Annotated in this window: 56 protein-coding genes and 2 tRNA genes (1 of these 58 only partly in view); 27 read left to right on the top strand and 31 right to left on the bottom strand. The window is 70.5% G+C overall.

Annotation, left to right across the window (positions count from 1 at the left end; translation table 11 throughout):
* A protein-coding gene (galK, locus tag DEJ28_RS16250) for a galactokinase (protein WP_111115345.1) crosses the window boundary here: on the bottom strand, nt 1-701 show its 5' portion. The gene continues 436 nt to the left of window position 1, outside the view; only the first 701 of its 1,137 coding nucleotides appear in the window; it begins with the start codon at nt 699-701; the stop codon falls past the left edge of the window.
* Nucleotides 698-1,795, bottom strand: a complete 1,098-nt coding sequence (gene galT, locus DEJ28_RS16245; protein ID WP_111115344.1) for a galactose-1-phosphate uridylyltransferase — start codon at nt 1,793-1,795, stop codon at nt 698-700. The genes galK and galT overlap by 4 nt, the downstream gene beginning before the upstream one ends.
* A gap of 64 nt (nt 1,796-1,859) precedes the next feature.
* On the opposite strand from galT, the gene DEJ28_RS16240 reads away from it, so the two are divergent.
* Together DEJ28_RS16240 and DEJ28_RS16235 are read left to right on the top strand one after the other, a co-directional pair.
* On the top strand, nt 1,860-2,720 hold the full coding sequence (locus DEJ28_RS16240) for a DeoR/GlpR family DNA-binding transcription regulator (protein WP_111115343.1): 861 nt from the start codon (nt 1,860-1,862) through the stop codon (nt 2,718-2,720).
* The gene (locus tag DEJ28_RS16235) at nt 2,717-3,652 is read left to right on the top strand and encodes an aldose 1-epimerase family protein (RefSeq protein WP_111115342.1); all 936 of its coding nucleotides are present in this window, start codon (nt 2,717-2,719) and stop codon (nt 3,650-3,652) included. The genes DEJ28_RS16240 and DEJ28_RS16235 overlap by 4 nt, the downstream gene beginning before the upstream one ends.
* Before the next feature lie 275 nt (nt 3,653-3,927).
* Here the strand turns inward: DEJ28_RS16235 and DEJ28_RS16230 are convergent, their stop codons facing one another.
* The 4 genes from DEJ28_RS16230 to DEJ28_RS16215 all read right to left on the bottom strand — a co-directional run bounded on the left by DEJ28_RS16230 (nt 3,928) and on the right by DEJ28_RS16215 (nt 5,763).
* Entirely contained in the window at nt 3,928-4,248 is a 321-nt protein-coding gene (locus DEJ28_RS16230) for a hypothetical protein (RefSeq protein WP_111115341.1), read from the bottom strand.
* 165 nt (nt 4,249-4,413) lie between these two features.
* The gene (locus tag DEJ28_RS16225) at nt 4,414-5,229 is read right to left on the bottom strand and encodes an SGNH/GDSL hydrolase family protein (protein ID WP_146248835.1); all 816 of its coding nucleotides are present in this window, start codon (nt 5,227-5,229) and stop codon (nt 4,414-4,416) included.
* 245 nt (nt 5,230-5,474) lie between these two features.
* Nucleotides 5,475-5,547: transfer RNA gene (locus tag DEJ28_RS16220), tRNA-Lys, on the bottom strand.
* A gap of 54 nt (nt 5,548-5,601) precedes the next feature.
* Nucleotides 5,602-5,763, bottom strand: coding sequence for a DUF2207 domain-containing protein (locus tag DEJ28_RS16215; protein WP_146248834.1), 162 nt, complete (start codon nt 5,761-5,763; stop codon nt 5,602-5,604).
* Nucleotides 5,764-5,891: 128 nt separating this feature from the next.
* Here DEJ28_RS16215 and DEJ28_RS16210 point away from each other — a divergent pair, with 128 nt between their 5' ends.
* The 3 genes from DEJ28_RS16210 (at nt 5,892) to DEJ28_RS16200 (ending at nt 8,698) form a co-directional block, all read left to right on the top strand.
* The gene (locus DEJ28_RS16210; RefSeq protein ID WP_111115339.1) at nt 5,892-6,521 is read left to right on the top strand and encodes a DNA-directed RNA polymerase subunit beta; all 630 of its coding nucleotides are present in this window, start codon (nt 5,892-5,894) and stop codon (nt 6,519-6,521) included.
* Between the two features lie 642 nt (nt 6,522-7,163).
* A complete protein-coding gene (sigK, locus tag DEJ28_RS16205; protein ID WP_181433685.1) occupies nt 7,164-7,763 on the top strand; it encodes an ECF RNA polymerase sigma factor SigK in 600 nt (199 codons plus the stop codon).
* Nucleotides 7,760-8,698, top strand: coding sequence for an anti-sigma factor (locus DEJ28_RS16200; protein ID WP_111115338.1), 939 nt, complete (start codon nt 7,760-7,762; stop codon nt 8,696-8,698). The genes sigK and DEJ28_RS16200 overlap by 4 nt, the downstream gene beginning before the upstream one ends.
* A gap of 345 nt (nt 8,699-9,043) precedes the next feature.
* Here DEJ28_RS16200 and pstB read toward each other — a convergent pair whose 3' ends face one another.
* The 8 genes from pstB to DEJ28_RS16160 form a co-directional block, all read right to left on the bottom strand.
* Nucleotides 9,044-9,823, bottom strand: a complete 780-nt coding sequence (gene pstB, locus DEJ28_RS16195; protein WP_071292179.1) for a phosphate ABC transporter ATP-binding protein PstB — start codon at nt 9,821-9,823, stop codon at nt 9,044-9,046.
* Between the two features lie 98 nt (nt 9,824-9,921).
* A complete protein-coding gene (pstA, locus tag DEJ28_RS16190; RefSeq protein ID WP_111115337.1) occupies nt 9,922-11,007 on the bottom strand; it encodes a phosphate ABC transporter permease PstA in 1,086 nt (361 codons plus the stop codon).
* Between the two features lie 14 nt (nt 11,008-11,021).
* Entirely contained in the window at nt 11,022-11,969 is a 948-nt protein-coding gene (pstC, locus tag DEJ28_RS16185) for a phosphate ABC transporter permease subunit PstC (protein WP_111115336.1), read from the bottom strand.
* 131 nt (nt 11,970-12,100) lie between these two features.
* On the bottom strand, nt 12,101-13,213 hold the full coding sequence (locus tag DEJ28_RS16180) for a phosphate ABC transporter substrate-binding protein PstS (RefSeq protein ID WP_111115335.1): 1,113 nt from the start codon (nt 13,211-13,213) through the stop codon (nt 12,101-12,103).
* Between the two features lie 299 nt (nt 13,214-13,512).
* A complete protein-coding gene (locus DEJ28_RS16175) occupies nt 13,513-14,460 on the bottom strand; it encodes an NUDIX hydrolase (RefSeq protein WP_111115334.1) in 948 nt (315 codons plus the stop codon).
* Nucleotides 14,457-16,622, bottom strand: a complete 2,166-nt coding sequence (locus DEJ28_RS16170; protein WP_111115333.1) for an RNA degradosome polyphosphate kinase — start codon at nt 16,620-16,622, stop codon at nt 14,457-14,459. The genes DEJ28_RS16175 and DEJ28_RS16170 overlap by 4 nt, the downstream gene beginning before the upstream one ends.
* Before the next feature lie 90 nt (nt 16,623-16,712).
* Nucleotides 16,713-17,468 (bottom strand): mycothiol synthase, encoded by a 756-nt coding sequence (gene mshD, locus DEJ28_RS16165; protein ID WP_181433684.1) that lies wholly within the window; start codon nt 17,466-17,468, stop codon nt 16,713-16,715.
* 71 nt (nt 17,469-17,539) lie between these two features.
* Nucleotides 17,540-18,223: a response regulator transcription factor gene (locus tag DEJ28_RS16160; protein ID WP_111115331.1), complete on the bottom strand. Its 684-nt coding sequence runs from the start codon at nt 18,221-18,223 to the stop codon at nt 17,540-17,542.
* A 182-nt stretch (nt 18,224-18,405) separates the two neighbouring features.
* Here DEJ28_RS16160 and DEJ28_RS16155 point away from each other — a divergent pair, with 182 nt between their 5' ends.
* From DEJ28_RS16155 to ygfZ, 3 genes are all read left to right on the top strand, one after another.
* Nucleotides 18,406-18,687 (top strand): hypothetical protein, encoded by a 282-nt coding sequence (locus DEJ28_RS16155; RefSeq protein ID WP_146248833.1) that lies wholly within the window; start codon nt 18,406-18,408, stop codon nt 18,685-18,687.
* A gap of 137 nt (nt 18,688-18,824) precedes the next feature.
* A complete protein-coding gene (locus DEJ28_RS16150) occupies nt 18,825-19,427 on the top strand; it encodes a heme-binding beta-barrel domain-containing protein (RefSeq protein ID WP_111115329.1) in 603 nt (200 codons plus the stop codon).
* On the top strand, nt 19,427-20,551 hold the full coding sequence (gene ygfZ, locus DEJ28_RS16145; protein ID WP_111115328.1) for a CAF17-like 4Fe-4S cluster assembly/insertion protein YgfZ: 1,125 nt from the start codon (nt 19,427-19,429) through the stop codon (nt 20,549-20,551). Before DEJ28_RS16150 ends, ygfZ begins: the two co-directional genes overlap by 1 nt.
* A 128-nt stretch (nt 20,552-20,679) precedes the next feature.
* On the opposite strand, the gene DEJ28_RS16140 is transcribed toward ygfZ, so the two are convergent.
* Nucleotides 20,680-21,453 (bottom strand): class I SAM-dependent methyltransferase, encoded by a 774-nt coding sequence (locus DEJ28_RS16140; protein ID WP_111115327.1) that lies wholly within the window; start codon nt 21,451-21,453, stop codon nt 20,680-20,682.
* Nucleotides 21,454-21,510: 57 nt separating this feature from the next.
* On the opposite strand from DEJ28_RS16140, the gene DEJ28_RS16135 reads away from it, so the two are divergent.
* A complete protein-coding gene (locus DEJ28_RS16135) occupies nt 21,511-22,257 on the top strand; it encodes a phosphoglyceromutase (protein WP_111115326.1) in 747 nt (248 codons plus the stop codon).
* Between the two features lie 98 nt (nt 22,258-22,355).
* Here the strand turns inward: DEJ28_RS16135 and DEJ28_RS16130 are convergent, their stop codons facing one another.
* Nucleotides 22,356-22,904 carry a P-loop nucleotide/nucleoside kinase family protein gene (locus DEJ28_RS16130; RefSeq protein ID WP_111115325.1) on the bottom strand — a complete coding sequence of 183 codons (549 nt, stop codon included), beginning with the start codon at nt 22,902-22,904 and terminating at the stop codon, nt 22,356-22,358.
* Between the two features lie 133 nt (nt 22,905-23,037).
* Complete coding sequence (gene phoU, locus DEJ28_RS16125) at nt 23,038-23,706, bottom strand: phosphate signaling complex protein PhoU (protein ID WP_111115324.1); 669 nt, start codon at nt 23,704-23,706, stop codon at nt 23,038-23,040.
* 156 nt (nt 23,707-23,862) lie between these two features.
* Here phoU and DEJ28_RS16120 point away from each other — a divergent pair, with 156 nt between their 5' ends.
* Both DEJ28_RS16120 and DEJ28_RS16115 read left to right on the top strand, forming a co-directional pair.
* Entirely contained in the window at nt 23,863-25,029 is a 1,167-nt protein-coding gene (locus DEJ28_RS16120; protein WP_111115323.1) for a sensor histidine kinase, read from the top strand.
* Entirely contained in the window at nt 25,026-25,706 is a 681-nt protein-coding gene (locus tag DEJ28_RS16115) for a response regulator (protein WP_111115322.1), read from the top strand. Before DEJ28_RS16120 ends, DEJ28_RS16115 begins: the two co-directional genes overlap by 4 nt.
* A gap of 162 nt (nt 25,707-25,868) precedes the next feature.
* Here the strand turns inward: DEJ28_RS16115 and DEJ28_RS16110 are convergent, their stop codons facing one another.
* Nucleotides 25,869-26,528, bottom strand: a complete 660-nt coding sequence (locus tag DEJ28_RS16110; RefSeq protein ID WP_146248832.1) for a hypothetical protein — start codon at nt 26,526-26,528, stop codon at nt 25,869-25,871.
* 144 nt (nt 26,529-26,672) lie between these two features.
* On the opposite strand from DEJ28_RS16110, the gene DEJ28_RS16105 reads away from it, so the two are divergent.
* Genes DEJ28_RS16105 through rlmB form a run of 4 tightly spaced genes read left to right on the top strand, consistent with a single transcriptional unit; the run spans nt 26,673 to nt 30,949 of the window.
* Nucleotides 26,673-27,155 (top strand): CarD family transcriptional regulator, encoded by a 483-nt coding sequence (locus tag DEJ28_RS16105; RefSeq protein ID WP_017888066.1) that lies wholly within the window; start codon nt 26,673-26,675, stop codon nt 27,153-27,155.
* 51 nt (nt 27,156-27,206) lie between these two features.
* Nucleotides 27,207-28,460, top strand: a complete 1,254-nt coding sequence (gene ispD / locus DEJ28_RS16100; protein ID WP_258368024.1) for a 2-C-methyl-D-erythritol 4-phosphate cytidylyltransferase — start codon at nt 27,207-27,209, stop codon at nt 28,458-28,460.
* A gap of 40 nt (nt 28,461-28,500) precedes the next feature.
* Entirely contained in the window at nt 28,501-29,910 is a 1,410-nt protein-coding gene (cysS, locus tag DEJ28_RS16095) for a cysteine--tRNA ligase (RefSeq protein WP_111115320.1), read from the top strand.
* Between the two features lie 28 nt (nt 29,911-29,938).
* The gene (gene rlmB / locus DEJ28_RS16090; RefSeq protein WP_111115319.1) at nt 29,939-30,949 is read left to right on the top strand and encodes a 23S rRNA (guanosine(2251)-2'-O)-methyltransferase RlmB; all 1,011 of its coding nucleotides are present in this window, start codon (nt 29,939-29,941) and stop codon (nt 30,947-30,949) included.
* A gap of 156 nt (nt 30,950-31,105) precedes the next feature.
* Here rlmB and DEJ28_RS16085 read toward each other — a convergent pair whose 3' ends face one another.
* Together DEJ28_RS16085 and DEJ28_RS16080 are read right to left on the bottom strand one after the other, a co-directional pair.
* Nucleotides 31,106-32,413 (bottom strand): DUF4032 domain-containing protein, encoded by a 1,308-nt coding sequence (locus DEJ28_RS16085; RefSeq protein ID WP_111115318.1) that lies wholly within the window; start codon nt 32,411-32,413, stop codon nt 31,106-31,108.
* 88 nt (nt 32,414-32,501) lie between these two features.
* A complete protein-coding gene (locus DEJ28_RS16080) occupies nt 32,502-33,602 on the bottom strand; it encodes an ABC transporter ATP-binding protein (protein WP_111115317.1) in 1,101 nt (366 codons plus the stop codon).
* Between the two features lie 263 nt (nt 33,603-33,865).
* Between DEJ28_RS16080 and DEJ28_RS16075 the strand changes: the two genes are divergently transcribed.
* Nucleotides 33,866-34,813 carry a DsbA family protein gene (locus tag DEJ28_RS16075; protein ID WP_181433683.1) on the top strand — a complete coding sequence of 316 codons (948 nt, stop codon included), beginning with the start codon at nt 33,866-33,868 and terminating at the stop codon, nt 34,811-34,813.
* A 257-nt stretch (nt 34,814-35,070) separates the two neighbouring features.
* On the opposite strand, the gene ypfJ is transcribed toward DEJ28_RS16075, so the two are convergent.
* Nucleotides 35,071-35,964 carry a KPN_02809 family neutral zinc metallopeptidase gene (gene ypfJ / locus DEJ28_RS16070; RefSeq protein ID WP_111115316.1) on the bottom strand — a complete coding sequence of 298 codons (894 nt, stop codon included), beginning with the start codon at nt 35,962-35,964 and terminating at the stop codon, nt 35,071-35,073.
* 60 nt (nt 35,965-36,024) lie between these two features.
* Between ypfJ and DEJ28_RS16065 the strand changes: the two genes are divergently transcribed.
* The gene (locus tag DEJ28_RS16065; RefSeq protein ID WP_111115315.1) at nt 36,025-36,966 is read left to right on the top strand and encodes a 2-deoxy-5-keto-D-gluconate 6-phosphate aldolase domain-containing protein; all 942 of its coding nucleotides are present in this window, start codon (nt 36,025-36,027) and stop codon (nt 36,964-36,966) included.
* 24 nt (nt 36,967-36,990) lie between these two features.
* On the opposite strand, the gene DEJ28_RS16060 is transcribed toward DEJ28_RS16065, so the two are convergent.
* Nucleotides 36,991-37,758, bottom strand: a complete 768-nt coding sequence (locus DEJ28_RS16060) for an NAD(P)H-hydrate epimerase (protein WP_111115314.1) — start codon at nt 37,756-37,758, stop codon at nt 36,991-36,993.
* A gap of 34 nt (nt 37,759-37,792) precedes the next feature.
* On the opposite strand from DEJ28_RS16060, the gene DEJ28_RS16055 reads away from it, so the two are divergent.
* Both DEJ28_RS16055 and DEJ28_RS16050 read left to right on the top strand, forming a co-directional pair.
* Nucleotides 37,793-38,665 (top strand): alpha/beta fold hydrolase, encoded by an 873-nt coding sequence (locus tag DEJ28_RS16055; RefSeq protein WP_258368023.1) that lies wholly within the window; start codon nt 37,793-37,795, stop codon nt 38,663-38,665.
* A gap of 53 nt (nt 38,666-38,718) precedes the next feature.
* On the top strand, nt 38,719-39,750 hold the full coding sequence (locus DEJ28_RS16050; protein ID WP_111115313.1) for an aldo/keto reductase: 1,032 nt from the start codon (nt 38,719-38,721) through the stop codon (nt 39,748-39,750).
* Between the two features lie 189 nt (nt 39,751-39,939).
* Here the strand turns inward: DEJ28_RS16050 and DEJ28_RS16045 are convergent.
* Nucleotides 39,940-40,012: transfer RNA gene (locus DEJ28_RS16045), tRNA-Thr, on the bottom strand.
* Nucleotides 40,013-40,048: 36 nt separating this feature from the next.
* Nucleotides 40,049-40,483 carry a peptide-methionine (R)-S-oxide reductase MsrB gene (msrB, locus tag DEJ28_RS16040; protein WP_111115312.1) on the bottom strand — a complete coding sequence of 145 codons (435 nt, stop codon included), beginning with the start codon at nt 40,481-40,483 and terminating at the stop codon, nt 40,049-40,051.
* A 67-nt stretch (nt 40,484-40,550) separates the two neighbouring features.
* On the opposite strand from msrB, the gene DEJ28_RS16035 reads away from it, so the two are divergent.
* The 6 genes from DEJ28_RS16035 (at nt 40,551) to groL (ending at nt 45,349) form a co-directional block, all read left to right on the top strand.
* On the top strand, nt 40,551-41,039 hold the full coding sequence (locus tag DEJ28_RS16035) for a GNAT family N-acetyltransferase (protein WP_111115311.1): 489 nt from the start codon (nt 40,551-40,553) through the stop codon (nt 41,037-41,039).
* A complete protein-coding gene (locus tag DEJ28_RS16030; protein WP_111115310.1) occupies nt 41,039-42,034 on the top strand; it encodes a DUF2332 family protein in 996 nt (331 codons plus the stop codon). Before DEJ28_RS16035 ends, DEJ28_RS16030 begins: the two co-directional genes overlap by 1 nt.
* 96 nt (nt 42,035-42,130) lie before the next feature.
* A complete protein-coding gene (locus tag DEJ28_RS16025) occupies nt 42,131-42,460 on the top strand; it encodes a DUF3263 domain-containing protein (protein WP_258368022.1) in 330 nt (109 codons plus the stop codon).
* Complete coding sequence (locus tag DEJ28_RS16020) at nt 42,457-43,041, top strand: LytR C-terminal domain-containing protein (RefSeq protein WP_111115308.1); 585 nt, start codon at nt 42,457-42,459, stop codon at nt 43,039-43,041. Before DEJ28_RS16025 ends, DEJ28_RS16020 begins: the two co-directional genes overlap by 4 nt.
* A gap of 181 nt (nt 43,042-43,222) precedes the next feature.
* A complete protein-coding gene (locus DEJ28_RS16015; RefSeq protein WP_066656547.1) occupies nt 43,223-43,426 on the top strand; it encodes a cold-shock protein in 204 nt (67 codons plus the stop codon).
* Nucleotides 43,427-43,726: 300 nt separating this feature from the next.
* Complete coding sequence (gene groL, locus DEJ28_RS16010) at nt 43,727-45,349, top strand: chaperonin GroEL (protein WP_111115307.1); 1,623 nt, start codon at nt 43,727-43,729, stop codon at nt 45,347-45,349.
* A gap of 247 nt (nt 45,350-45,596) precedes the next feature.
* Here the strand turns inward: groL and DEJ28_RS16005 are convergent, their stop codons facing one another.
* From DEJ28_RS16005 to DEJ28_RS15980, 6 genes are all read right to left on the bottom strand, one after another.
* Complete coding sequence (locus DEJ28_RS16005) at nt 45,597-46,523, bottom strand: endonuclease domain-containing protein (protein WP_111115306.1); 927 nt, start codon at nt 46,521-46,523, stop codon at nt 45,597-45,599.
* A 236-nt stretch (nt 46,524-46,759) separates the two neighbouring features.
* Entirely contained in the window at nt 46,760-48,472 is a 1,713-nt protein-coding gene (locus DEJ28_RS16000; protein ID WP_111115305.1) for a sensor histidine kinase, read from the bottom strand.
* 81 nt (nt 48,473-48,553) lie between these two features.
* Nucleotides 48,554-49,249 (bottom strand): response regulator transcription factor, encoded by a 696-nt coding sequence (locus DEJ28_RS15995; protein WP_017888045.1) that lies wholly within the window; start codon nt 49,247-49,249, stop codon nt 48,554-48,556.
* Between the two features lie 51 nt (nt 49,250-49,300).
* Nucleotides 49,301-50,998, bottom strand: a complete 1,698-nt coding sequence (locus DEJ28_RS15990) for a DNA repair helicase XPB (protein ID WP_111115304.1) — start codon at nt 50,996-50,998, stop codon at nt 49,301-49,303.
* A gap of 58 nt (nt 50,999-51,056) precedes the next feature.
* Nucleotides 51,057-52,817, bottom strand: a complete 1,761-nt coding sequence (locus tag DEJ28_RS15985) for a helicase-associated domain-containing protein (protein ID WP_111115303.1) — start codon at nt 52,815-52,817, stop codon at nt 51,057-51,059.
* 28 nt (nt 52,818-52,845) lie between these two features.
* Nucleotides 52,846-53,091 carry a hypothetical protein gene (locus tag DEJ28_RS15980; RefSeq protein WP_111115302.1) on the bottom strand — a complete coding sequence of 82 codons (246 nt, stop codon included), beginning with the start codon at nt 53,089-53,091 and terminating at the stop codon, nt 52,846-52,848.
* Between the two features lie 110 nt (nt 53,092-53,201).
* Between DEJ28_RS15980 and DEJ28_RS15975 the strand changes: the two genes are divergently transcribed.
* Both DEJ28_RS15975 and DEJ28_RS15970 read left to right on the top strand, forming a co-directional pair.
* The gene (locus DEJ28_RS15975) at nt 53,202-53,579 is read left to right on the top strand and encodes a cold-shock protein (protein WP_111115301.1); all 378 of its coding nucleotides are present in this window, start codon (nt 53,202-53,204) and stop codon (nt 53,577-53,579) included.
* The gene (locus DEJ28_RS15970) at nt 53,579-54,346 is read left to right on the top strand and encodes a DUF3027 domain-containing protein (protein WP_111115300.1); all 768 of its coding nucleotides are present in this window, start codon (nt 53,579-53,581) and stop codon (nt 54,344-54,346) included. The genes DEJ28_RS15975 and DEJ28_RS15970 overlap by 1 nt, the downstream gene beginning before the upstream one ends.
* A gap of 55 nt (nt 54,347-54,401) precedes the next feature.
* Here the strand turns inward: DEJ28_RS15970 and serC are convergent, their stop codons facing one another.
* Complete coding sequence (serC, locus tag DEJ28_RS15965) at nt 54,402-55,517, bottom strand: phosphoserine transaminase (protein ID WP_111115299.1); 1,116 nt, start codon at nt 55,515-55,517, stop codon at nt 54,402-54,404.
* Between the last annotated feature and the right edge of the window lie 138 nt (nt 55,518-55,655).

Raw genomic sequence — 55,655 nt, 5'->3', positions numbered from 1 at the left:
ACCTGCGCGCCCTGCTCGCACGAGGCTCGTCGTGCGGCGTACCCACCGGTGGCGTGGGCGTGCTCGACGCGGGTGTCGATCACGAGGACCTCGAGCCCGTTCGCCTCGAGCGCGAGGTCGACGACGGCGGTGTCGAGCGTCCGGCAGTCGAGGAACACGACCGCGTCCTGCTCGCCGAGGAGCGACGCGGACTGGTCCATGATGCCCGTTGGAGCACCGACGGCATGGTTCTCGGAGTACTGGCCGACCCGTGCCAGGGTCTTGCGGTCGAGTCCGAGTTCCCAGAGGTCGTTGAACGCGAGCGCGACACCGCACTCGATCGCCGCGCTGGACGACAGACCGGCACCGACCGGCACGTCGGACTCGATGAAGACGTCGAAGCCGGTCTTGCCGGCCAGGTCGGAGCCCTGCTCGCCGAGCGCCCAGGCGATGCCGAACACGTACGCCGACCAACCGTGCACGGTGTCGGGCGAGAGCTCGTCGAGCGTCAGCGACACCGGGCCGCCGGTCTCGTCGAACGCGGAGGCGACACGGATCACGCGGTCCTGCCGCGGGGCGATGGACGCGGTGGTCCGGCGGTCGATCGCGAAGGGCAGGACGTACCCGTCGTTGTAGTCGGTATGCTCACCGATCAGGTTGACCCGACCAGGAGCGGAGTACCGCACCGTGGGCTCGTACCCGTAGACCTGCTGGAACGTCATGCGCGTTCGATCCCTCCTCGGATGAACTCGGCCGCCTTCTCGGGCACGAGGTCCCCGATCCAGGCGCCCATGGCGGCTTCGCTGCCGGCCAGGAACTTCAACTTGTCCGCCGCGCGACGCGGCGACGTGATCTGCAACATCAACCGCACGGTGTCGCGAGCGGTGTGGACCGGCGCCTGGTGCCACGCGGCGATGTACGGGGTGGGGTCGCCGTAGAGTGCGTCGAGCCCGCGGGTGAGCCGGAGGTGCATGTGCGCCAGCTCGTCCTTCTCGGCGTCGTTCAGGCCCGCGAAGTCCGGCACGTGGCGGTGCGGCAGCATGTGGATCTCGATCGGCCAGCGTGCGGCGAACGGCACGAACGCGGTGAAGTGCTCGCCGGCGAGGACGACCCGTTCGGACGCGCGCTCGTTCGCGAGGTGCTGCTCGAACAGGTCGGGGCCGAACCGCTCGATCGACGCGAGCAGCCGCTGGGTGCGCGGCGTGATGTACGGGTACGAGTAGATCTGTCCGTGCGGGTGGTGCAGCGTGACACCGATCGCCTCGCCCCGGTTCTCGAACGGGAACACCTGCTGGATCCCGGGCATCGCCGACAGCGCGGCCGTCCGGTCCGCCCAGGCCTCGACCACGGTGCGGGCACGCGACTCGGAGATGGACGCGAACGATCCCGAGGTCTCGGGGGAGAAGCAGACGACCTCGCATCGGCCGACCGAGCGGAGCTGCCGGTTGAGACCGACGTCGCTGAGGGAGTCGAGGGAGGTGGGAGCGTCGTCCGCCTCGAGCAGGGGACCGAATGACGGCGACCGATTCTCGAACACGGCGACGTCGTATCGGCTCGGGATCTCGGACGGGTTCGCGGCCGTCTGCGGTGCGAGCGGGTCCTGGTCGGCCGGTGGCAGGAACACGCGGTTCTGCCGCGAGGCAGCGATCGACACCCACTCGCCGGTGAGGACGTCCTGACGCATCCGCGCCGTCTCCGGGCGGGGGTCGAGGACACGCTCGTCGATGCTGCGCTCGGCGGGCAGGGTCGAGTCGGCGTCGTCGAAGTAAATGAGGTCGCGGCCGTCCGCGAGCGTCGTCACGCGCTTGGTGATCACCCAACCACTCTACCGCTCATCCGAAGCGTTGCGAAAGGCATCGGAAGCAAGCGAAACTGAGCACATGACCGATGACGACCTCTCCTTCCTCGCCGGCGCACTCCCCGCGCCGCTGCGCCAGGACCGCATCGTGTCGATCGTCGAGGGTGCGCCCGGCCTGGTCCGGACGGCCGCCCTGGCAGCGGCGCTCGGTACCAGCGAGGTGACCGTCCGGCAGGACCTCGCCTCCCTCGAACTGGAGGCGCGGATCAGGCGGGTGCACGGCGGTGCCGTCCGCCTCGGGGCCGGTTCCGGCGAGCGTCCGTTCGAGGAGACCGCCGTGGAGCACCAGGTGGCGAAGGCGGCGATCGGCCGCGCTGCCGCGGGCCTCGTGCGGTCCGGCGAGTGCGTCGTGCTCGACGTCGGGACCACCCCGGCCGCCGTCGCCGAGGCGCTGGTGGCCCGCACCGACCTCGTCGACGTCACCGTCGTCACGAACTCGCTCACCACGGCGCTCACGCTCGAGCGAGCCGTCCCGCGGTTCACCGTCGTCGTCACCGGCGGCACGCTCCGACCCCTGCAGCACTCTCTCGTGGCACCCTTCAACAACACGCTGCTGCCGTTGATCGCCGCCGACGTGGTGTTCCTCGGCGGGACCGGGCTCGACGTGGCGCACGGCCTGACGAACGTGAACCTGCCCGAGACCGAGGCGAAGCGGATGCTCGCGGCGACTGCTCGGCGTACGGTCGTGGTCGCGGACGGGTCGAAGTTCGGCCGGGCCCACATCGGCGTCGTCCGCGCGCTCGAGGACATCGACGTCGTCGTCACCGCCGAGACCACGGCGGACGCGGTCGCCCCGATCCGGGCGGCCGGCGTCGAGGTCGTGGTGGCAGACGGCAGTGCCGGCACGACGTCGGCAGGAACCGGAAGGAACGAGACCCCATGACCGCAGCAGCACCCACCGGTGGCCAGTACCACCTCCGCCACGCCGGACCCGACGGGGTCGTCGAGGCAGTCGTCACCGAGGTGGCCGCGGGCATCCGGGAGCTCCGGGTCGCCGGGTTCGACCTCACCGAGCCGTTCGCCGTCTCGGAGCAGCCGCCCGGGGCGAACGGCATCGTGCTCGCGCCGTGGCCGAACCGGGTCGCCGGTGGAGTGTGGCAGCTCGAGGGCGGGCGGCAGCAGCTCGACATCTCGGAGCCGAAGTACGGCAACGCCTCGCACGGGTTGCTCCGGTTCGCGCCGTACCGCGTCGTGTCCCAGACCGAGTCGGGCGTCGTGCAGGAGGCCACGATCCACCCGCAGCACGGCTGGCCGTTCACGCTCGAGACCCGCGTCCACCACGAGCTCGTCGACGACGGCATCCGCGTCACCCACCAGGTCGTGAACCGCTCCGGCGTGCGGGCCCCGTTCGCGGTCGGCGCGCACCCGTACCTCCGCGCCGGCGACACCCCGGCCGACGACCTCGTCGTCACGCTCGACGCCGCGACCGCCTTCACGGTCGACGAGCAGAAGGTGCCGAACGGGTCGGTGTCCGTCGAGGGCACGGACTTCGACCTGCGGCAGGGCCGGCGCGCGGGTGACTCGGACCTCGACACCGCGTACACCGACGTCACGCCCGATGCCGACGGGGTCCGGCGGACGACGCTCCACGGACCGGAGGGCGACGGCGTCCAGCTCTGGCAGGACCGGTCGTTCCCGTACGTGCAGGTGTTCACCTCCCGCGAGTTCCCGCGCGGTGACGGCAAGGGGCTCGCCGTGGCGGTCGAACCGATGACGGCGCCCGCGAACGCGCTCAACTCCGGCGAGGGCCTCCGCTGGCTCGAGCCCGACGAGTCGTGGACCGGCACCTGGGGCATCCGCCGCGTCTGGTCCTGACGCTTCCTCGCCGCGCCCTCGCCGCATGCGCTCCCGCACGCGCCCCGCGCAGGGTCGAGATCGCACTTCGTGCCGCTTCGTCGTCCGGTCGACGGCGCGGAAGTGCGATCTCGGCGCCCGCACACGGCCTGCCGGGCGACGTCGAGACGGGCGCGCGGCACGACAGACGCGGCACGACAGACACCGCACGGCAGGCAACGCACGGCCGACGCCGCAGGCATGACGAAGGACCCGCCGGTGTCTCCGGCGGGGCCTTCGTCGTCGTTTCGTGGCGGTCAGCCGCGGCGCATGCGGAGCGCCTCGACCGCGAGGGACTCGGTGGCGTAGCGCCCGACCTCCTGCGCCCAGGCAGGGTCGTCGCCGCGCAGGGCGATGAAGTCCTTGCGCTGCCGGCACACGTACCCGAGCACCGACGTGGCGGTCGCGACCTCGACGAAGTCCTTGCGGATGTGGCGGGTCGTGACCTTCGCGTTGCGACGGAGCGTGTCGAGCAGGAGCTCGTTGCTCATCGTCGTGTTGGTCGCGGCGGCGAGCTCGACGATGCGGCGCGCGTCCCCGTTGGTGCTGGTGTGCGTGGCTTCGATGGGCTCGATCACGGTGTACCCCGTTCGTTCTGCGGTGGTGCTGTGCTGCAGGATCCGGCGATCGGATCCGGGAACGACACTATCGGCGGCATCCCAACAGTCCGCTGAACGCCGACTGAACTGTGAGCGGGAAACGCCATGAACCCGCTGAGGAGGACTTGTACCCCGATCAGGCGATCAGGCGCACTGTTCGCCGTCGCGCGGCGCGGCGAGCTCCTCGAGGGCGTCGTCGATCTTCGCCGCGAGGTACCGGTACCCGTCGTCGTTGAGGTGCTGCCCGTCGCCGGCCGCGTAGCTCGCGCTGTTCATCCTCGTGAACCACTGCTCGTCGAGCGGGTCGATGAACGGGACACCCGCGGCGTGTGCGCCGGCGGCCACCGCAGCCGAGATGCCCGCGGTGGTCTCGGCGCGCGGCTGCGGGGCCGACGGGCCGATCGCCACGACGACCGCGTCCGGCCACTGTCGCTTCGCCGTGCGCAGCGTTCGTTCCACGCGGGTCCGGAGCGTCTCCGCGCTGACGAGCCAGTCGTTCTGACTGCCCTGCACGATCACGAGCTCCGGGGTGAGGGACGCGCTGCGCTCGATCCGCGAGATGTAGTTCCAGCGGGTGGAGTTCGTCGCCCCCGTGTTCACGTACCCGCTACCGGGAACGCCGTCGATCGTGGCGTCCCAGTTCCGCTCGGCCACGAGGTCCTGCGCCCATCCGTGCGTGCCGTCGTACGAACCGCGACCGGTCGTGTACGAGTCGCCGACGATGAGCACGTCCGAGCCGCGTGCCATGGCGGAAGCCGCGCGGTTCGTGGAGACGTTCGCCGCCCCGGGGACGGACTGGCACGCGTCGGAGACCGCGGGCAGCATCACGAGGAACCCGGCGACGCCGAGGCTCATCGCGCCGAGGGCGACCGCCGGCATCAGGCGTCGCCTCCGGCGTCGTCGTCTGAGCGGCAGCGAACGGGGACCGTCCGGCCATCCGCCGTCGGTTCGTCGGGCCACGGCCGGGATTCTACGCGGCGCAGTCCGGGCGGCAGGTGACCGCGACCCGAGTGTCCCTGAACGCAGTGGGCCCCGTGGGGCTCGAACCCACGACCCTCGGATGAAAAGCCGGGGTTCAGGAGGGTGTGGACCCCGTGGGGCTCGAACCCACGACCCTCGGATGAAAAGCCGGGGTTCAGGAGGGTGTGGGCCCCGTGGGCTCGAACCCACGACCCTCGGATGAAAAGCCGGGGTTCAGGAGGGTGTGGGCCCCGTGGGGCTCGAACCCACGACCCTCGGATTAAAAGTCCGGTGCTCTACCAACTGAGCTAGAGGCCCTCACCCGCAAGGCTAGCGGGTGAGGGCCTCCAGTTCGGAACCGTTGTCCTGGGGTCAGCTGCGCCGACCCGTGAGGGTCCGCAGGAGCCATGCGATCACCGCGATGATGAGCAGCACGATCCCGACCCAGAGCAGGAACTTCAGGCTCGCGGCGAAACCGCCGACGAACAGCAGGATGACCGCGACGACGGCCAGGATGATGAGCAGCGCGTTCATGGAGTGTCCTCTTCTTCACGTCCAGGGAGGGGTGCCTCCCTGATGGTGGACGCTACCCGGATCCGACGGGTTGCGTTCTCGGCGAACGGGGGACAGGGAGTGTCACCGGCCGCGCCTACCCTGGAGCGGTGCCTCGCGATCACCACCGTCCCGTCCACTTCACCGACCAGGAGTTCGCCGCGATCCAGGGCGGCGACGACCCCGCGTTGGTGAACCGCGTCGCGCACGACACCGCGAACGCGCTGCTGCACCGCGTGCGGCAGGACCCCGACCCGGCGGTCGTCGAGCGCCTCGTCACCTACACGGACGTGCACGGCATCGACGCGATCGCGGAGCTCTGGGCGCGGGTCGGGGCGCACACCCTGCCGGGCGCCCTGTGGCGGATCTACCTGGTGCGCACGATCATCCGACAGAACCCGACGGAGATCGCCTACTTCTTCGAGCGTGGTGCGGAACGGATCGGCACGATCGACCAGGCCGTCGCCGGCGCCGAGGAACCGACGGGGCCGGCGGAGATCCTCACGCTGGCGGACCGGATCCTGCACGGGCTGTACACGGGCGACCTCGCGGTGGCGCTCGATCGCGGTGCGGCGTTCTGTCGGCTCACCGCGGCGGGGGCGACGTCGGTCGCGGACGACTCCGACCTGACGGCGTCCGAGCGGGCGAGCGAACTGACGACGCGGGCACTCCGTCTGACGGAGCTGGCGGCCGAGCTGACCGAGGCGGCGGCGCTCTGGCGTCGCGACAGCCTGGACTGAGCGAGCGGCGGGGCGGACGGGCGCCGCGCCTCCAGGCAGGCCGCTGACGCGGCGCAACGGACGGAACCCGCATCGACCAGCGGGCACAGAAAGACCGGGCCGCAGAAGCGCCTCTCGGCGCGAGGCCGCTCGGAGCGGCGAATTTTGGAGCCCGGGGCTTGCTGCGGCCCGGCGAGATCGATTCTACGAGACGCAGGCTGTGCGCACGACCGTGTTCACTGACGGTGGACACGGCAGCCCCTCGGGCGCGCCACGGACAAGCTCCCCGTGGACAAGCGCCCACGGACAAGCACGCCACGGACAAGCGCCCACAGGCAAGCGCCCCGCGGACAAGCGCCGCGCGGACAAGCGCCCCGCGGACAAGCGCCCACGGGCCGGCGGCCCCGGACAAGCGCCCCACGGCCCCGATGACACTTCGGTGAGAACTGCTCCAATCCGACGGCCCGAGGGTGCCGAATCATCACCGTGGCAGGCGTCCTCGCCGGTCACGCAACGAGGGCCCCGTGCGACCCGGTCCGCTCCCTGGCGGTCAATTCCCTGCGGGTCACACGGGCCCTCGTCCTCTTCGCCGCACGCCACCCGAATGCGTGCGTCGGAGCGGAACTCACAGTCGGAACGCAACCGGGAGGAGGGAAACCTGCAATGCTTGCCCTCGTGGAACGCGACACCGAGAGCTGGAGCTCAGCCGAGCCGGCTCAGGCGTCCGCTGACGACCTCCTGACCCGTGTGGCCGCCGGTGACCAAGCTGCCTTCTCCGACCTCTACGACGTGTTGTCGGGCCGTGTGCTCGGCCTCGTGACGCGGCTCCTCCGGGACCGTGCGCAGTCGGAGGAGGTCACGCAGGAGATCTTCCTCGAGGTCTGGCAGCAAGCCACCCGCTACGACCGTGGGCGCGGCACGGCGGCGAGCTGGATCCTCACCATGGCGCACCGCCGAGCGGTCGACCGGGTGCGGGCCTCGCAGGCCTCCCACGACCGTGACACGAAGATCGGCATCCGCGACTTCGAGGCCGGTTTCGACCAGGTCTCCGAGTCGGTCGAGATCCGGATCGAGCACGAACGGGTCAGCCGGGCGCTCGCGAAGCTCACCGAGTTCCAGCGGCAGGCCGTGCAGCTCGCGTACTACGGCGGCTACTCGCACAGCGAGATGGCCGAACACCTCGGTGTCCCGATCGGCACCGTCAAGACCCGTCTCCGTGACGGGATGATCAGACTCCGAGACGAGATGGGGGTGACATCATGACCGAGCACCACGACGACCCTGCGCTGCTGACCGGTTCGCACGCCCTCGACGCGCTGTCGGACGACGAGCGTGCGCAGCTCGAGGCCACGCTGTCCTCCTCGCCGGAGCTGCAGGCCGAGACGGACTCGCTGCGCGAGACCGCGCTGCAGCTCGCCTACGCCGTCACGCCGGTCGAGCCCCCCGCGTCGCTCAAGGCCTCGCTGATGGCGCAGATCGCGTCGACGCCGCAGGCTGCACCGCTGGCGTCCGCTGCCGCTGCGCCGGACGCTGCTGCTCCGGTTGGTTCGTCGCCTGCTGATCTGGTTGGTTCGTCACCCGCTGCTCCGGTTCCCGGGGCGGTCACCGACGACGGCCTGGAGGCGCGACCCACCCCCGCCTCGTCCCGCACCCGTGCAGACGGCCGGCTCACGGGCAACGGTCCGGCCTCCGCTGCCGCGAACCGCCGCTGGTTCCAGCGCCCGGCAGTCCTCCTCTCCAGCGCTGCCGCGGTCGCCGTGGTGTTCCTCGGCGTCGGACTCGGCGTGGGCACGGGGTTCGCCCCGACGAACGACCCAGGCCCGGGGACGACCCAGGCCAGCAGCGGACTCGACCGCATCTACGCCGCATCGGACTTCAAGCGGAGCACCGCGAAGGTCTCGGGCGGCGGGACGGCCACGGTCGTCTGGTCGGACACGCTCGGGAAGTCCGCGGTCATCCTCGACGGTGTCGAGCAGGCTCCGGAGGGCAAGACCTACCAGCTCTGGTACATCGGCTCCGAGGGCACGGGCGGCAAGATCACGCCCGCCGGCCTCATCGACGGTGCCGGTGACGGCGTGCACGCGGCGGTCCTCTCCGGGACGCGGTCGCACAACGTGACGATCGGCATGACCGTCGAGCCCGCCGGTGGGTCGAAGCAGCCCACCACGACGCCGATCATGGCTGCCACGACCGCCTGACCGCCGGTACGGCTCCCCGCTCGCGTGGCACGATCCGCGGGCGAGGTGTTCGGGTGCCGGACCGGGTGTTGCGGCGTCGGTGCGTGCGTACGTTCCGACGTTCCACCTGTCGATCGACGCGTGCGGTGTCGTTCGGTGCGCGTGCATCCTGTGCGTGCGCATGATGCGACGATCCACGCGTCGATCTTCGCGTGCAGTGTCGGAACGTGCGTGTACATGTTTCGACGTCCATGACGCTGACCGGCGGTCGCGGGCTCTGGACGCACGGAAAGCGGCCCGGTGCCGTCCGTGGCGGACGTGGACCGGGCCTCCAGGCAGACCGTCAGGAGACGGACCGGACGCCGATCAACCGAAGCGACCCGAGACGTAGTCCTCGGTGGCCTGCACCGACGGGTTCGAGAAGATCGTCGCGGTGTCGTCGTACTCGATGAGCTTGCCGGGGTGCCCGGTGCCCGCGATGTTGAAGAACGCCGTCTTGTCGCTCACCCGCGACGCCTGCTGCATGTTGTGCGTCACGATGACGATCGTGAACTCCTTCTTGAGCTCCTCGATGAGGTCCTCGATGGCGAGGGTCGAGATCGGGTCGAGCGCGGAGCACGGCTCGTCCATGAGGAGCACGTCCGGCTGGACGGCGATCGCACGCGCGATGCAGAGACGCTGCTGCTGCCCGCCGGACAGGCCCATGCCGGGCTTGTCGAGGCGGTCCTTGACCTCGTTCCAGAGGTTCGCACCCTGCAGGGAGCGCTCGACGACGTCGTCCGCCTCGGAGCGGGACATGCGCTTGTTGTTGAGCTTCACGCCGGCGAGGACGTTGTCCTTGATCGACATCGTCGGGAACGGGTTCGGACGCTGGAACACCATGCCGACCTGACGACGCACGAGCACCGGGTCGACGCCGGGGCCGTACAGGTCGTCGCCGTCGACCTTGACCGAGCCCTCGACGTAGGCGCCGGGGATGACCTCGTGCATGCGGTTCAGCGTGCGGAGGAAGGTGGACTTGCCACAACCGGACGGGCCGATGAACGCCGTGACGGTGCGGGGTTCGATCGTGATGTCGACACCCTCGACCGCCTTGAACTTCGAGTAGTAGACGTTGAGGCCGTCGACCTCGATGCGCTTGGACACGTGATTCCTTCGGGTGGGTGGTGACGCTGGGTGGGTGGTGACGCTGGGGTGACGCTGGGGGCGTGGTGCCGAGCGTCAGTGGCGTGGTGCCGGGAGGGTCAGCGGCTGAGCTTGGGGGCGAACAGCCGGGTGATGAAGCGGGCGAGCAGGTTGAGCAGCATCACGATGATGATGAGCAGCAGCGCCGCTGTCCAGGCCCGGTCGACGAACGGCACCGGGTTGGCGCCCTGCTGCGAGTACTGCGTGTACGCGAACACCGGCAGCGTCATCATCGGGTCCTTGAACAGGTCGTAGTTCATGCTCGCGGTGAACCCGGCCGTGACCAGGAGCGGTGCGGTCTCGCCGATGACCCGGGCGATGGAGAGCATCACGCCGGTGGTGATGCCGGCGAGGGCGGTGGGGAGCACGACCTTGAGGATGGTGAGGTACTTCGGGACACCGAGGGCGTAGGACGCTTCGCGGAGCTCCATCGGCACGATCTTCAGCACCTCCTCGGTGGAGCGCACGACGATCGGGATCATCAGTACGCTCAGCGCGACCGAGCCGACCAGGCCGAAGCGGGCACCCGGGCCGAGGAACAGCGCGAACAGCGAGTACGCGAACAGGCCGGCGACGATCGACGGGATCCCCGTCATGACGTCGACGAAGAACGTGATGCCCTTCGCGAGTGCGCCCTTGCCGTACTCGACGAGGTAGATCGAGGTGAGCAGGCCGATCGGGACGGAGATGAGCGCCGCGAAGAGCGTGATCTCGAGCGTGCCGATGAGGGCGTGCACCGCGCCGCCGCCCTCGGAGATGACGCCGCGCATCGAGTACGAGAAGAACTGTGCGTCGAAGCGGGCGAGGCCGTCCGCGAGCACGGTCCACAGCAGCGACACCAGCGGCAGCACCGCGATGACGAACGCCGTGACGACGAGCGAGGTGATGAGCCGGTCGACGGCCTTGCGCCCACCCTCGACGATGCGGGAGACGACGACGATGAGGACGTCGAACAGGACCGTGCCGAGGAACAGCGCGGCGACCACGTTGAAGTCCTTCACGGCGCCGCCCGCGTTGAGCAGGGCGAAGACGAGGACCAGGGCGACCCAGGAGCCGACGAGGAGCAGCCACGGCACCGACTTGTGCAGCTTGCCGTTGGCGTACGCGTTGCCGGCCAAGCCGGGTTGACGGAGAGCGAGGGACATCGGGGCGTGACCTCTCAGGAGACCCGGCTGCGCACGATGTAGCGCGCCAGCATGTTGATGACCAGGGTGATGACGAAGAGGATCAGGCCCGACGCGATGAGGGCGTTGAGGGCGGTGCCGGAGGCCTCGGAGAACTGCAGGGCGATGTTCGCCGCGATCGTCGAGGGGTTCAGCGAGGTGAGCATCTGGAAGGTGACGTTCGTCGACACCGACAGCACGAGCGCGATCGCCATCGTCTCGCCGAGCGCACGACCGAGGCCGAGCATGATCGCGGACACGATGCCGGACTTCGCGAACGGCAGGACCGACATCCGGATCATCTCCCAGCGGGTCGCGCCGAGGGCCAGGGCGGCCTCCTCGTTGAGGCGCGGGGCCTGCAGGAAGATCTCGCGCATCACCGCGGTCATGATCGGGATCGCCATCACGGCGAGGACGATCGAGGCGGTGAGGATCGTGCGGCCGGTGCCGGACACCTGGCCCGAGAAGAACGGGATCCAGCCGAGGTACTCGTTGAGGAACGCGTAGAACGGCTTCACGAACGGGGCGAGGACCACGATGCCCCAGAGGCCGTAGACCACCGACGGCACCGCGGCCAGCAGGTCGATCACGTAGCCGAGGAGCGGTGCGATGCGACGCGGCGCGTAGTGCGAGATGAAGAGCGCGATCCCCAGCGAGAGCGGCACGGCGATCACGAGCGCGATGAGCGCGGACCAGACGGTGCCGAAGACGAGGGGGCCGACGTAGTCCCAGAAGTTCGTCGCGCGGTTCGGGAGTTCGCCCACCTTCGCGCTGAAGGCCGGGACGCTCTGCCAGACCAGGAAGGCGGCGACGAGCACGAGCACGAAGAGGATGAGACCGCCGGCGATGACCGAGGCGGCCGAGAAGACCCGGTCGCCGATGCGGACGACGGCCTTCGGCTTGGGGGCGACGGGGGCCACTGGCTGGGCCGGTGCGGTCGTCATGGGACTCCTGTCGGAGGAACGCCGGGGGAGGCGTCGGGTTCGGGGTGTTGTCCGGTGCAGTGCTCGCGGTGACGGGCGAGTGCCCGGACGCCGGTCAGTGGGTGGGACCGGCGTCCGGGCGTTCGGGTGCGCTACTTGATGGAGGCGACCGCCGTGGCGGCCTTCTTCGCCAGGTCGTCCGTGAGTGCGGCCGACTTGGCCTCCTTCGCGGCGGCGTCCTGCGCGTCCTTCGAGACGACGTAGTCGAGGTAGCCCTTCACGAGCTCGCCCTTGTCGGCGTCCTTGTACTCCTGGCAGGCGATCGCGTAGGAGACGAGGACCAGCGGCCACGCACCGTCGGCGGTGTCCTTGCGGTCGATGTCGATCGCGAGGTCGTTGTCCTCGCGGCCGTCGGCGACCTTCGAGTCGGAGACGACCTTCGCAGCACCCTCGGCCGAGATCTCGGTGGCCTTGTCGCCGACCATGAGCTTCGCCTTGTCGAGGTCACCGGCGCCGGAGTCGTCGATGTAGGTGATCGCGTCCGAGGCGCTGGCCATGGCCGAGGCCACGCCCGAGGTGCCCTTGGCGCTGTCGCCGACCTGGTACGGGAAGGTCTGGCTCGGCTCTTCGGTCCAGACGTCGCCGGCGTTCGCCGACACGTACTCGGAGAAGTTCTGCGTGGTGCCCGAGTCGTCCGAGCGGTGCACGACCGTGATGTTCGCGTCCGGCAGCTTCGCGTCCTTGTTGATGGAGGCGATCTGCGAGTCGTTCCACTTGGTGATCTTGCCGGAGAAGATGCCGGCGATCGTCTTCGCGTCGAGCGTGAGGTCCGAGACACCGTCGACCTTGTAGGCGATCGCGATCGGGGAGATGTAGACCGGGATGTCGATGGCCTTCGAGTCCGCGGCGCAGAGGCCGAACGAGCCGGAGAGCTCCTCGTCGTTCAGCGCGGCGTCGGAGCCGGCGAAGTCCGCGGCACCCGAGATGAAGTTCTTGCGGCCGGCGCCCGAACCGTCGGGCGAGTAGTTGACCGTGACGCCGGAGGCGACGTCCTGGAAGCCGGCGGCCCACGTGGCCTCGGCCGTCTGCTGAGCGGACGAGCCCGAACCGGTGAGGGTGCCGGAGAGCTTCGAGTAGTCGGTGCCCGAGCTGGAGGAGGAAGAGGGTGCGGTGCTGCCCGCGTCCTCGTTCGCCGCGCACGAGGAGAGCACGACCGCGCCGGCGATCGCGATTGCCGCGACCGTGCCGATTCGCTTGATGTTCACAGGGGTCCCTTCGGGGATGTCAGTGCAGGTGGGACCGCTGCTGGTCCCGTGGGTCGGTGCCGACCCGGGAGCGACTGTAGGGACGCGAGGTGACGGGGATCACCCGCCCCGGTGAACGGGAGGTGAACGAGGGGTTGTGTCGGACGGGGCACCGTGCGCGGGGGCGACGACGGGTGCAGGATCGGGAACGTCGTGCACTGCACAGGAGCATGCAGACGCATACGCCCGGTGGGCGCGTCAGGGTCGTGTGCGCGGCGCTGCGCGGGCCTGGAGGCGCGGCTCGCCTCGCCGACGTCGGCCTACGACGAGACGGTGTTGCGGTGCGTCTCCACGGCCACGAGCCGCCCGTCGGCGATGTGCATGACCGCGAAGTCGCCGACCGAGAGCATGGCGGCACGACGGAGGTCGAACCGCCCGCTGTCGTCGGCGGTCGCGGTGGCGATGCGGGCGATGATGTCCGGCAACACGGGGCCGTGCGAGCAGAGGACGGTCGACTTCGCCTTCTCGAGGCGCTTCTGCACGACGCCCTTGACGTTCGCGGCACCCCGGTCGTGGGCGTCCTGGCTGATGTCCGGCGTGCTGGACACCCCGAGCTTCATCCGGGCCGACAGCGGTTCGACGGTCGCGAGGCACCGTGCCGCCGTGCTGCTGAGGATCTTCTTCGGGCCGAACGCCGCGATCGGCGACGCGACGGCCTTCGCCTGCGATCGCCCGACCGGCAGGAGCGGCCGGGTGGCGTCGGGGCCGTCCCAGTCCGAGGCGGGCACCGTCTTGGCGTGCCGCAGTGCGATGAGCGCGAAGGTGCGGTGCTCCCCGGCGGCGACGCGCTCGGCGAACCGGTCGAGGATCGCCACGTCGCGCTCGTACGTCAGTCGGCCGCGGGCGTCGTCGAGGGTGACCCACTCGATCGCGGCGACCTCGTCGTTCGGACGGAACGTGCCGGCGCGCTCGTGCTCCTTCGCGGAGACCCGGGCCGCCCAGTAGTGCACGACCTTGTCGCGACCGCTCGGCAGCACGTACTCGGCGGTGCCGAGGGGAGCGCCGAGGTGCACGCGGTACCCGGTCTCCTCGTCGATCTCGCGGACGGCAGTGGTCGGGACGCTCTCGCCCGGGTCGACCTTGCCCTTCGGGAACGAGACGTCCTTGTGGTGGTCGCGGTGCACGAGCAGGACGAGCGGGACGCCGTCCTGTTCACGCCACACCACGGCCCCCGCTGCGACGACCGGCCCTGAGGAGCCGCCGCTCACCGAGTGGAGCGCTTCCGTGCCGAGATCTTCCGCATGAGGACATTCTGCACGTCGTCGAGCGGGCGTCCGTCGTCGTCGGTCGACCGGCGCGTCCACTCGCCGTCGGACTCGAGGTGCCACGAGCTCGTGGTGTCGGCCATCGCGAGGTCGAACATCTCCTGGACCTCGTTCACGTGGTTGGGGTCGGACAACCGCACGAGGGCCTCGACGCGACGGTCGAGGTTCCGGTGCATCATGTCCGCCGAGCCGATGAACACGGCGGGGTCGCCGTCGTTGTGGAACGCGAACGCACGGGAGTGCTCGAGGTACCGGCCCACGACGCTCCGGACCCGGATCGTGTCGCTGACGCCTTCCATCCCGGGCTTCAGCGAGCAGATGCCGCGCACCCAGATGTCGATCGGCACCCCGGCCTGACTCGCCAGGTAGAGCGCGTCGATGATCTGCTCGTCCACCATCGAGTTGACCTTGATGCGGATCCCGGAGGGCCGGCCGGCCCGGGCGTGGTCCGCCTCGGTCTGGATCCGCTTGAGCAGCCCCTTGCGGAGGTGCAGCGGTGCGACGAGGAGGCGCTTGAACTTCTTCTCGATCGCGTACCCGGACAGCTCGTTGAAGAGCCGCGTGAGGTCCTTGCCGACCGTGTCGTCGGACGTGAAGAGGCCCATGTCCTCGTAGATGCGCGAGGTCTTGGGGTTGTAGTTGCCCGTGCCGATGTGGCTGTAGTGCTTGAGCGTGCCGCCTTCCTGCCGGATGACGAGCACCAGTTTCGAGTGCGTCTTCAGCCCGACGAGGCCGTAGACCACGTGCACGCCGGCCTTCTCGAGCTTGCGGGCCCACCCGATGTTGTTCTGCTCGTCGAAGCGCGCCTTGATCTCGACGAGCGCGAGGACCTGCTTGCCCGCGGCAGCCGCGTCGATGAGGGCCTCGACGATGGGGCTGTCGCCCGAGGTGCGGTACAGCGTCTGCTTGATCGCGAGCACGTGCGGGTCGGCGGCGGCCTGCTCGAGGAAGGCCTGCACGCTCGTCGCGAAGGACTCGTACGGGTGGTGCACGAGCACGTCCTTCGCCGCGATCGCGCGGAAGAGGTCGGGCTTCGTGTTCGGCTCGCCCGGCTGGAACTGGACCGGAGTGGTCGGCACGTGCTTCGGGTAGTGCAGGTCGGGCCGTGCGATCTTCGAGATCTCGAACAGGCCGCCGAGGTCGAGCGGCGACGGCAGACGGAAGACCTCCTGCTCGGTGATGTCGAGCTCGCGGACGAGCAGGTCGAGCGTCACCGGGTCCATGTCCTCGGTGATCTCGAGGCGGATCGGCGGACCGAAGCGGCGGCGGAGCAGTTCGCGTTCGAGGGCCTGGATGAGGTTCTCGGCCTCGTCCTCCTCGATCTCGACGTCCTCGTTGCGGGTGACCCGGAACACGTGGTGCTCGAGCACCTCCATCCCCGGGAACAGGTCGTCGAGGTGGTTCGCGATGAGGTCCTCGAGCGGGATGAACCGCATGCGTCCGGAGTTGTCGTCCGGCAGCTTGATGAAGCGCGAGAAGTTCTGCGGCACCTTGAGGCGCGCGAACTCCTGCCGCTGGGACTTCGGGTTCCGCACCCGCACCGCGAGGTTGAGCGACAGCCCGGAGATGTACGGGAACGGGTGCGCCGGGTCCACCGCGAGGGGCATGAGGACCGGGAAGATCTGCTCGTTGAAGTACTCGCGCATCCGGAGCCGGTCGGCCTCGTCGAGGTCGGACCAGTGCTCGATGTGGATGCCGGCGGCGTCGAGGTCCGGCTTGAGCGACCCGATGAAGGCCTGCGCATGGCGGTCCTGCAGCTCGTGCGCCTTCTTCGCGATGTCGCGCAGCACGTCGGACGGGGCGCGGCCGACGTTCGTCGGGACGGCGATGCCGGTGTCGATGCGGCGCTTCAGCCCGGCGACCCGGACCATGAAGAACTCGTCGAGGTTGGACGCGAAGATCGCCAGGAAGTTCGCCCGCTCGAGGATGGGCTGCGTGCGGTCCTCGCCCAGCTCGAGCACCCGCTGGTTGAACCGGAGCCAGCTGAGTTCGCGGTCGAAGTAGCGGTCCGTCGGCAGCGACTCGTGCTCGATCTCGACGACCTCGTCGAAGTCGTCGAGGTCCGGTGCGACGGATTCGCCGTCGAGCTGCGGTTCGGTGTCCATGCCCTCATCCTGCCACCCGGTCCCTGCGGTCGGAGTTCGCCAGGTGGACCCTGTGGAAACCGGGGGTGAACGACGCGGTGTGGAGGAGCGTCAGGGAGCGGCGTACTGGACGTCGATCGCGTGCTGCTCGAACCCCGCCCTGCGGTAGAGCGCCAGCGCGGGCGCGTTGTCGCCCTCGACGTAGAGCGCCGCGGCGGCGAGTCCACGGCCGGTCAGCCGGGCCGTCCCCGCACGCATGAGCACGCCCCCGAGCCTCTGCCCCTGCAGGTCCGGGCGCACCGCAACGGCGTAGAACTCGCCGACGTCGCCCTCGACCTTGAGCCAGCACGACCCCGCGAGCGCGCCGGCCTCGTCGCGGAGCAGCAGCAGGTCGTCGCCGGAGAACCAGTCGTCGGCTTCGCGGGCGCGGAGGTCGTCGAGCGTCATCCGGCCCTGCTCCGGGTGGTGGGCGAACGCGGCGGCGTTGAGCGCGAGCCAGTCGGCCTCGTCGCCGGGGTCGCCCGCGCGGAACGAGGAAAGGGAGTACCCGGCCGGCACGGCGGGGTCGGGTGCGACGGGCGCGATCGGTGCCCGGAGCTGCAGCAGCGTGCGGGCGACCGTCCAACCGAACCGTGCCGCGAGGGCTCGGGCAGCGGGGTGGTCACCGTGCGCCCACGCCAACCGGGGCGCCGGGGCGGACGACACCACGGGGGCGGCCCCGGCGCCCCGGCCGAGCACCCGCGTGACGAGGGCGGTTCCGAGGCCGCGGCCCCGTTCCTCCAGGCCGACCACCAGTTCGAGTTCGCCGTCGCGCACCACGGCGACCCCGCGCTGGTCCCCGACGACGGCGGCGCGACCCGCGCGCACGTCGACCAGTGTCTGGTCGGAGAATGGGCGGGGCTCACCCGGGACGGCGAACCGGTCGAGCGCGACGACCACTACTGGGCCGAGAGCCGGTCGGCGTCGTCGTCGTAGACGTTGAAGCGGTACCCGACGTTGCGGACCGTGCCGATGAGCGACTCGAGGTCCCCGAGCTTCGCCCGCAACCGCCGCACGTGCACGTCGACGGTCCGGGTGCCGCCGAAGTAGTCGTAGCCCCAGACCTCGCTGAGCAGCTGCTCGCGCGTGAACACCCGCGACGGGTGCGTGGCGAAGAAGCGGAGGAGTTCGAACTCCTTGAAGGTGAGGTCGAGCGGCCGGCCGCGGACCTTCGCGGAGTAGCTCGCCTCGTCGATGACGACACCGGAGGCGTGGATCTTCGACCCCGTCTGGTTCTTCGCGGCGCGACCGGCGCTCAGGCGGATGCGCGCATCGACCTCGGCGGGGCCGGCGGACTCGAGCACGACGTCGTCGACGTTCCACTCGCTGTTCACCGCGGTGAGGCCGCCCTCGGTGACGACGAGGATGATCGGCGTGGTCGACCCGCTCGTCGCGAGGATCTTGCAGAGGGCCTTGGCGCTGGCCAGGTCGGTCCGGGCGTCCACGAACATGAGGTCGCTCTGCGGCGCGTTGACCAGCTGTGCGGCCTCGGCGGCCACGTGGCGGATCCGGTGGCTCAGCAGCCCGAGGCTCGGCAGGACGTCGCCGGGCGCGGCTGAGGTGAGTACCAGGAGCTGGGCCACAGGACCTCCAGGGCGTGGGGGAGTCGTGCACACATCCTAGTGATGCTCGGGAAGTACCTCTCCGACCGGACGGTCGGGACCGGGCCCGCCGGACGGTCGGGACCGGGCCCGGCGGACGGCCCGGACCTGCGCGCCGGCGCACGGCGAGGCGCGACCGACGTGCTCCTGTCATGATGGAGCGCGTGACCGAGCCCGTGCCGCCCACCGACCAGCGTCGCCTCAGGCTGACGTCCGTGCTGCCGGTCTGGCTGCTCGCGGTCGTCGGTGCCGTGCTGGTCCTGACGCTCACGCAGAAGGACTCCTTCGCCTGGCTGCTGCTCGTCTTCGTGCTCTGCGTGCTCGTCAGCTTCGTGCTGCAGCTCATCACGGCGACGAAGGACGGGCTGGTGGAACGGATCAGCATCGCGTCGTCGGGGGCGTTCGTCGTCGTGCTCGTCACCGCGGTGCTGTTGCTGGCGCGTTGAGCCGTCCCGCGTAGACTCCGCAGCATGGATTCGCTGCTTGCGCTCGAGCTCTTCTACGTCGGCCTCCTCGGCCTGGCGTCGCTCGCGATCGCGTTCGTCTCGGTGACCGTCGTCGTGAAGCTGTTCAAGGGTCAGCGTTGATCGAACTGCCCGAGGGTCTCGCCCCGGAACTCGTCCCGCTGTCCTGGCTCGTCGGCGTGTGGGAAGGCACCGGCGTCGTCGAGTACCCCGTGGGCGACGAAGAGGAACCGCGCAACTACGAGTTCGGGCAGCGCGTGAGCTTCAGCCACGACGGTCTGCCCTACCTCAACTACTCGTCCACGACGTGGCTGCTCGACGACGAGCACACCCCGCTGGCGGCCGAGATGGGCTACTGGCGCATCGACCGGCCGTCCGAGCCCGGTGACCGTGGCCCGGCCATGCTGCTCGGCGAGGGGCCGACCCCGTTCAGCACGGTCGAGAGCGTCGAAGCGCTCCGGAACACCACCGACGGCTTCGACGTCGAGGCGGCGATCATCCACCCGACGGGCGTGAACGAGCTCTACGTCGGGCGGGTCCGCAAGGGCCGGATCGACCTGGCGACGGACGCCGTGATGCGCTCGCCGAACGCGAAGGACTACTCGGCCGCCACCCGCCTGTACGGCCTGGTCGAGAGCAAGCTCTTCTGGGCCTGGGACATCGCCGCGCTCGGCAAGGAGCTCACCTCGCACGCCTCGGGGCAGCTCGCGAAGGTCGACTGATGACATCGCCTGCTTCTGCTTCTGCTTCTGCTTCTGTTTTCGTGTCGCGTGACGGGTTCGTCGCGTCGTCCGAGGCGCCGACCGCACCCGCGGCGCACTTCGGCAACCCGCTCGGCGAGCAGCGCCTGCTCGCCCGCGGTCGTGCCGTCGTCGAGCTCGGCCTCGGCGTCGTGACGGTCTCCGGACCGGACCGGCTCTCGTGGCTCAACTCGATCACGTCGCAACTCCTGCTCGGGCTCGCGCCCGGCGTGTCGACCGAGACGCTCGTCCTCGACCAGTCCGGTCGCGTCGAGCACGCGGCCCGCGTCGTCGACGACGGCGAGGTCACCTGGCTCCTCACCGAGCCCGCCGACGCAGCACCGCTCGCCGCGTGGCTGTCGTCGATGCGCTTCATGCTCCGCGTCGAGGTCGCCGACCGCTCCGCCGAGCTCACGACGATCGGCTGGTTCGGCGCATCCGCACCGTTCGCAGCCGTCGACCTGCCGGACACGCCACTCGCCGAGTGGGTCGACCCCTGGTCGTCCGTCACGCCCGGTGGATGGGGCTACGCCGCCCTGGAGGCCCATCCCGGCTCCGACTGGACCCTCCGCATCGCGGTGGTCACGCCCGGAACCTCGGCCGCGATCGCTGTGTCGGACGAACCCGCCGCGGGACTCCTGGCCTACGAGGCCCTGCGGATCGCCGCCTGGCGCCCGGCACTGTCCGACGTCGACGAGCGGACGATCCCGCACGAGCTCGACTGGCTCCGATCCGCCGTGCACCTGTCGAAGGGCTGCTACCGCGGGCAGGAGACCGTGGCGAAGGTCCACAACCTCGGGCACCCGCCGCGCCGCGTGGTGATGCTGCACCTGGACGGCTCCGACGCCGTGCTCCCCGCGCCGGGCACCCCCGTCGTGCTCGACGAGAAAGAGGTCGGGCGCCTCGCGGCCTCGGCCGTGCACCACGAGCTCGGGCCGATCGGGCTCGCGATCGTGAAGCGCTCCCTCGACCCCGCCGCGACGCTGACGCTCACCGCCGACGACGTGGTCGTGACCGCGACGCAGGAGACCATCGTCCCGCCGGAGGCCGGCGCCACCGCGAACGTGCCGCGCCTGCCGCGGCTCGGGGCGGTCCGCCGCTCGTAGCCGGTCCGCCGGGCCGGCGGACGCCCGGCGTCGGGCCGCCGGGCCGAGTCTCGGCTCCGCGGACGGTTTCGCGCGGTGTCGTCCGCGAAACTGTCCGCCGCGCCGAGTCTCGGTGGTCGGCCGTCCGGTCAGGCCGGGGCGACCGCGGACCACGGGACGCTGAGCTCGCCGAGCCGCCAGCGCGTCACGCCGTGCAGCACCGGCCAGCCGCGATCGCGCATCCCCCGTACCGTCGCGATCCACCGCTGCCGGGGCCCGTACGTGCCGAGCGGCGCCGCGACCGCCCACGCCAGGTCGAGGTCGCGCAGGAACGCGTGCACCCGCTCGCCCGGGACGTTGCGGTGGATGAGGGCTTTCGGCAGGCGTTCCGCGACGATGCTCGGGACGTCGAGGCCGGCGAGTCGGAGCGACACCGTGAAGGTGTGCGGCGCGTGCTCGTCGAGCGTCACCCACGACGCCACCCGTCCGACCTCGTTGCAGGTCCCCTCGACGAGCGCGCCACCGGGCTGGAGCCGGTCCTGCATGATCCGCCACGACGCCGTCACAGCCGACTCGTCGTACTGCCGCAGGACGTTGAAGGCCCGGATCACGACGGGCCGACGGCCACCGGGCGTCGGGGTCTCGAAGCCGCCGAGCCGGAACGTCACACCGTCACGGGTGCCGGCGTTCGCGAGCGCGACGCGTGCCGGTTCGATCTCGATGCCGGTGACCTCGACGTCGGGACGGATCCGGGCCAGGCGGTCCCGGAGCTCGAGCGTCGTGGTCGGCCGTGCCCCGTACCCGACGTCGGCCACGAGCGGGTCGGACGTCCGCCGAAGGGCCGGCAGCGCGGCGATCCACCGGTCGACCCGGCGGAGCCGGTTGTACCCGGTCGTCCCGCGCGTCACGTTCCCGATGGGCATGCCGACCAGCGTACGGGCCTCGGAACGGGCCTCACGGCGCTCGGTAGACTTTCGGCCATGACCTCCACGCTCGTCCTGCTCCGTCACGGCAACAGTGACTGGAACCAGAAGAACCTGTTCACCGGTTGGGTCGACGTCCGACTCAGCGAACTGGGCGAGAAGGAGGCGAAGCGCGCCGGCGAGCTCATCAGCGAGTCGGGCATCGTCCCGGACGTCCTGTACACCTCGCTCCTCACCCGCGCGATCCAGACGGCGGACATCGCCCTGCTCGAGGCGGACCTGGCCTGGCTGCCCGTCAAGCGCGACTGGCGCCTCAACGAGCGGCACTACGGCGACCTGCAGGGCAAGGACAAGGCGCAGACGCTCGAACAGTACGGCGAGCAGCAGTTCATGGAGTGGCGTCGCTCGTTCGACGTGCCGCCGCCCCCCATCGCCGACGACGCCGAGTGGTCGCAGTTCGGCGACCGCCGCTACGCGGACCTCGGTGACGGCCTGCCGCGCACCGAGTCCCTCAAGCTCGTGATCGACCGTCTTCTGCCGTACTGGGAGTCGGACATCACGAAGGACCTCGGCGCGGGCAAGACCGTCCTCGTCACGGCGCACGGCAACTCGCTGCGCGCGCTCGTGAAGCACCTCGACGGCATCTCCGACGACGACATCGCCGGGCTCAACATCCCGACGGGCATCCCGCTGGTGTACGAACTCGACGACGAGTTCCGCCCGACGAAGCCCGCGTACTACCTCGACCCCGAGGCTGCCGCCGCCGGTGCCGCCGCGGTCGCTGCCCAGGGCGCGAAGAAGTAGCGACGCTCCGCACACGACGGAGGCCGCAGTCCCACGGGGCTGCGGCCTTCGTCGTGCCGTGGTGACGTCGTGCCGTCGTGCCGTGTCAGGCCGGCGGGTCAGACGAAGTGCGAGGCGATCTCCTGCACGAGCGCCCCGACGTCGTACGGCTTCGTCGTGTCGACGTGCACGACCGGGACACCGGGCAGCCCGATCGGCCCTGCCGCCGAGCCGTGCTCGTCCCAGAAGGCGAGGACGCCGGCGAGGTCGCCGTGCACCTCGTGCCGCGTCGGCACCGTGCCCGGGTCGTAGCGGTCCCGCAGCCGTTCATCGGCGGTCGCTCGGTCGACGTGGCACCACACCTCGACGGCGCGAGGCGACCCTGCGGAGGCGAGCCGCGCCTCCAGGAGGTCACGGTCCCGCGACGGGAGCCAGACGGCGTCGAGGACGACCCCGTTCTCGACCGCGCCGGCCATCGCCCACACGGTGTCCATCGCGATCCCGCCGAGCGGCCGCGACGCGATCATCGGCCCGACGATGTCTGCCAGGGGTTCCTTGATCCGGTCCTTCGACAGGAAGGGGCAGCCGAGCACCTCGGCGAGGGCGGCACCGATCGTGCTCTTGCCCGAACCGGGCATCCCGTTGACGATGATCGCGACCTGAGCCATTCCACGATCCTCGCAGACGTCACCGGCGCGAAGTGCCGCGCGGCCGCGCTGCGCACAACGAAAGTCTCCCCGAACCACGGCGATCCGTGGCGCGAGGAGACTTTGGTTGTGCGGGCTCGATCCGAGCCCGGTGTCAGACGGCCGCGGTCGAGGTGGACGCGCCGGTCCAGTCACCCGTGGCGAGGTACTCGACCTTCTTCGCGATCGAGACCGCGTGGTCGGCGAAGCGCTCGTGGTAGCGGGAGGCGAGGGTCGCGTCGACGGTGTCGATCGGGTTGCCCTTCCACGTCTCGCCGAGCACGAAGTCGAACACGCTCGCGTGCAGCTCGTCGACGGCGTCGTCCTCGTCGCGGATCTCCGCGGAGAGGGCGATGTCCTCGGTGGCGAGCAGGCGCGTGAGCTTCTGGGACATCGCGACGTCGTGCGCGCCCATCTGCTTGAACGTCCCGCGGAGGCCCTTCGGCACGACCTTCTCGGGGAAGCGCTGGCGGGCGAGCTGCGCGATGTGCTCGGCCATGTCGCCCATGCGCTCGAGCGAGGAGCTCACGCGGAGGGCGGTGACGACGACCCGGAGGTCGCGGGCGACGGGAGCCTGGCGCGCCAGGATGTCGATCGCGATCTCGTCGAGGCTGTTCGCGGCCGCGTCGATCTTGGCGTCGTCGGCGATCACCTCCTCGGCGAGGGCGACGTCGGAGTCGCTGAAGGCCTGGGTGGCACGGGTGATGGCGGACTCGACGAGCCCGGCGATCTCGGTCAGTCGCTCCTGGACGTCCTGGAGTTCCTGCTGGAAGACTTCGCGCATGGGGGAGTACCTCTCTCTGCGTACCGGTCGAGTGTCGTCAGCCCAGGTGAACGAACGGTGACGTGCGGCTGAACGCTTCGCGATCCGGAGCCCGAACCGCCGCGAACGGGGGTGAACGGGCCTCGAACCCCGCGTGACCATCCCTACACTGACGGCATGGACAACGCGTGGCTCGTGCCACTGTCGATGCTCCTCGGCGGGGTCTTCGGCGCGGGCGTCGTGGTGCTGATCATCACCGCCGAGCGCACGGCCCGTGCCGCCGACGTGGCGGAACGCACCCTTCCGGACGGCGTTGCCGCGGTCATCGCCACGATGCACAACCCGGCCGTGGTGGTCGACCCGTCGAACACCGTCGTCGCCGCGTCGCCGCAGGCGCTCACGGTCGGCCTGGTGGTGCGGCGGAAGCTCGTGCACCAGGAGCTCGCCGACCTCGTGGACCGGGTGCGGCGGAGCGGGGAGATGGGGTCAGAGGACCTCGAACTGCCCCGTGGCCGTCGCGGCGAACTCATCGGCTACCTCAGCTTCCGCGCTGCGCAGCTCGGCAACCGCTACGTCCTCGTCACCGCGGACGACCTCACCGAGAGCCGGCGCATCGACGAGGTCCGGCGCGACTTCGTGGCGAACATCTCCCACGAGCTGCGGACCCCGATCGGAGCCATCGGGCTCCTCTCCGAGACCCTCGTCGCCGCCGCGGACGAGCCGCAGCACGTCCGGAAGTTCGCCGCGCAGCTCGTCACCGAGTCCGAGCGGCTGGCTGCCCTGACGAAGGACATCATCGAACTCTCCCGGCTGCAGTCCGTCGACACGCTGGAGAACAGCGAGGAGACCTCGATCGACCGCATCGTGCAGGCAGCCGTCGACACGAACGAGATCGTCGCCCGCGCTCGAGACATCGAACTGGTCCGCGCGAAGAAGTCGAAGCTCCGGGTGATGGGCGACCCGGGGCTCCTGCAGATCGCGGTGTCGAACCTCATCGCGAACGCCGTCAAGTACTCCCCGGACCACACCCGCGTCGGCGTCGGGGTCCGCTCGTCCAAGGGCTTCGTCGAGATCGCCGTGACCGACCAGGGCGTCGGCATCCCCGAGGCGGACCTCGACCGGGTGTTCGAACGCTTCTACCGCGTCGACCCCGCTCGGTCCCGGGCCACCGGCGGCACCGGCCTGGGACTCGCGATCGTGAAGCACGTGGTGAACAACCACGGCGGCGACGTCCGCGTCTGGTCGCAGCCCGGGAAGGGCTCGACCTTCACCATCCGTCTCCCCGAGGCGGACACCGAACTGACCACCGCACTCGAAGAGCAACTGGAAGAGCAGCAATCGTGACCAAGATCCTCATCGTCGACGACGAGCCGGCCCTGAGCGAGCCCCTGGAGTTCCTGCTGCAGCGCGAGGGGTACGAGACCTCCGTCGCTGCGGACGGCGTGACCGCGCTGTCGAAGTTCGACGCGGAGAACCCCGACCTGGTGCTCCTCGACCTCATGCTGCCGGGGCTCTCCGGCACCGAGGTGTGCCGACAGATCCGCACCCGGTCGAACATCCCGATCATCATGCTGACGGCGAAGGACTCCGAGGTGGACATCGTCGTCGGGCTCGAGCTCGGCGCCGACGACTACGTGACGAAGCCGTACTCCACGCGGGAACTCCTCGCCCGCATCCGTGCCGTGCTCCGCCGCCGCACCGAGGACGACCCGGCGGACAGCGGCATCCTGCAGGTCGGCGGGATCCGGATGGACGTCGAGCGCCACACCGTGGCCGTGGACGGCTCGGAGACACCGATGCCCCTCAAGGAGTTCGAGCTCCTCGAGCTGCTGCTCCGGAACGCCGGACGCGTGCTCACCCGTGGGCAGCTCATCGACCGGGTCTGGGGGTCGGACTACTTCGGCGACACGAAGACCCTCGACGTGCACATCAAGCGCATCCGCTCGAAGATCGAGCGCGTGCCGAGCGCCCCGGAGATCCTGGTGACCGTCCGGGGGCTCGGCTACCGCATCGAGGGCTGAGCGCCCGGCGTCGCGCCTGGCGGACGCGCGGTGTCCCGTCCCGCAGGCGCGGCCCTGGACGCAACCGACTGGAGGCCCGGTGCAGGTCCCGTGGACCTGCACCGGGCCTCCAGTGCGTTGCGTCGGTGTCGACTCGCGCGGTGTCGACCAGCGCGGTGTCGACTAGCCGTTCGTTCCCTCGTCGCCGCTGGACGAGTCGGTCTGCGAGTCGCCGGGCTGCGTGCCCGGGGCGGTCGCGTCACCGGTCGGCTGCGTGCCGCTGTTCGACGGCGAGGTCGAGGTGCTGGTCGGGGTCGGCGTCGGCGCGAGGGTCTGGTACTCCTCCTGCGCGCTGGTGAGCACCGGAACGCTGGCGGAGACGCCCTCGGCGCCGGAGTACGAGAAGTACACCTTGACGAGCGAACCGGGCTTGGCGTCCGCGTTGTCGAAGACGACGTCGGTGCCCGTGCCGGCCTCGGTGCCCTGCGTGGTCGAGCCCTGGTCCTCGGTCGCGCCCTCGGCGGAGACGTCGGAGGACATCGCGAGGTCGACGTGCGTGTTCGCCGGGACCTCGACGGTCTGGGTGGCGCCACCGACCTCGATCGAGACGGTGATGTCGTCCTTCTCGGCGGTGTTCACGAGGGTGCCGATGAAGCGCGCGCTGTCCCCGTCGTCCGAGATGAGCAGCGCGTTGCGGACGGCGATCTTGCCCGTCGAGACGTCCACGCCGTCGGTGATCTGCTTGATCTCCGTGGTCTGGGCGGGCGACATGAACTCGCACCCGGTGGCGCCGAGCGCGATGGTTGCCGCAACGGCGACGGACACGAGTACCCGAGCTCGCAAGAGATTCCTCCGGAAGATCACGATGTGGACCGGATGGTCCGAACTCCACCATCCTAGCGAGCACCTGGGAGCCGTCGTGGTTAGGTGCCCCTTACCCCAATTCCGCTTGTGGTAAACTGGGTGTCTCGGAACGGAGCCTGATACATGCAATTCGAGGTCGGCGAGACCGTGGTCTACCCCCATCACGGGGCGGCAACCATCTCTGAAGTGAAGACGCGCGTCATCAAGGGCGAGGAAAAGGTCTACCTGAAGTTGCGGGTCACCCAGGGTGACCTGACGATCGAGGTGCCGGCGGACAACGTCGACCTGGTCGGAGTCCGCGACGTGATCGGCAAGGAAGGGCTCGACAAGGTGTTCGAGGTCCTGCGGGCCCCCTTCACCGAGGAGCCCACGAACTGGTCGCGTCGGTACAAGGCGAACCTCGAGAAGCTCGCTTCCGGTGACGTCATCAAGGTATCCGAGGTCGTCCGCGACCTCTGGCGGCGCGATCAGGACCGCGGCCTGTCCGCGGGGGAGAAGCGGATGCTCGCCAAGGCGCGGCAGATCCTCATCTCCGAACTCGCGCTGGCCGAGAAGACGGACGAGGACAAGGCATCGACCGTCCTCGACGAGGTCTTGGCCTCCTGAGCTGGCTGAACCCTGAGCCCGCTGGACCCTGAGCCCGCTGCAGCACTGAGCGTGGCAGACACGACGACCGCACGGTTCCCCTCCGGGGTGGACCGTGCGGTCGTCGTCGTTGCGGCCGGTTCCGGCACACGGCTCGGGATCGGCACCGCGAAGGCGTTCGTGCCGGTCGCGGGCTCGCTCATGCTCGCGCGTGCGCTCGAGCCCCTCTTCACGCTCCCGGCCCCGACGCTGGTCGTCGTGGTCGCCCCCGCGTCCCTGGTGGACGAGTGTCGTGCGCTGGTCGCGTCCGTCGCGGGTGCTGCGGTCGCGTACACGGCCGTCGTCCCCGGAGGCGCGGATCGCCACGGGTCGGTCGAGGCCGGCCTGGCCGTCCTGCCGGACTCCGTCACCGCGGTGCTGGTGCACGACGCGGCGCGGTGCCTCACGCCCGCTGCGCAGTTCTCCCGGGTGTTCGACGCGGTGGCCGACGGTGACGGTGCCGGGTTCGTGCCCGCGCTGCCCGTGACCGACACGATCAAGCGCGTCGAGGGGGACGTCGTCGTCGAGACGGTGGACCGTGCGGCCCTCGTCGGGGTGCAGACGCCGCAGGGGTTCCCGCTCGCTGCGCTGCGGCGTGCGTACGAGGTGTCCGAGCAGGCCGAGACCGACGACGCCGGGGTGTTCCAGGCCGCCGGTGGCACGGTGCGGTCCGTCCCGGGCGACGCCGATGCGTTCAAGATCACCACGCCGTGGGACCTGGGGCGGGCGGAGTCGATCGTGCGGTCGCGCGGCGGCACGGACGGGGGCGTGCCTGCGCCCGGCGCGGACGGCGGCGTGCCGGCGCCCGGCGCGGACGGGGGCCTGCGGTTCGGGCTCGGCGTGGACGTGCACGCGTTCGACGTCGCCTCGCCCTGCCGGGTGGGGCTGCTCGACTTCCCGGGCGAGCCCGGCCTGTCCGGGCACAGCGACGGGGACGCTGTCGCGCACGCGGTGTGCGACGCCCTGCTCTCCGCCGGCGCACTCGGCGACATCGGCGGCCGGTTCGGCACCTCCGATCCCGCGTACGCCGGCGCCACGGGTGACGTGTTCCTCCGGGGGGCCGTCGCACTGCTGGCCGAAGCGGGACTCGCGCCGTCGTCGGTGACCGTGCAGGTCATCGGGAACCGACCCCGCATCGGTGCACGGCGCACCGAGATGCAGGACGCTCTGGCCGCGGTCGTCGGCGCGCCGGTGGCGGTGTCCGGCACCACGACGGACGGCCTCGGGTTCACCGGCCGGGGCGACGGGCTCGCGGCGATCGCGACGGCGGTCGTCCGACCCGTCTGACGTCCGTCACCCGAGCGGCGCGACGTCCTAGGCTTGCGGTGTGACCGTTCGCCTCTACGACTCCCGCGCCGCAGCCGTCGTCGACCTCGTCCCGCTGGTCGACGGACACGTGAGCATGTACGTCTGCGGTCCGACCGTGCAGTCGTCGCCGCACATCGGACACCTCCGTTCGGCGCTGGTCTACGACATCTGGCGCCGCTGGCTGACCCACCGCGGGCTGCGCGTGACCCTGGTGCGGAACGTCACGGACATCGACGACAAGGTGCTCGACCTCGCCGCGGGCACCGACGAGGAGTGGTTCGCCAGGGCGTACCGCGTCGAGCTCGAGTTCACCGCCGGGTACAACGCCCTCGGCATCCTGCCCCCGACGTACGAGCCGCGTGCGACCGCGAGCGTGCCGCAGATGCACGACATCATCGCCCGGCTCATCGACCGCGGGCACGCCTACGCCGCGGCGGACGGGTCCGGCGACGTCTACTTCGACACCGGCAGCTGGGCGTCCTACGGAGCGCTCACCCGGCAGCGTCGCGAGGACATGGTCGAGGCCGCCGACGCCGACCCCCGCGGCAAGCGCGACCCCCGCGACTTCGCGCTCTGGAAGGGTGCGAAGTCCGGCGAGCCGTCGACCGCGAACTGGGACTCGCCCTGGGGCCCCGGTCGTCCGGGCTGGCACATCGAGTGCTCCGCGATGTCCCGCCGGTACCTCGGGCCGGCGTTCGACATCCACGGCGGCGGACTCGACCTCCGGTTCCCGCACCACGAGAACGAGCTCGCGCAGTCGACCGCCGCTGGTGACCCCTTCGCGTCGTACTGGCTGCACAACGGGCTCGTCACGGTCGAGGGGCAGAAGATGTCGAAGTCACTCGGCAACTCCGTCTTCGCCGCGGACATGCTCGGGTCGGCGCGTCCGATCGTCGTGCGTTACGCGCTCGGCGCCGCGCACTACCGCTCCACGATCGACCACCACGACGGCTCCCTCGCCGAGGCCGAGGCAGCGCTGGACCGCATCGACGGCTTCCTGTCACGAGCCGCGACCCGGCTCGAAGGGGTCCACCTCGCCGATGCCCCCGGGGTGCCCGAGGCCTTCGCCGACGCCATGGACGACGACCTCTCGGTGCCCCAGGCCCTCGCCGTGCTGCACGACACCGTGCGTGCCGGGAACGCCGCGCTCGACGCAGACGATGCGGAAACGCTCGGGACCGCGTACCATCAGGTGGCCGCGATGGTCGAGGTGCTCGGCATCGACCCGCGAGCCGCCCACTGGTCTGGCGGTGGCCACGACGCATCGGCCGCACCACTCGCAGCCCTCGTCGAACGCCTCGTGCAGGAGCGCGCCGACGCCAGGGCAGCACGAGACTTCGCCGCGGCGGACCGTGTGCGGGACGATCTCGCATCCGCGGGCATCACCATCGAAGACACCGCAGCGGGTACACGCTGGAGCATCGCCTGACAACGGCAGTGCCGGACAGGAGAGAGCAATGAAGAACGTCTCGGGGAGCAAGAAGGGTCGGCCCGGCGCCGTCCGCTCCGGCCGCAAGGGCAACAAGCAGGTCGGTTCCGGCGGCCAGGGCGCGCAGGCGCTCGAAGGGCGGAAGCCCACGCCCAAGGCCGAGGACCGCCCGTACCACCCGGCCGGCAAGCGCAAGGCCGCGAAGGACCGCTTCGAGGCGGCCCGCGGTCGTCACGGTGCGTCGAGCTCGCAGGGGCAGCGGACCGGCCGTCCGCCGACACGCAAGACCGACGACTCCGAGCTCGTGACCGGACGCAACTCGGTGCTCGAGGCGCTCCGCACGAAGACCCCGTCGTCGACGCTGTACATCGCGTCGCGCATCGAGGTGGACGACCGCGTCAAGGAGATCCTGGCGCTCGCCAACCACCGCGGCGTGCCGATCATCGAACTCATGCGTCCCGAGCTCGACCGCATCACCGGGCACGACAGCGTGCACCAGGGCGTCGCACTCAAGGTGCCGGCGTACCAGTACGCGGTGGCCGAGGACATCGTCGAGCAGGCGTTCGCGAAGGACGAGGTCCCGCTCGTGGTCGCGCTCGACGGCATCACGGACCCCCGGAACCTCGGCGCGATCATCCGCTCCACCGCGGCCTTCGGCGGCCACGGGGTCATCGTGCCCCAGCGCCGCTCGGTCGGCGTGACCGCGTCCGCGTGGAAGACCTCTGCCGGTGCGGCCGCGCGTACTCCCGTCGCGATGGCACCGAACCTCACGCAGACGCTGAAGTCCCTCAAGTCGATGGGCCTCTTCGTGCTGGGCCTCGACGGCGACGGCGACGTGGAGCTCGACGGGCTCGAGCTCGCCGACCGTCCGATCGTGATCGTCGTCGGCTCGGAGGGCAAGGGCCTGTCGCGCCTCGTCACCGAGACCTGCGACGCGATCGTGTCGATCCCGATCTCGAGCGCGACCGAGTCCCTCAACGCGGGCATCGCCGCGAGCGTCACCCTGTGGGAGGTCGCTCGGCGCCGTCGCGCGTCGTAGACCGACCCGCACGCCCCGCGTGCGTCACGTGCTTCGCACTTCGTGAGCAGAAATGGTCGCCTCCCGCTCGGGAAGGCGACCATTTCTGCTCACGAAGCGCGGGCTCACGAAGCGCGGGCTCACGAAGCGCGGGCGCGGGCACCGCGCGCGCGCGCGTCAGACGCTCGCGCGCCAGTCCTCGACGTCGTCGGGCGAAGCCGGGACGCCGTCCTCGACGACCGGGATCGGCAGCGTCATCGACGACGTCGGCGGGTTGATGAGCAGCCGCTCGTCACGGCGGTGGCGCAGCACGTCGTTGATGTAGGCGGTCGTGGCCTCGGGCAGCGACACCGAGCGTTCCTCTTGCTGGGACATGAACCAGCGGTGTTCGAGGAGCTCGTGGAAGACCTCCGCCGGCTCGAGCCGTCCCCGCAGGTCGCGCGGGATCGAGCGGATGACCGGCTCGAACACCTTCGACACCCACTCGTGCGCGACCATCTCCTCGTCGAGGAGGTCTCGGCCGTTCCGCGCCCGGTACGCGTCGAGGTCGTTGAGCAGTCGTCGTGCCTGGTTCTCGCCGGCGTCGAGACCGGTGAGGCGCAGCAGCCGACGCTGGTGGTGGCCGGCGTCCACGACCTTGGGCTGGATCCGCACCTGCGAACCGCCTTCGGTGGTGTGGATCGACAGTTCCTCGATGTCGAACCCGAGCGCGTTGAGCCGCTCGACCCGGTCATTGATGCGCCAGCGCTCCTTGATGTCGAACTGCTCGGTGCCGGTGAGCTCCTTCCAGAGGATCCGGTACTGCGCGACGATCCGGTTCGAGACGTCGACCGCGTCGGCGTTCTCGTCGAGGCGGCCGCCGGCTTCGAGGTCGAGGAGCTCGCCGGCGATGTTCACCCGTGCCACCTCGAGGTCGTTCTCGCGCTGCCCGTTCGAGAGTCCACCGGGGTAGAGCTTGCCGGTCTCGGCGTCGACGAGGTACGCGGCGAAGGCCCCGGCGTCACGACGGAACAGGGTGTTCGACAGCGAGACGTCACCCCAGTAGAAGCCGATGACGTGCAGGCGGACGAGCAGCAGCGCGAGGGCGTCGACGAGTCGCGTGGCGGTGTCCGGACGCAGGGTCTGCGAGTACAGGGCCCGGTACGGCAGTGAGAAGCGGAGGTGCCGCGTCACGAGGACGGGGTGCAGCGGCTCGCCGTCGGCGCTCATCCGGTTGGTGATGACGGCGACCGGGTCGACGCACGGCACGTCCATCCGCTGCAGTGTGCGGAGCATCTCGTACTCGGAGCGGGCGACCTCTTCGCCGGTCTCCTTCACGGCGGCGACGTACCCGCTGAGGTGCACGAACCGGACCAGGTGGCGCGAGATGCCCTTGGGCAGCGCGACGATGGTGTCGTCCGGCCAGTCGGCGAGCGGCAGGTCCCACGGCAGGTCGAGGAGCCCGGGGTCGACGGTGGCTGCGGTGATGGACAACGAGTCGGACACGGTGTGGTTCCTCTGTGAACGGAAGTGAGAACGGACGGGAGGCGCGGTGCCCGCTGGCACCGCGCCTCCTGTTTGTGACCTTCCAGCGTTACGCGCTGACGACGGCCTTGTCGTCGAGGCGCTCGCCCGACTCGGTGTCGAAGGCGTGCACGTGGCCCGACTTCGGCGTCACGACGATGGTGTCGCCGATCGAGGGGTGCGAGCGGCCGTCGACACGAGCGACGATGTCGACGCGAGCGCCGTTCACGTCAGCGTGACCGTAGAGGTAGCCGTCGGCGCCGAGCTCCTCGACGACGTCGACCGTGACCGGCAGGCCGTCGCCGGAGGACGACACCTGGACGTCCTCGGGGCGGATTCCGACGGTGATCTGGGCCGAACGCGCGTTGGAGAGCGTGTCGCGGTCGATCGCGTGGTTGAGCGTGCCGAACTTGATGCCGCCCTCGACCACGTCGGCCGGGAGCAGGTTCATGGCCGGCGAACCGATGAAGCCGGCGACGAAGACGTTGTTCGGCTTCTCGTACAGGTCGCGCGGCGTGCCGACCTGCTGCAGGATGCCGTCCTTGAGCACCGCGATGCGGTCGCCCATGGTCAGCGCCTCGGTCTGGTCGTGCGTGACGTAGACCGTGGTGACGCCGAGACGACGCTGCAGCGAGGCGATCTGGGTGCGGGTCTGCACGCGGAGCTTGGCGTCGAGGTTCGACAGCGGCTCGTCCATGAGGAACACCTGCGGCTGGCGGACGATCGCACGGCCCATCGCGACGCGCTGACGCTGACCACCGGAGAGGGCCTTCGGCTTGCGGCCGAGGTAGTCCTCGAGGTCGAGGAGCTTCGCGGCTTCCTGCACGCGGGTGGCGCGCTCGTCCTTGCCGATGCCGGCGATCTTGAGCGCGAAGCCCATGTTCTCGGCGACCGTCATGTGCGGGTACAGCGCGTAGTTCTGGAACACCATCGCGATGTCGCGGTCCTTCGGCGGGACGTCGGTGACGTCGCGGTCGCCGATGCGGATCGCGCCGGAGTTGACCTCTTCGAGGCCGGCCAGCATGCGGAGCGAGGTGGACTTGCCACAGCCCGACGGGCCGACGAGGACGAGGAACTCGCCATCGGCGACGTCCAGGTCGAGGGAGTCGACCGCGGGACGGTTGCCTCCGGGGTAGAGACGGGTTGCCTTGTCATAGGTGACGGACGCCATGAGCGTTCGGTCCTTTCTTCACCGGCAGGTACGTGCCGGACGATCCGAGTGAAGCGGTGTGCCCGTGGGGGCCCCGGATGGTCGTCGTCGACCATCGGTGTTCATACAACACGAGTTCCCCGCGATGCGCCAGTGCCGACCCCCCTGGTCGGGTGACTCCCAGGGCTGGTTGGCTGGCTCCCAGAGCGCCCTACTACAATCGCCGGGTCCGTCCGCCGCTCGGGGGAGGTCCGGCGGACGCCCCGAACCAGGAGGACCACTCGATGACCAACCGCCCCGAGGGTGATGCCCGCGCCGCGCGGAACGAGCGACGAGAAGCCGCCAGGCAGCGGGCGCAGCGTGCGCGGACGCAGCAGAAGCGTCGGCAGCGGGGTGTCCGCCTCGGCCTGCAGATCGGCCTCGGCGTCGTGCTGGTCGCCGCGGCGACGATCGTCACGCTCGTGCTCGTCGACTCGGTGCAGCCCGCCGGCCCCGGCCCGGCGAACACCTCGCAGGGCGGCATCACCATCGGCCAGGACCTCAAGGCCGTCAGCACGACCGGGTCCCCGTCGCCGAGTGCCACCGACGGTTCCGGCGCGGTGCGCATCACGATGTACGTCGACTACCTGTGCCCCACGTGCGGCCAGTTCGAGAAGGCGAACGGCGACTACATCGAGAGCCTCGTCGACTCGGGAGCCGCGACGGTGGACATCCACCCGATCGCCACGCTGTCGAACCGGTCGCAGGGCACGAAGTACTCGCTCCGCGCCGCGAACGCCGCCGCGTGCGTCGCCGACCGTTCGCCGAACCAGTTCTTCGCCGTCCACCAGGCGCTCTTCGCGGAGCAGCCCGAGCAGAACACCGCGGGCCTCACCGACGCTCAGCTCACGAAGGTCGTCACCGGCGTCGACGGGCTGCAGCAACGCTCGGCGATCCTGAAGTGCATCCAGGACCAGACCTACAGCAAGTGGGTCGACGAGCGCACCAGTGCGGTCACCGGTGGGGAGATCCCCGGCTCGACGCTCGAGGAGTTCCCGGGCGTACCGCTCGTCCTCGTGAACGGCCAGCGCTACGAGCTGACGTCCCCGATCACGAACGACGACTTCCGCACCTTCGTGGTGACGGCGGCCGGTGCGACGGAGCCCACGCCGACCCCGACCCCGTCGGCCACGCCGACCGCGACACCGACCCCGTCGGCCTCCTCCACCCCGAGCGCGACCCCGTCCAGCTGACGGACGCGCCCCACCGACGGGCGGACTGACGGACTGGAGGCGCGGTGCCAGCTGGCACCGCGCCTCCAGTCCGTCCCCTGGTCGCGTCGCGTGCGTTCCTGCCCATCGTGCGCGCAATGGAAGGCGGAATCGCGCGTAGGGGGCAGGAATTCCCTGCACCCCATGCGCGGAACGACTTCCTACGAGCGGAACGGCTTCCTACGCGCGGAACGGCTTCCTACGGGCGGAACGGCTTCCTACGAGCGGAACGGCTGCTTCTAGAGCGACGAGCCGGGGATGCTGAAGGTGTCGCAGGACGTCGCGCCGCGCTGGTAGCCCCGCAGGAACCAGTTCTGGCGCTGCTCGCTCGAGCCGTGCGTGAACGAGTCCGGGTCGACGCGGCCGCTCGAGCGCTCCTGGATGCTGTCGTCGCCCACGGCGCTCGCGGCGGACAGCGCATCGTCGATCTGCGACCGGGTGATCGGCTCGAAGAACGTCTCGCCGTTCGCGTCCTTCGTGTTCGCCGCGTCACCGACCCAGGCGCCGGCGTAGCAGTCGGCCTGCAGCTCCACGCGGACACTCCCCGACGAGGCCCCGGTGCCCGAACGGTCGGTCGAGGCGAAGGCGCCCTGGAGCTGCTGGACGTGGTGCCCCCACTCGTGCGCGACGACGTACATCTGCGCGAGGGGACCGCCGGAGGAGCCGTAGCGGGACTGCAGGTCGTCGTAGAACGCGGTGTCGAGGAAGATCGAACGGTCCGGCGGGCAGTAGAACGGCCCCGTCGAGGCCGAGGCCTGCCCGCACCCGGTGTCGGTCGACCCGGTGAAGAGGACGAACCCCGGGGTCGTGTACGAGATGCCGAGCTGCCGCGACTCCGCGGTCCAGTAGCCGTCGAGCGACTCTGCGGCCCCCTCCATCCGGCACTCGACCTCGAGGTTCGCGTCGCGTCCGGTGCGGCACTCGCTCGCGGCCTCGACGGTGTCGCCCTCCTGCTGGATCTGCGTCGTCCCGCCGTCCCCACCGACGATCCCGCTGAGGTCCACGCCGGTGAACTGGGCGATGAGGAACACCAGGATGGCGCCGACACCGACCGCGCCACCGCCGATGGCCGCACCCCGACCGCGCCGGGTGACCTTCCCGCCCTTGAGCTCCGAGTCGTCGTTGAACGTCATGCCCCCGAATGTACGGATCAGCAGGGGGTCGTGCACGGAGCCGCGAGTAGACACGGGGACATGGCGAACCTCGACGAAGCACACCCCCTGTTCCTGCTCGCGATGGACCAGCGGTCGTCGCTCCTCGAGCACACCTACGACGAGCCAGGCGGCGAGCCGATCGACGAGCAGGAAGCCGAACGCGTCCGCGCCGGCAAGCAGCTCGTCTACCGCGGCGTCCTCACCGCGCTCGCCGCCGGCGCCTCCCGCGACCGCACCGGCGTCCTCGTCGACGAGCGGTACGGCGCCGACGTCGCACGGCTCGCCAAGGAAGCCGGGCTGCAGCTCGCGATGCCCGTGGAGCGCTCGGGTCGGGAGTGGTTCGAGCTCGAGTACGGCGACCAGTGGATGGCGCACGTGGACGCGTTCGACCCCGACTGGGTGAAGGTGCTCGTGCGCGACAACCCCGACTCCGACCCGGCGCGCCGGGAACAGCAGGCCGCTGACCTCGCAGCGGTGGCGAGCGCCCTGCACGACGCCGGCCGGCCGTTCCTCGTCGAGCTGCTCGTGCCCGGCACCGACGAGCAGCGGGCATCGGTCGAGGACTACGACCGGGACCTCCGACCCGACCTCGTCGTGCAGGTGCTCGAGTACCTGCAGGACCACGGGGTCGAGGCCGACGTGTGGAAGCTCGAGGGCCTCGACGAGCGGGCGGACGCCGAGCGCGTCGTCGCCACGGCGCGACGTGGGGGTCGGGACGCGGTGCAGTGCATCGTCCTCGGCCGGGACGCTCCCCAGGAGCAGCTCGACCACTGGCTGCGCACCGCGGCCTCCGTCGACGGCTTCGTCGGGTTCGCGATCGGCCGGAGCAACTGGGAGGAACCGCTCGAGGACGTCGTGCGCGAGCACCTCGACACCGAGGCGGCCGAACAGCTCATCGCCGCGAACTACCGGCACTACGTCGACACCTGGCTCGAGACGCGTGGCGGCGTCGAGCACGGGGTGGACGCCGGCGTGGTCTGACCCCTGCCGGGGCCCCTGCCGGGCTCAGGTGCGGATGAGCGGCTCCACCGCCGCCAGGTCCGCGCCGATCCCGACGTCGACGAACTCGATCCGTCCCGCGAGCGTGGCGCCAGGTCCGGTCAGCAGGCCGGCCTTGACGCCGCCGAACGTCACGGTGACGTCGGCGTGCAGCACGTGGTCGTCGACGATCCCGCCGGTGTCCACGTCGATGCCGCTCGGCACGTCCACGGCGACGACGAACGGTGCGCGCTGGTCACGGGCGAGCTCGCGGATCGCGTCGACGACCTCGCGCGCGGGGGAGCGGAGCGCCGACGCCCCGTGCACGCCGATCCCGAGGATCCCGTCGAGCACGAGGTCCGCCTCGAGCGCGGCTTCGGTCGCGACCGACGCCAGGCGGTCGGCATCACTCCGCCCCGCGGCCCGGAGGATGTCCGCTGCTCCGCCGGCATCGGGTCCCGAGGCGTCGGACGGGCCGTCCAGGAGGCGCGCACCGGCGTCCAGCGCCGCTGCCAGGCCCGCCTCGTGGACACGTGAGCCGACACGGAGGACCGCCACGCGCCTCCCGGCCGCCGCGAGGCGAGCACCTGCGAACAGGGCGTCACCACCGTTGTCGCCGCTGCCCACCAACAGGAGGACCGATCCCGGCCCGTCGCCGGGCCGCACGGCCGGGTCGTCCAGCAGCGCACCGACGATCGCGGCCAACCCGTCGGCCGCGCGCTGCATGAGGGGTTCACCCGAGTCGAGGTGCGGCCGCTCCGCCGCCCGGATCTGATCGCCGCCGTAGCCGTCCATGGCGACCACAGTGCCCGGATACCCTTGAGAGGTCATGTCACTCGTCCCCGAAGCGCCCCGACCACGCGCCGTGATGTCCCCGGACGGCCTGCGGATCGCCACCTACGACTTCGGCGACCCCGAGGCGCCGGCCGTCGTCGCCGTGCACGGGTTCGCCTCCGGTGCGGTCCTCAACTGGCACGCCTCCGGCTGGACCCGCGACCTCGTCCGTGCCGGGTACCGCGTCGTCGCGCTCGACCAGCGCGGACACGGTGCCAGCTCCAAGCCGCACGACCCCGGTGACTACTCGATGGACCTGCTGGTCGCCGACGTCACCACCGTCATCGACACGTACCTGCTCGACGACGTCGCGTACCTCGGGTACTCGCTCGGCGCACGCGTCGGGTGGCACACCGCCGAGCGGCTGCCGGACCGGATCAGCCGCGCGGTGTTCGGCGGCATCCCGGACGCCGACCCGATGCGCCGCGTGCGGGTCGACCAGGCGAAGGCGTACCTCGCCGACGGCACCCCGATCGAGGACCGCGTCACGAACGGCTACCTGACGATGGCGGGGAACGTCGAGGGGAACGACCTCGCGGCACTCGTGGCGATGGTCGAGGGGATGCGGGACAGCATCGAGCCGACGCCCGCGAACGCCCCGACGCAGCCGATCCTGATGGCGGCGGGGAGCGAGGACGGCATCCGGGACAGCGCCGTGCGGCTCGCGGCGGCGGCACCCGACGCGTCGTTCTTCGAGATCCCCGGGCGCAACCACTTCAACGCGCCGACGTCGCGGGCGTTCCGCGAGGCCGCGCTGGCGTTCCTGGGCGGGCCCCTCGTGTCCGGTGGGCCCGGCTCGTCCGGCGGGCCCCTCGTGTCCGGTGGGCCCCTCGTGTCCGGCGGGCCCCTCGTGTCCGGTGGACGCTGAGGGGTACTCGCAGGTCCTCGTTGTCCGGGGTCGCCGCGCGTACCGTCCCGGCCATGGACTACAGACTCCTCGGCAACAGCGGGACATCGGTGTCGACGCTGACCCTCGGCACCATGACGTTCGGCAGTGAAGCCGACGAACCCACCTCCCACACGATCATCGACGCCTTCGTCGCGGCCGGCGGCACCCTCGTCGACACGGCGGACGTGTACTCCGGCAACGAGTCCGAGCGGATCATCGGCCGCTGGCTCGCAGCACACCCCACCGAGGCGGCGCAGGTCGTCCTCGCCACCAAGGGCCGCTTCCCCCAGGGCGACGGCCCGAACGACCTCGGCCTGTCGCGCCGGCACCTCCGGGTCGCCCTCGACGCCTCGCTCGAGCGGCTCGGCGTCGACCACATCGACCTGTACCAGATGCACGCGTGGGACGCCCTGACCCCGATCGAGGAGACCCTGCGCTTCCTCGACGACGCCGTGTCCGCGGGCAAGATCGGCTCGTACGGGTTCTCGAACTACCTCGGCCACCAGATCACGAAGGCCGTGTACGAGGCGAAGGCGCACCACTTCGCGCCGCCCGTGACGCTGCAGCCGCAGTACAACCTGCTCGTCCGTGACATCGAGCACGAGATCGTCCCCGCGTGCCTCGACGCCGGGATCGGCATGCTCCCGTGGTCGCCCCTCGCCGGCGGCTGGCTCACCGGCAAGTACCAGCGCGACGAGGCCCCGACCGGCAGCACCCGCCTCGGCGAGAACCCGGAGCGCGGCATGGAGGCGTGGGAGGCCCGGAACGGCGACGAGCGCACCTGGGCCGTCCTCGACGCGGTCTCCGCCATCGCCGACGCGCACGGTGCGTCCCGGTCGCAGGTCGCCCTCGCATGGCTCCTGGCACGGCCCGCGGTCACCAGCGTGATCCTCGGCGCCCGGACGGTGTCGCAGCTCGAGGACAACCTCGGCGCCGCCGACCTCGTGCTCGACGAGTCCGAACTGCAGACGCTGACCGACGTCAGCGCACCGCGGGTCGACGACTACCCGTACGGGACGGCCGGGGTCGCCCAGCGGGAGCGGAAGATCGCCGGAGGCCGCTGAGAGCCGGCTGTCCGCGATCTGCGGCTTTCCGCGAGGATGGGCAGCCGTCTGGACACGGTGCTCGGTGAGGTGTCACCATCACTGCACGACCGGCTGGTTACCGCGTCGAGCGCTCGGAACGCCCCCTGATCCGTGTTCCACGCGCCGGAAGCCCCGGGCGAGTTCTCGCCCGGGGCTTCCGCATGCTCGGGCCGGCAGCGGGACTTGAACCCGCAACCCCCGTATTACAAGTACGGTGCGCTACCAATTGCGCCATGCCGGCTGACCCGCTCATCCTACCGACGAGCGGGCACAGGGCTCACGCGCTCTTCTCGGCGCTCGTCGACTCGGCGGCGTCCTTCGCCGCGAAGTTGAGCGAGATCGAGTTCATGCAGTAGCGGTCGCCGGTGGGCGTTCCGAACCCGTCCGGGAACACGTGCCCGAGGTGCGAGCCGCAGTTCGCGCAACGGACCTCGGTGCGGGCCATGCCGAGCGAGGTGTCCTCGATGAGCTGAACGGCGTCGGGGTCCACCGACTCGTAGAACGACGGCCATCCGCAGCCGGAGTCGAACTTCGTGCCGCTCTTGAACAGCTCCGCGCCGCACGCAGCACAGGTGTAGACGCCAGCGCGCTCCTCGTCGAGGAGTTCACCGGTCCAGGGGCGCTCGGTTCCCGCCTGACGGAGGACGGCGTACTGGTCCGGGGAGAGGTCCTCGCGCCACTGGGCGTCGGACTTGTCGACGTTGTATGCCATTGTTTCCTCCTGCTTCCGGCCGGGCTCTTCACGGGGCATTCCCGACCACTCCACTAAACTCGCCACGATGTCCGAACATTCCGTGCACCGTGCTCGTTGGGATCGTCTGACGACGGACGAACTGTACGGCATCGTCGTCCTGCGGAACCGCGTGTTCGCGCTCGAGCAGCGCGTCCAGGCCGAGGACTTCGACGGCCGTGACCGCGAACCGGACACCGAGCACTGGTGGTTCGGCACCGACACCGAAGCGGTTGGGTACCTCCGGCTGATCCGCCCCGGTGCGGACGAGGAACACCCGGCAGGGGCGACACCGCCCGCCTGGGTGATCGGCCGCGTCGCCACCCACCCGGAGCACCGGGGGAACGGCATCGCCGGGTGCCTGGTCGCCGCCGTGCTCGAGGCGCACGGGCACGAACCGTTCGTCCTGCACGCCCAGGAGTACGTGGCCGGCCTCTACGAACGGCACGGGTTCGTCCGGTTCGGGGAACCGTACGACGAAGCCGGCATCCGGCACGTGGGGATGCACCGGGTCGGCACGGCCCGCGAGCACCGCTGATGGACACGCGCTCGCGGTACGCGGCGTACGCGGACCGGATCGCGTCCGTCTCGCCCGCCTACGCGGCCTGGGCGCGGTCGCTCGACGACGACCTGGTCGCGCTCCTCGACGAGGTCCCGGAGCCGAAGCGGCAGCCGGAACTCCTCTTCGCCGTCGCGCGACGGTTGGGTGCGGACCCGTCGGACCCCGGTGCGCTCCGCACGGTCGGCCTGGAGGCGCGGCCCGCCCTGGTCGCGGCCCTCACCTCCGCCACGGTGCAGGCCAACGACCCGCGGCGGCTCGGTCCCGTCGTCCCGCTGTTCGCCGCGCTCGCCGCGCGGGTGGGCCGGCCGCTCGGCCTCGTCGACGCGGGTGCCGCGGCGGGGCTCTGCTCGATCCCCGATCGCGTCACGCTCGACCACCGCACCGAGCACGGTGTGGTCCGCGTGCACACCGCACCGGTGGCGCCGTCGCTCCACCTCACCACCGCCGTGTCCGGCGTGCCGATCGCCGCCGCGACCGCCCCGATCGCGATCGCGGCGCGCGTCGCCCTCGACCCGAACCCGATCGACCTGGCGGAACCGCACGCGTTCGACCGGCTGGTCGAGGCCGTCCCGCCCGAGGCGACGGACCGGACCGCCCTGATGCGCGAGGCGGCGCGCGCGACGCTCGCCGTGCCTCCAGTCCGGATCGTCGGCACGTTGCCCGGTGACCTGGACCGCGCTCTCGACGCCCTGCCGGACGGCTGCGAACCGGTGGTCCTCACCACCGGGACCCTCGTCTACGTGCCCGGCGCCGAACGCCAGCGGTTCGTGGACCGCGTCCGCGACCGCGGCGTGCACTGGATCGCCCTCGAACGGACCGGCATCCTCACCGGCGTGGCGGCGACCCTGCCCGAGGGCGTCGACCCCGGCGACCCGGACGCCTTCGCGACGGCCTCGCTCGACGGGGTCGCGATGGCCGTCTCCGACCCGTTCGGCGTCCGCGTGCGGTGGCTGCGCGACCCGAACCTGTGATCGGTCTTCGCGACAGTCCAGCGGCGTGCCAGGGTCGGGATCGACTCCACCCCTACGATGTGCGAGACCCGTTACCCGACCGTGATCGGAACCGCAGTGACCGCCACCCCCGCAGACGAGCGCAGTGCTGACCAGCTCAGCGAGCTCGCCGTGCACGTGCTCGCCTTCGAGCACGAGCGGGCGCGGCAGGACCGCATGCGGCACGACCGCACCAAGGAAGCGGAGATCCGGGTCGAGTTCGAGATGTCGCCGGCTCGGTACTACCAGGTGCTGAACCGTGTGATCGACTCGCCCGCGGCGCTCGCGTACGACCCGCAGCTGGTCGCCCGGCTGCAGCGGCTCCGGCACGCGCGCACCAGTGCCCGGGCGGCGCGCAGCTTCGTCGCGCCCGGTGCAGCTCCCGAAGGACGTGAAGAGGAACGATGACCACGAGACACCCCCGTGACCGGTTCGACGACGTCGCCGACGGCCCTCGGGTCGGCGCGCACCGCGGCGCCCAGCGGCGCGGGCGCGGCTGGATCGCGTTCGCCTGGGCGGCCCTCGCCACCGGCGTGCTCGTGGGGCTCGGGGTGCTCGTCCTCGCACTGCTGAACGGCAGCTACTCGTTCACCGGCTCGACACCGTCCGCATCCTCGTCGGCGTCGGCCTCGGCGTCGTCCGGTTCCTCCGCCTCGGCATCGCCCTCGCCCCCCGCGTCGCAGGCGCCCGCGGCGGGGACCCCGGCGGACCAGGGGTCCACCACGCTCGTCGTCCTGAACGGCACCACGACGACCGGGCTCGCGGCGAAGGGCAGCGCCGCGCTGACGTCCGCCGGGTGGAAGGTCACCTCGACGGGCGACGCCGGGACCACCGGCGCGACCGCGACGATCGTCTACTACCAGCAGGCGTCCCAGGCGGCGGTCGCACGGGGGATCGCGAAGTCCCTCGGGGTCACCGCGGTGCAGCAGTCGGCGGCGTTCCCGAACGCCGACATCAGCGTCGTGCTCGGCGCGGACTACACCGGCTGACGCATTCCCCTACCGGTTCCGCCCGCATTTGTGACGGCCGTGTTTCCGGCACGTTGATTTCTGACGGAATCGACGTGAAAGAACGTCACACCCCTTGCCCCCTCGGCATTGTTCGGTAAGAGTCGTGCCAAGACGGCGACAGCGCCGTCCGGAACAGCACCATCGCAGGGAGCAAGAGATCATGGCCAACGGAACCGTGAAGTGGTTCAACGCCGAGAAGGGCTTCGGCTTCATCACCGTCGATGGAGGGGGCCAGGACGTGTTCGTGCACTACTCGGCAATCGACATGTCGGGGTACAAGGTCCTCGAGGAGGGTCAAGCAGTGACGTTCGACGTCGGCACCGGGTCGAAGGGCCCGCAGGCCGAGGCCGTCCGCCCCGCCTGAGTCGCGAGCACCGGCAGCACCACCTCGCGAACGCGTCGTCCCGTCAGGGGCGGCGCGTTCGTCGTGTGCGGGGTGCCCGTGGTTCGTGCGGTCGCGTCGGTGATCGTTCGTGCGGTCGCGTCGGTGTCGCTCGTGCGGTCGCTCGTGCTCGCTTCCGGGCGAAGTCCTGAGAACTCGACCCGCGCCTCCCGTCTGTGTTGCACTCGCACCCTCCGAGTGCCAGAATCGGCGTTGGCACTCGCTCACGCCGAGTGCCAGTACGACCCCCATGACGACGTCCGGGAGGGACGAAGAACTCACATGGCTAAGATCATTGCTTTCAACGAGGAGGCCCGTCGTGGCCTCGAGCGCGGCCTGAACCAGCTGGCTGACGCCGTGAAGGTGACGCTCGGCCCGCGCGGCCGCAACGTCGTCCTCGAGAAGAAGTGGGGCGCCCCCACGATCACGAACGACGGTGTCTCCATCGCCAAGGAGATCGAGCTCGACGACCCGTACGAGAAGATCGGCGCGGAGCTCGTCAAGGAGGTCGCCAAGAAGACCGACGACGTCGCCGGTGACGGTACGACCACCGCGACCGTCCTCGCTCAGGCGCTCGTCCGCGAAGGCCTGCGCAACGTCGCGGCCGGTGCCGACCCCATCTCCCTGAAGCGCGGCATCGAGAAGGCCGTCGCCGCCGTCTCCGAGCAGCTGCTCGCCGACGCCAAGGAGATCGAGACCAAGGACCAGATCGCCGCCACCGCGTCGATCTCGGCCGCTGACCCGACCATCGGCGCGCTCATCGCCGAGGCCATCGACAAGGTCGGCAAGGAAGGTGTCGTCACCGTCGAGGAGTCGAACACCTTCGGCACCGAGCTCGAGCTGACCGAGGGCATGCGCTTCGACAAGGGCTACCTGTCGCAGTACTTCGTCACCGACCCCGAGCGTCAGGAAGCCGTCTTCGAGGATGCCTACATCCTGATCGTCAACTCGAAGATCTCGAACATCAAGGACCTCCTGCCGGTCGTCGACAAGGTGATCCAGGCGGGCAAGCAGCTCCTGATCATCGCCGAGGACGTCGACGGTGAGGCCCTGGCCACGCTCGTCGTGAACAAGATCCGCGGCATCTTCAAGTCCGTCGCCGTCAAGGCCCCGGGCTTCGGCGACCGTCGCAAGGCCATGCTGCAGGACATCGCGATCCTCACCGGCGGCCAGGTCATCTCGGAAGAGGTCGGCCTCAAGCTCGAGAACGCGACGCTCGACCTCCTCGGTCGTGCCCGCAAGGTCGTCATCACCAAGGACGAGACCACGATCGTCGAGGGTGCCGGCGACGCCGAGCAGATCGCCGGCCGCGTCCGTCAGATCCGCTCCGAGATCGAGGCGACCGACTCCGACTACGACCGCGAGAAGCTCCAGGAGCGCCTCGCCAAGCTCGCCGGTGGCGTCGCCGTCATCAAGGCGGGTGCCGCGACCGAGGTCGAGCTCAAGGAGCGCAAGCACCGCATCGAGGACGCCGTCCGCAACGCGAAGGCAGCCGTCGAAGAGGGTATCGTCGCCGGTGGTGGCGTCGCCCTCATCCAGGCCGGCAAGGTCGCGCTCGACGCACTCGTGCTCGAGGGTGACGAGGCGACCGGTGCGAACATCGTCCGCGTCGCCATCGACGCCCCGCTCAAGCAGATCGCGCTGAACGCCGGTCTCGAGCCGGGTGTCGTGGCCGCCAAGGTCCGCGAGCTCGAGTCCGGTTGGGGCCTCAACGCCGCGACCGGCGAGTACGTCGACCTGATCGCCACGGGCATCATCGACCCCGCCAAGGTCACGCGTTCGGCGCTGCAGAACGCTGCGTCGATCGCCGGTCTGTTCCTCACGACCGAGGCAGTCGTCGCCGACAAGCCCGAGAAGGCGCAGGCCATGCCGGCCGGCGACCCGACGGGTGGCATGGACTTCTAGTCCGACGTTCCGGAAGGGCCCCGCACGCTGCGCGTGCGGGGCCCTTCCGCGTGCGCGGTGCGTGCGTTGTGCGTGCGTTCTCCGCTGCGTGGTGCGTGCGCGGTGCGTGCGTGGTGCGTGCGCGGTGCGCTGCGTGGTGCGTGCGCGGTGCATGGTTCCGCTGAGATCGCACTTCGTGCCGCATCCGATTCGGTGAGATCGCACTCCGGCGGGCATTGGCGCCGACGACGGCCGCGAAAGTGCGATCTCACGGGGCGCCGATCGAGCCGTTCGAGCGTCCGAGCCGCTGCTCAAACGCTCGACGAAGGTGCTCGAACACCATGGCCGGTCGAGCCAGGTCCGTGGACGTCGCACGGATGACCACCCAGCCTTCGGACGTGAAGTCGTTGCCCCTGCTCCGATCACGGTGGAAGGCGTCACGATCAGTTCGGTGATGATCGCCGTCGTACTCGAGCGCGATCCGGAGTCCCGGCCACGCCATGTCGACACGGCCGATGAACCGGCCGTCCGCGGCGTGCACGTCGACGTTCAGGTCCGGATCGGGAAAGCCGGCGTCGACCACCAGCAGCCGGAGACTCGTCTCGGTCGGTGATTCTGCGCCGAGACGGATTCGTTCGATCGCTGCTCGGGCCCGTGTCACGGCGCGGTCGCCGGCGTGGATCGTCGCCACGAGGTGCTCCCGACTGGTGAGCCGTCCGATGCCGATCATGTGGTCGCCCAGGATCACGAGGTCGCGGACGGTGAGCATCGTGCGGCACTCGTACCAGGCCGCAGCCGGAGTGCTCACCGCCGTCCCGAACACTGTTGCCACGTCCGCGCGTTCGACCGCAACGCGGTGACCGACCACCCCGCGACGGCGTTCGATCGGTCCGGCTCCGACGGTCGTGACGTGGATCGGGGTGCCCGTGTGCCTGAGCGCGCGAGGAAGCGGACACGACCAGAGTGCCGCCGCGGTGACGTGGCTGATGTGCTGATCGCCGCGGAGCAGGAGACCGATCGCGATCACCCGGTGGAGGAGTTCGTCGGAGTCAGCCGGCAGCCGGACGCCGCGTGCCGGGGTGATGAGGTCACCGCGGCGGAGACGATCCTTCCGGACACCGGCGTCCAGCGCGTCTCGAACGAGGAACGGCGTGTTCGTGAACCTGCTCGGCAGCGGTCGTGGTCGTCGGGGCATGCGGTCCAGGGTCGGACCCGCACCGACACTGATGGCTTGCGAAGGGACTGCCGGTGGACAACTGGGCGCGTGCTCGGCCCTGTGGAGGACCGGTGAGATCGCACTTCGTGACGTTCGTACGCGCTGACGAGCGGCGTGAGATCGCACTTCGGCGGCTGAGTCCGCGCGGGATCCGGCACGAAGTGCGATCTCGGCGCCAAGACCGGCGGAGCGCGGGGGCGCGGAGCGTCCGCCCGTCAGGCGGCGGGAGTGGCGGGGGCCGGGTCGGCGTAGTCGCGCGGCAGGAGGGGGAGCCAGACGCGGAAGGTGGCGCCGCCGCCCTCGGTGTCGAAGACCTCCACCGAGCCGTTGTGCGCCTGCACGATGCCCGACACGATGGCGAGGCCGAGCCCCGAACCGCCGGTGTCGCGGGCGCGCGAGGTGTCCGCACGCCAGAAGCGCTGGAAGATCTTGTCGCGGAGCTGCGGCGGGATGCCCTCGCCGTGGTCGATGACGTCGAGGTGCGCCATGCCGCGCTCCTCGTCCACGCCGATGCCGATCTCGATCGGGTCGTCGTGCTCCGTGAACCGCATCGCGTTGCCCATGAGGTTCGTTACGATCTGCCGGATCTTGTTCTCCTCCGCGAGGACGATCGGCGGTCGCTGCGGCAGCACGACGGTCGGCAGCGGCGTGGTCTCGTCGGTCGGGGCGAGTGCGTCGACGCTCATCGCCCGGGTCCGGCGGGCACGGAGCCGCGCGATGGTCTGGCGCGAGAACGCGATCGGTCCGGTGGTGTTCGCCGAAGTGGGGGACACCGGTGTGACGTCACCGGTGTCGGAGAGCGACGACGCGGACGACGGCGGGCGGACGGCCTGCGCGACGCTCTCCCCGGTCACGGAGTCCTCGACGAGCACCTGGATCTCACGGTCGGGGTTCGACGCCATGGTGTCGAGCGCGGCGTCGCGGGCGATCGCGACGAGGTCCACGGGGGCGAGCTCGAGCGGCTTCGACTCGTCGATGCGCGCGAGCTGCAGGAGGTCCTGCACGAGGAGCCCCATGCGCTGGGCTTCCTTCTCGATGCGTTCCATCGCCTGGGCGACGTCTTCTTCCTTGCGGAGGGCGCCCATCCGGTACAGCTCGGCGTACCCGCGCAGTGACACGAGCGGCGTCCGGAGCTCGTGCGAGGCGTCACCGACGAACCGGCGCATCTGGTCGATGGTGCGCTGCCGGTCCTCGAACGCGGTGTCGATCCGCTCGAGCATGGAGTTGAGGGACCGGTTGAGTCGACCGACCTCGGTGTTCGGGGTGTCCGCCTCGAGCCGCTGGTTGAAGTCACCCGCGGCGAAGCGGGCAGCGGTGTCCTCGACGTCGCGCAACGGGTCGAACGTGGCGGTGACGAGGAGCCGGGTGAGCATGGCACCGAGCAGGATCACCGAGATGCCGAAGCCGAGGAAGATGACGGTGAAGCGCGCGATCGTCTGGTCGGTGTCCGCGCTCGACACCGCGACGAGCACGTAACCGGTCTCGGTGCTGCCGCTGGTCTGGTCCTGCAGGGACGCCGGGATGACCTGCGCGCGCCACTCGTGGTTGTGCTGGCTGTCGTACAGGGAGAACCGCACTCCGCTCTGCGCCGCGGCGGAGAAGTCGAGCTGACGGATGTCCGGTCGGCTGGACGCCTTCGTCTGGCAGATCCGGTCGCTGTCGGAGTTGTACGCGGCGACGTAGGCGCTCTGCGAGAGGACGACGGAGAGCTTGCAGTACTGCTCACCGTCGCTGATGTTCTGGCCCTCGAGCTGCTCGGTCGTGTTCTTCACGCTGTTGTCGAGCTGCGACATGAGGTAGGTGGACAGCACCGTCATGGTGCCGAGTCCGGCGACGAGCAGGCCGAGCGCGACCAGCAGGACCGTGATCCCGGTGATCTTGGTGCGCAGGGAGATCCCGTCCCACCAGCGGCTCATTCGCGTGTGCATGCATCCCCAACGATAGACAGCGGCCGCCCGGTGAAACCGGACGACCGCCGTGAAGACGGACCCCGAGGGGCCCGGACGACCTCAGGAGGCCTTGGACGCCTTGAGCATGTAGCCGAAGCCGCGCTTGGTCTGGATGATCGGCTCGGCCGAGTACTGGTCGAGCTTGCGCCGGAGGTACGAGATGTAGGACTCGACGATGCCCGCGTCGCCGTTGAAGTCGTACTCCCACACGTGGTCGAGGATCTGCGCCTTCGACAGCACGCGGTTCGGGTTGAGCATGAGGTAGCGGAGCAGCTTGAACTCGGTCGGGGACAGCTCGATCTGCGCGTCGCCGATCGTGACCTCGTGCGTGTCCTGGTCCATCGTGAGCTCACCGGCACGGATGATCGCGTCTTCTTCGTCGTTCATGGTGCGACGGAGGATGGCCTTGATGCGGGCGACGATCTCGTCGAGCGAGAACGGCTTGGTGACGTAGTCGTCGCCACCGACGGTGAGGCCGGTGATCTTGTCCTCGGTGTCGTCCTTCGCGGTGAGGAACAGGATCGGCGAGGTGTAGCCCGAGGAGCGGAGGCGCTTGGTGACACCGAAGCCGTTCATGTCGGGGAGCATCACGTCGAGGATGATGAGGTCCGGCTCTTCTTCCAGGACCGCGGAGATCGCCTGTGCACCGTTGCCCACTGCGCGCACGGCGAAGCCGGCGAAACGCAACGAGGTCGTCAGGAGGTCGCGGATGTTCGGCTCGTCGTCGACGATCAGGATCTTGGGGCCATCGCTCATGGTCCTATCTTCTGACCGTTCCCTAATGGTTTCCTGAGAGCGGTGCGTGCGTCACCCCACGGGAGTCTGGATCTGGTCGGCATCCAGGATCGTGTAGGAGTACCCCTGCTCCGCCAGGAACCGCTGCCGGTTCTGCGCGAAGTCCTGGTCGACGGTGTCGCGCGTCACGAGCGTGTAGAACGACGCCGGCAGGCCGTCCTTGTTCGGGCGGAGGAGCCGGCCGAGGCGCTGGGCCTCTTCCTGCCGGGAGCCGAACGACCCGGAGACCTGGATCGCCACGGTCGCGTCCGGCAGGTCGACGGAGAAGTTCGCCACCTTGGAGACGACGAGCACGTCGATCGTGCCCTCGCGGAAGGCCTGGTAGAGCCGCTCGCGCTCGTCGACCGGCGTCGCCCCGGTGATCTCCGCCGCGTCGAGCGACTCGGCCAGTGCGTCCAACTGGTCGATGTACTGCCCGATGACGAGGATCTGCTCGCCGCGGTGCTTCTCGATGAGCTCGCGCACGACCGGGGTCTTCGCCGGGGACGTCGCCGCCAGCCGGTAGCGCTCGTCGTCGCTCGACGCCGCGTACTCGAGGCGGTCCTGGTGCGGCAGGTCGATGCGCACCTCGAAGCAGGCTGCGGGCGAGATGTAGCCCTGCGCCTCGATCTCCTTCCACGGGGCGTCGTAGCGCTTCGGCCCGATCAGGGAGAACACGTCGCCCTCGCGCCCGTCCTCGCGCACGAGCGTCGCGGTGAGGCCGAGGCGACGGCGTGCCTGGAGGTCGGCGGTCAGCTTGAACACCGGGGCGGGGAGCAGGTGCACCTCGTCGTAGACGATGAGGCCCCAGTCGAGGGCGTCGAGCAACGACAGGTGCGTGTACTCGCCCTTCCGGCGGGCCGTGAGGATCTGGTAGGTCGCGATCGTGACCGGTCGGATCTCCTTGACGCTGCCGGAGTACTCGCCGATCTCGTCCTCGGTGAGGGACGTGCGGCGGAGCAGTTCAGACCGCCACTGCCGTGCCGAGACGGTGTTCGTGACGAGGATGAGCGTGGTCGCCTTGACGGTCGCCATCGCGCCGGCACCGACGAGCGTCTTGCCGGCACCGCAGGGCAGCACCACGACGCCGGAGCCCTGTGCGAAGAACGTGTCGACGGCCTGCACCTGGTACGGGCGGAGGTGCCAGTCGGCGGTGGCGAGGTCGATCGGGTGCGGCTGCCCCGGCGTGTACCCGGCGAGGTCCTCGGCAGGCCAGCCGAGCTTGACGAGCTCCTGCTTGATCTGCCCGCGGGCCCATGGCAGCAGTTCGACTTCCTGCGGGGAACGCATGTTGCCGAGCAGGGGCTTGATGCGCTTCGAGCGGATGACCTCGGCGAGGACCGAGGGCTCGGTCGCGGTGAGCAGCAGCAGCGGCTGGAGCTCGAGTTCCTCGGCGGGGGAGTTCGCGATCGCCGGTGCGTCCGGGCGCTCCTCACGCCGGATGACGAGCCGGCCGTAGCGGGCCACGGTGTCGCGGATGTCCACGGTGACGCTCTGCGGCACGGGGAACTTCGCGAAGTGCTCGAGCGTGTGGATCATGCTCTCGGCGTCGTGGCCCGCGGCGCGCGCGTTCCACAGACCGAGTCGGGTGATGCGGTAGGTGTGCACGTGCTCCGGGGCGCGTTCGAGCTCCGCGAACACGGCGAGGTCGTGCCGCGCGTCCTCGGCGTCAGGGTGTGCCACCTCGAGCAGCACGGTGCGGTCGCTCTGCACGATCAGCGGTCCGTTCATGACGGATGAGCCTATGCCGCGCGCCTGCGAACCGGTGCGGTCCGGCCAGACTGTGGAATCAGGCGTCACTCTCCACAGCCACGACGAGGGAGAGCGGCAGGGTGCGCTCGACGTCGACCGCCGTGTCGCGCCCCCGGACGCGCCCGGCCGCGACCGAGGTCGGCACGATCGAGAACGGACGCTCGGTGCCGTCCGGCATCCGCACGGTCAGCCGGATCGGGGTGCGACCGCGGACGGCCAGGTCGATCTGCCGTCCGAGCCACTCCTGCTCCGGTTCGGCGTCCCCGCGCTCGGTGGTCAGCCGGAGCCGTTCCACGAGTGCGTGCGCCGCCTGCTCCGGGTTGCGTCCGCCGGCACGTCGACGGCCTGGAGGCACGGATCCCGCGGCAGGGCGAGCTGCGGCCGTCAGGACGGCCGGGTAGCGCTGGGCCTCCAGCGCGGAGTGGACGACGTGCGGCGGGTAGCGGGTGAGGAGCGTCGTGAGGTCGCTGCGCTCCCACGCCAGCTGCCGGAGCTCGGCGTCCACACCGATGAGGTCGAGCTGGTCGGCGGTGCCGTGCACGAGGGTTCCGAGACCGTCCGCGCCGACGTCGACGACGATGCTGCCGTCGCGGGAGGACACCTGGTCGACGAGGTAGGCGAGGGGCTGCGGCAGCCCGGTCGCCGAGAGCCGTTCGAGGAGCGCCACGACCTCGTCGCGGGTGTGCCCGGCACGGAAGGCCCGGCGGAGTGAGTCCTCCGAGATGCGGTACCGGGCGGCGAGTCCCGGCGCCTCGAGCACGGCGACGCTCCGGAGTGCGTCGTCGTCGACCGGGGCGAGCGGCCCGGGGGCGATGACCGTGAGGTCGTGCTGCAGGTACACGCCGTCGACCGTCGGTGGGAGGTCGGTGGTGGCCGGGGTGCCGTCGTCGTCGAGCAGGGCGCGACCGGTGCTCGTGACGACGCCGTCCACCGCCACGCCGAGGGCCTCTGCGGTGCCGGCGACGTCGAGCAGCACGGCGTCGAGCCACCGGGCACCCGCGGGAAACGCCCAGCGTCCGACGGCGACGAGGTCACGCAGGTCGTCGCCCGCGACCCCGAGGACGTCCTGCACGGCGGGGTCGAGGGTGTCGCGCCACGCCGACACGAGCGTCGACCAGCGGTCCGGCCAGCTCGCGACGAGCCAGGCGTCGCCGGCGGGGGTCGTCGCCCAGGTGCCGTCACCCGGGACCGCGAAGCCGACCCGCTCGAGGAGCGCCAGACGCCCCGGCACGACCTGGGCGTCGGCGCCGGCGCGCTCACCGAGCGTCTTGGCGAGCGGAGTCCCGATGCCGCCCTTCACGAGTTCGCGCACGGCGCCCTCGGACACGGCGCGCAGGAGTTCGGCGACCACGGTCATGGTCGCGAAGGCGTGCTCCGCGCCGATCGTCCGGGCGCGCGCGTCGTCCCCCGACGGCGGGGCCGAGCCGGCGGGACGGGGGTGAGCCGTGCCTCCTGGCAGACCCACGAGGTCCGGGTGGGCGGCCAACCGGGCCGACACCGCGTCGTCGACGCCGCCCTCGTCGTCGGCGAGGCCGAGCGCGACCGCCGGGGCGAGGGCGTCGACGTCACCCGTGCCGTCGCGGAGCGCGAGCAGCGTGGCACGCGGCAGGTGTTCGATCGCGGCGTCCACCGCGTCGTCGGTGCGGAGCGCCTCGGCGAGGTCGAAGAAGTCCGAGACGCGCAGCGGGCCGGTCTCACCGAACACCGCCGTGGGGAGTCGTCTGGCGAGGACGAGCCGCTCGAGGGCGTCGTCCGGCATCGCCCGGAGCCGGGCGGCGAGGTCTGCGGTGGTCGTCATCGTCCGCCGCGATCGTCCGACGCGGGCCTCAGCGCGCCGTCCGGTTCGCTCGCGCCCTGCGCGTCCAGGTGATGCCGAGCAACGTGAAGACGAGGACCATCCCGATCGGGAAGCCGATGAGCGGGATCGCCATGATCACGGGCCACGGCATCGAAGCCTGCGCGCTCGGAGCGGTCAGCCACATCACGATCATGGCCGCCATGCAGAGGAACGCGGCGATGAAGATGCCGCCGACCATGAAGGCGAGTGCACGTTCGGTACGATTGAACGTCACTGGGGGTTCCGCAGGTTCCTGCGTGTTCCCGGTGGACCGGGTCGGGTTGGCCATCGACCCAGGATATCCGACGCACCACGGCCGTTCCACGATCACGAGGAGACCGACGAATGCCCACCGGCAAGGTCAAGTTCTACGACGACCAGAAGGGGTTCGGGTTCATCACCGGCGACGACGGCGAACCCGTCTTCCTGCACGCGTCCTCGCTGCCCGACGGTGTCACGTCGGTGCAGGCCGGATCGCGCCTCGAGTACGGCGTGGTCCAGGGCAAGAAGGGGTCGCAGGCGCTGTCCGTGCGGCTCCTCGACCCGCAGCCGTCCCTCGCGAAGATGTCCCGTCGATCCGCGGACGACATGGCCGTCATCGTCGAGGACCTCGTGAAGGAGCTCGACCGGATCAGCGGGGACTTCCGCCACGGTCGGTACCCGAAGAACGGCACCCGTATCGCCGCGATCCTGCGGCACGTCGCTGACCAGTTGGACGCGTGATGACCGACATCGATCCCTCCTCCACCACGGAGCCCACCGCACCGGTTCCCGGTCCCGACCTCACCGCGCTCGCGCGGACGGCCCTGCTCGAGGTGACCCCGGACTCGACGGTCGGGGCGTCCGTCGGCACGGTCGACGAGGGCGACGGCGTCGTCTCCGTCCTGTTCGCCAACCGCATGCCCGGGTACCCGGGCTGGCGCTGGACCGTCTCCATCGCCCAGGTCGAGGGTGACGAGCCGAGCGTGCTCGAGGTCGAACTCATGCCGGGCGACGGCTCGCTGGTCGCGCCGGAGTGGGTGCCGTGGTCCGAACGGCTCGCCGAGTACCGGGCCGGGCAGGACACCGAGGACGCGCACGACGACGAGGCCGACGACGAGTCGGACGACGACGACTTCGACGGCGAAGACGACGACGAAGACGACGACGAAGACGACGAAGACGACGACTCCGACGAGGACGAAGACGACGCGTCCGACGAGGACGAAGACGACGACGACTCGGACGACGACTTCGACACCGACGAGGACGACCTCGACGAGTCGGACGACGACGACATCGACGGCGTGGACGTCGACGAGCTCGACACCGACACCGACACCGTCACCGACGACACCGAAGAAGACGACGACGACGAGGACGACGCCCCGCAGCCGTTCCGGGGCGCTCGCCGCCGCACCCGCCGCGTCCGTCCGGTCGATCCGGACGAGGACCTCGAGGCCGACCAGCTCGACGCCGGCGAGACCGATCCGGACCGTCACCACTCCTGACGCCCGGCGCCCCCGTTGCGTTCTGCAATCGGGTGGGACCGACCGCGACGCGGGGTCAGCGCAGGGCGTTCACCGTGAAGTCGATCGCCCGCACGAGCTTGGCGACGTCGTCCGGGTCGATCGCCGTGAAGGTCGCGATGCGGAGCTGGTTGCGACCGAGCTTCCGGTACGGCTCCGTGTCGACGATGCCGTTCTGGCGCAGGGTCGCGGCGACCGCCTTCGCGTCGATCGAGTCGTCCAGGTCGATCGTGGCGACGACCTGCGACCGGTGCTCCGGCACGCTGACGAACGGCGTCGCGTAGTCGACCGACTCGGCCCAGTCGTAGAGCGTCGACGAGGACGTCTTCGTGCGGGTGTCGGCCCAGGCGATGCCGCCGGACTGGTTGATCCACTGCACCTGGTCGTCGAGCATGATGAGGGTCGCGAGCGCCGGCGTGTTCAGCGTCTGGTTCAGGCGCGAGTTGTCGACGGCGTTCTTGAGCGACAGGAACTCCGGGATGTACCGCCCGCTCGCGGCGATGCGCTCGACGCGCTCGAGCGCTGCGGGGGAGAACAGTGCGAGCCAGAGGCCGCCGTCCGACGCGAAGTTCTTCTGCGGGGCGAAGTAGTAGACGTCCGTCGCGCTGACGTCGAACGCCGCACCGCCCGCGGCGCTGGTGGCGTCGACCACGGTGAGCGCGCCGTCGTCACCCGCGGCGCGGACGACGGGGGCCATGACACCCGTCGAGGTCTCGTTGTGCGGGTAGGCGTAGACGTCCACACCCTCCACCGGCTCGAGCGACGTGAGGGAGCCACCCGGTGCCTCGAGGACGTGCGGTGCCTCGAGCCACGGAGCTCCGGCGGCCTTCGCGAACTTGGAGCCGAACTCGCCGAAGGACAGGTTCTCGGCGCGGCGCTCGATGAGGCCGAACGCGGCGGCGTCCCAGAACGCGGTCGAACCGCCGTTGCCGAGGACGACCTCGTAGCCCTCGGGGACGTCGAACAGGTCGGCGAGGCCCTGCCGGACGCTGCCGACCAGGTCCTTCACGGGCTTCTGACGGTGGGAGGTCCCGAGGATCGTCGCCCCGCGGGTGACGAGGGACTCGAGCTGCGCGCCACGGATCTTGGACGGGCCGCAGCCGAATCGGCCGTCGGTCGGGAGGAGTTCGGCGGGGATGACGATGTCTGCCATGCACCGATCCTAACGAGCGGTATCCCAACGCTCGTGACCGCAGCCCGTGCCACCAGCCCGGCCGGACGGGGCGGGCGTGCACCGCGCCTCCAGTCCGCCCGCGACCCGTCCGGGACGGGACTTTCTTGCACCACGCAA

The organism is Curtobacterium sp. MCPF17_002, assembly GCF_003234115.2.
GTDB lineage: Bacteria > Actinomycetota > Actinomycetes > Actinomycetales > Microbacteriaceae > Curtobacterium.
This window is presented reverse-complemented; position numbering and strand designations above follow the sequence as displayed.

Excerpts from the sequence above, each read along its gene's own strand:
- DEJ28_RS16105 (WP_017888066.1), top strand. The coding sequence starts at position 26,673 with ATGCAATTCGAGGTCGGCGAGACCGTGGTCTACCCCCATCACGGGGCG.
- DEJ28_RS16215 (WP_146248834.1), bottom strand. The coding sequence starts at position 5,763 with ATGAACGCGCTGCTCATCATCCTGGCCGTCGTCGCGGTCATCCTGCTG.
- DEJ28_RS15990 (WP_111115304.1), bottom strand. The coding sequence starts at position 50,998 with ATGAACGGACCGCTGATCGTGCAGAGCGACCGCACCGTGCTGCTCGAG.
- DEJ28_RS16050 (WP_111115313.1), top strand. The coding sequence starts at position 38,719 with ATGGACTACAGACTCCTCGGCAACAGCGGGACATCGGTGTCGACGCTG.
- serC (WP_111115299.1), bottom strand. The coding sequence starts at position 55,517 with ATGGCAGACATCGTCATCCCCGCCGAACTCCTCCCGACCGACGGCCGA.
- DEJ28_RS16035 (WP_111115311.1), top strand. The coding sequence starts at position 40,551 with ATGTCCGAACATTCCGTGCACCGTGCTCGTTGGGATCGTCTGACGACG.
- phoU (WP_111115324.1), bottom strand. The coding sequence starts at position 23,706 with ATGCGCGAAGTCTTCCAGCAGGAACTCCAGGACGTCCAGGAGCGACTG.
- DEJ28_RS16000 (WP_111115305.1), bottom strand. The coding sequence starts at position 48,472 with ATGCACACGCGAATGAGCCGCTGGTGGGACGGGATCTCCCTGCGCACC.
- ypfJ (WP_111115316.1), bottom strand. The coding sequence starts at position 35,964 with ATGACGTTCAACGACGACTCGGAGCTCAAGGGCGGGAAGGTCACCCGG.
- ygfZ (WP_111115328.1), top strand. The coding sequence starts at position 19,427 with ATGACATCGCCTGCTTCTGCTTCTGCTTCTGCTTCTGTTTTCGTGTCG.
- DEJ28_RS16030 (WP_111115310.1), top strand. The coding sequence starts at position 41,039 with ATGGACACGCGCTCGCGGTACGCGGCGTACGCGGACCGGATCGCGTCC.
- DEJ28_RS16020 (WP_111115308.1), top strand. The coding sequence starts at position 42,457 with ATGACCACGAGACACCCCCGTGACCGGTTCGACGACGTCGCCGACGGC.
- groL (WP_111115307.1), top strand. The coding sequence starts at position 43,727 with ATGGCTAAGATCATTGCTTTCAACGAGGAGGCCCGTCGTGGCCTCGAG.
- DEJ28_RS15985 (WP_111115303.1), bottom strand. The coding sequence starts at position 52,817 with ATGACGACCACCGCAGACCTCGCCGCCCGGCTCCGGGCGATGCCGGAC.
- msrB (WP_111115312.1), bottom strand. The coding sequence starts at position 40,483 with ATGGCATACAACGTCGACAAGTCCGACGCCCAGTGGCGCGAGGACCTC.
- DEJ28_RS16130 (WP_111115325.1), bottom strand. The coding sequence starts at position 22,904 with ATGGCTCAGGTCGCGATCATCGTCAACGGGATGCCCGGTTCGGGCAAG.
- DEJ28_RS16140 (WP_111115327.1), bottom strand. The coding sequence starts at position 21,453 with ATGCCCATCGGGAACGTGACGCGCGGGACGACCGGGTACAACCGGCTC.
- DEJ28_RS16135 (WP_111115326.1), top strand. The coding sequence starts at position 21,511 with ATGACCTCCACGCTCGTCCTGCTCCGTCACGGCAACAGTGACTGGAAC.
- DEJ28_RS16240 (WP_111115343.1), top strand. The coding sequence starts at position 1,860 with ATGACCGATGACGACCTCTCCTTCCTCGCCGGCGCACTCCCCGCGCCG.
- DEJ28_RS16015 (WP_066656547.1), top strand. The coding sequence starts at position 43,223 with ATGGCCAACGGAACCGTGAAGTGGTTCAACGCCGAGAAGGGCTTCGGC.
- pstA (WP_111115337.1), bottom strand. The coding sequence starts at position 11,007 with ATGTCCCTCGCTCTCCGTCAACCCGGCTTGGCCGGCAACGCGTACGCC.
- DEJ28_RS16065 (WP_111115315.1), top strand. The coding sequence starts at position 36,025 with ATGGCGAACCTCGACGAAGCACACCCCCTGTTCCTGCTCGCGATGGAC.
- DEJ28_RS16075 (WP_181433683.1), top strand. The coding sequence starts at position 33,866 with ATGACCAACCGCCCCGAGGGTGATGCCCGCGCCGCGCGGAACGAGCGA.
- pstC (WP_111115336.1), bottom strand. The coding sequence starts at position 11,969 with ATGACGACCGCACCGGCCCAGCCAGTGGCCCCCGTCGCCCCCAAGCCG.
- DEJ28_RS16080 (WP_111115317.1), bottom strand. The coding sequence starts at position 33,602 with ATGGCGTCCGTCACCTATGACAAGGCAACCCGTCTCTACCCCGGAGGC.
- DEJ28_RS16005 (WP_111115306.1), bottom strand. The coding sequence starts at position 46,523 with ATGCCCCGACGACCACGACCGCTGCCGAGCAGGTTCACGAACACGCCG.
- sigK (WP_181433685.1), top strand. The coding sequence starts at position 7,164 with ATGCTTGCCCTCGTGGAACGCGACACCGAGAGCTGGAGCTCAGCCGAG.
- rlmB (WP_111115319.1), top strand. The coding sequence starts at position 29,939 with ATGAAGAACGTCTCGGGGAGCAAGAAGGGTCGGCCCGGCGCCGTCCGC.
- DEJ28_RS15970 (WP_111115300.1), top strand. The coding sequence starts at position 53,579 with ATGACCGACATCGATCCCTCCTCCACCACGGAGCCCACCGCACCGGTT.
- DEJ28_RS15995 (WP_017888045.1), bottom strand. The coding sequence starts at position 49,249 with ATGAGCGATGGCCCCAAGATCCTGATCGTCGACGACGAGCCGAACATC.
- DEJ28_RS15975 (WP_111115301.1), top strand. The coding sequence starts at position 53,202 with ATGCCCACCGGCAAGGTCAAGTTCTACGACGACCAGAAGGGGTTCGGG.
- DEJ28_RS16200 (WP_111115338.1), top strand. The coding sequence starts at position 7,760 with ATGACCGAGCACCACGACGACCCTGCGCTGCTGACCGGTTCGCACGCC.
- DEJ28_RS16120 (WP_111115323.1), top strand. The coding sequence starts at position 23,863 with ATGGACAACGCGTGGCTCGTGCCACTGTCGATGCTCCTCGGCGGGGTC.
- DEJ28_RS16170 (WP_111115333.1), bottom strand. The coding sequence starts at position 16,622 with ATGGACACCGAACCGCAGCTCGACGGCGAATCCGTCGCACCGGACCTC.
- DEJ28_RS16235 (WP_111115342.1), top strand. The coding sequence starts at position 2,717 with ATGACCGCAGCAGCACCCACCGGTGGCCAGTACCACCTCCGCCACGCC.
- DEJ28_RS16060 (WP_111115314.1), bottom strand. The coding sequence starts at position 37,758 with ATGGACGGCTACGGCGGCGATCAGATCCGGGCGGCGGAGCGGCCGCAC.
- DEJ28_RS16055 (WP_258368023.1), top strand. The coding sequence starts at position 37,793 with ATGTCACTCGTCCCCGAAGCGCCCCGACCACGCGCCGTGATGTCCCCG.